This window comes from Salinisphaera japonica YTM-1, from assembly GCF_003788585.1.
In the GTDB taxonomy this organism is placed as follows: domain Bacteria; phylum Pseudomonadota; class Gammaproteobacteria; order Nevskiales; family Salinisphaeraceae; genus Salinisphaera; species Salinisphaera japonica.
In genome coordinates this window covers 1-42,313 of record NZ_AYKG01000027.1, presented here as the reverse complement: position 1 = coordinate 42,313, position 42,313 = coordinate 1, and the positions used below count along the sequence as shown (strand labels likewise).

Genomic DNA, 42,313 nt, shown 5'->3' with positions numbered 1-42,313 from the left:
ACAGCGATAACTCGCTGTTAATGCAGCGCTATTTGTGGGGAACCCTCAGGGTCTGTCCCTGAGGGTTATGCCCCATCATTATTACTCCTTACTCAGTTATCTTGCTCCATTCCTGAACTAATTCTTCGCATCCTGCAGCCTCCAACAACGCAGGCAAGGTCGCCGGAATATCTCGGCCTGCGAGAATGCTTCTTATATACCGAGCGTCATCCCGATGTTCGCTGACCTGTATGTCGCCTACATAGATATTGTACGAGAAAGCAAAATACCCCCGAAAATTGCTGCCTCGACCGAAAAGCCTTTTCTGTTCTGCCGGAATTGCCGCGTACACTTTAGGATTATCAGTCTGGAGACATCGTATGAGCGCAGGGTCGTCAACCATGATAAATCCCTGACGCGAACCTCCGGTATAGCTACAGCGCGCATTAATATTCCATCCAGACGTCGGCGCAACTCGCTGCCTTTTATGATGAGCGAGTTGTTTAATAGCATTTTCGGCCGGTAGCATTTTTTCAAGGCAATAGCATATAACATTCGACGCCCTGTTCAGTCTCCCAATGAATTCGCTCACGTCACGCGCCTTGGCTTCCTGAGTCTTTTTTAAATCCTGTTCTTCAGGATTGCTCTCCTGGGCGATATAATCAGTTATCTGTCCATTTTGTATTTTATGCGTCAAATCATCCGCTTCTCTGCGATGAACAAACAAAATGTCGCCATCGTCTACCGAAATATTAAGAACTTCCCCGGCATCAATATATTCCTTCATTCGGCCCAAAAAGCCGCTATTGACCGCGTTTGCGTCCTGCAGATGATTATGCCTAATAAACGACTCCATTCCCGATAGTGTCGCGTATTTCTTCCTCTTCAATCCGCTCTCAAAAAACTCGTCAGCTACAATTGCCCCAACACGCTGCCGGCGTTCCAGCATTTGAGAAATAACGCCCATGCCATTATCACCGTGCTTTTTATTCATCGGAGAATCCTCAGGCCAGAAAATATTCGGAATTTATCAGTACTTATTTAAGCGTCGTGGACTGATTATGTATTTACGACGCCGACGATAAAATAATATGCGCCTGCCGCGTATGAAATAATTTGCATCCAAAAGCAGCCCCAAGTGATGGGGCCACACCACTTAGCCATCAGAGCATTAAAGCGCCCGCCATCTTTTATTTTCTTTGTTGTGTATCGATAGTCCAGGAGTCGCGATATCGTAGCTAAACAGCCCGACGCGGAAGAGGTCGACCAAAGTACGATTACGCCTTCTAGCGATATGGCAGCAAGTGCCGTACCTTCTAGCTTGAGGTTAATCGCATAAGCTAACGAAGCCACAGCGAAGCCTAGGAAGAGGTTTATAGAAAAAGATAGCTGAGTAATGCGGTAGTTTTGCCACCGTACGTATCGCTCTCGCTGGTCTTGGTCCATATCTTCCTCATGCATAACGCCCAAGCTCAGTTGACGCCGGAGTGGCCGCAGTCCACGGAGGGAACCCGAAACGCGGCAGCGCTTTGGGCGGTCGGCTGCAGCGCCTCGTTGTGCGTGAACTGCATCGGTTGGCGCGCCCCTAAGCTGGCCTGCGGACCACGGAGCCCGACGCGCCGAAAGAAAAAATTCCCAAAACCCGAACTTATCGCGAATGGCCGCTGACGGGAAGGCTCCGAAACATATCGGAGGCCATTGAGTTCAAAATCAGCGGGCGGCGTGAAAGACGGGCTAAGGCCCGGCTACCGTCTGCACTCTGCTAGCCGACTTTGAAGCTCAACCGCTATACCAACCGACCGCCGTACAACGCCTCCCGGTTAAGCGGCGTCCGGAAAAAGCCGGCCGGCAGCACGTCCCACCTGAATTTCCCTTGACCATAAAAAGACCTTGAAATATCAGACGTCTGCTTCAACGGGCTGTTAGATGACACTGCACGACTCGCAAGTAGCTAATGCCGAAATAACCAGATCAAGACTCGAAAGTCCGTTAACCGAAGTGACTGCGTGATGTCGCATGAACTCCGTTATGCGCCAGCTCGCTGTCACTTCGTAAGTATCATGCTTTTGTGGCTTTATCTACCCTAAATTCGTCGAAATAGGCTTCAAACCCGAGTGTTGTTTAACGCCTAAGCTCAGCTGCCGCCGGAGCAGCCGTAGGCTGCGGAGGGAACCTTAAGCGCGGCAGCGCTTAAGGCGGTCGGCTGCAGCGACCTGTTATAGCGCCTTATATAAGATAACTATAGCCGCGAGGAACACGACTATGTGAAATCCGACCTTGAGGAAAAGTAGGCCGTTTCGAAGTGATCTTTTCTGAATTTTACGCTCTACGGACTCTAAGGCATCTAGCTTCTTTCCTCTAGCTTTCAGAAACTTATATTCTTCTTCCCTCTGAGCTCGAATTGTTTCGTATGCCTGCCATTCATAGTAGGAATGCCGAAGCTGTTCGGACTCTTCGTAGTCCGGTCGGAACTGAACGTCGCGCATGATCCATTCACCAGCCTCTGGGACTGATTCGCGTGATGCCTCGCTAATACCTCGTTTTCCAACTTTCTCGAACAAAGACTCAAAACGGCTTTTGGCACCATGAGCAGCACTATCACTCACTGACAAATGATCCCATGCGGTCTGATATGTTTCAGACAGCTCGTCTTCATTCAGATTTCTAGCCATCAATCCACCCTATAACGCCGAAGCTCAGCCGCCGCCGGAGCGGGCGAAGCCCGCGGAGGGGACCCAAAACGCGGCAGCGTTTTGGGCGGTCGGCTGCAGCGCCTCGTTGTGCGTGAACTGCATCGGTTGGCGCTCCCCGAACTGGCCTGCGGACCACAAAGCCCGACGCGCCTAAAGAAAGAATTCCCAAACCCGAACTTACCGCGAATGGCTGCTGACGGGAAGACGCCGAGCTTGGCAAAGCCGACAGAGGTGCGTCGATTTGCCGAATATCGAACAAAGGGGCCAAAGCCCAGCTACGTGCTCGAATTCGCTACCCGACTCCGCTACCCAACCGCTATACCAACCGACCGCCGTACAACGCCGAAGCTCAGCCGCCGCCGGAGCGGCCGAAGGCCGCGGAGGGAACCCGAAGCGCGCCAGCGCTTTGGGCGGTCGGCTGCAGCGATTCGTTGTGCGTGAACCGCATCGGTTGATGATCCCCCGAGCTGGCCTGCGGACCACGGAGCCCGACACGCTGAAAGAAAGAATTCCCAAACCCGAACTTACCGCGGATGCCCGCTGACGGGAAGACGCCGAGCTTGGCGAAGCCGACAGAGGTGCGTCGATTTGCCGAATATCGAACAAAGGGGCCAAAGCCCAGCTACGTGCTCGAATTCGCTACCCGACTCCGCCGCCCAACCGCTATACCAACCGACCGCCGTACAACGCCAACTCGACGACATTCTGAGTCCTAACACGCAATTTATTGTCGATATAGCGCCGCCGTAAAGCCATTCTTAATCAAGGCGTCGCTTATTCACAGAGCGTTAGGTAGACACGAATGCGTCACGAATTACCTACATCGCCGAAATACGCGACGACCTTCCTTTCGAATATCGCACTTCTAACGCAAACAAAAAACCCGCCTTTTGGCGGGTTCCTTGGAGCTTCTGCGGAAGCCAAGCGATCAGATATCCGGCTGGTCCGTCACCGCACCATAGGCGGCACTCCCAACCAACCGAGCGTACTTGGCCAGCACACCACGCGTCGCCCGCGGCGGGCGGGCTTCCCATGCTGCTTTTCGACGTGCGAATTCGTCATCTTCGACGTGCAGGTGTAGTTTGCGCTCATGCGCATCGATGGTGATGGTGTCGCCGGGCTCGACGAGGGCGATGCCACCGCCGACGGCGGCTTCGGGGGCGACGTGGCCGACGACCATGCCGTAGGTGCCGCCAGAGAAGCGCCCGTCGGTGATGAGGCCGACTTTTTCGCCGAGGCCGCGGCCGATCAGCGCGGAGGTGGGCGAGAGCATTTCTCGCATGCCGGGGCCGCCTTTGGGGCCTTCGTAGCGGATGACGACGATATCGCCGGCGACGATGGATTCGTCGAGAATCGCGGCCATGGCTTCTTCTTCGGAATCGAAGACACGAGCCGGGCCGGTGATGGAGGGATTCTTCAGGCCGGTGATCTTGGCGACGGCGCCCTCTTCGGCCAGGTTGCCCTTGAGGATGGCCAGGTGGCCGGATTTATAAAGCGCTTCTTCCATCGGAAGAATGACTTTCTGATAAGTCGGCGGCTGGTCGGGCACGTCGACCAGGGTTTCGGCCAGTGTTTGGCCGGTGATGGTGAGCGTGTCGCCGTGTAGCAGGCCGGCGTTCAAGAGCATTTTCATGACCTGCGGGATACCGCCGGCGCCGTGGAGCTGGGTGACGACGAAACGACCGGAGGGTTTCAGGTCACAGAAGACCGGCACCTTGGCGCGGATACGCTCGAAATCATCCAGGCTGAGATCCACTTCGGCGGCCTGGGCGATGCCCAGCAGATGCAGCACGGCGTTGGTGGAGCCGCCGACGGCCATCATGAGCGTGATGGCGTTTTCAAACGCTTTTTTGGTGAGCAGGTCGCGCGGGCGGATGTCTTTTTCGATGGCCTGAATCAGCACGCGGGCGGATTCGGCGGCACTCTCGCCTTTCTCGTCGTCCTCGGCGGCCATGGTGGAGGAGTACGGCAGGCTCATGCCCATGGCCTCGAAGGCCGAGGACATGGAGTTGGCGGTATACATGCCGCCACAGGAGCCCGCGCCCGGGCAGGCGTTGCACTCGACCGCGTGCAGGCGCTGTTCGTCGATCTGGCCGGCGGCGTATTGGCCCACGGCCTCGAAGGCCGAGACGAGGTTCAGATCCTCGCCGTCGAGATGGCCGGGTTTGATGGTGCCGCCGTAGACGAAGATGGCCGGCACGTTCATGCGGGCGATGCCGATCATCGCCCCCGGCATGTTCTTGTCGCAGCCGCCGATGGCCATGACGCCGTCCATGGACTCACCCTGCACGGCCACCTCGACCGAGTCGGCGATGACCTCGCGCGAGACGAGCGAGTATTTCATGCCCGGCGTGCCCATGGAGATGCCGTCGGAGACGGTCACGGTGCCAAAGACCTGCGACTTGGCCCCGCCGTCTTCCAGCGCGCGCTCGGCCTGGCCGGCCAACTTGTTCAGGCCCATGTTGCAAGGCGTGATGGTGGAGTAGCCGTTGGCGATGCCGACGATGGGCTTGTCGAAATCGACGTCGGTATAACCCATGGCCCGCAGCATGGCGCGGTTGGGCGCGCGCGAGGTGCCCTGAGTGACGACTTGGCTACGGCGCGGCTTGGGCGTGTTGGAATTCTCGTCGGCGGCCATGACAGCTCCGGCTGGCAGCAAATTAGCGCGGTATTATGCCGCTGCTTGTTGTGGCATACAAAAGCCTTCGCGATAGATTGATTGAGCGTTCATTACCAGTCCGCGAATAAACGCTAACGCGCGCGAATATGTGCAAGCATTTTGCTCGCGGACAACGTAGCCCGCTTTAATCAAGTTGAGACGTTGCCAATCGATAGCGCGGCGCGCGAGCCTGGATGCTCCCGAGGGATTCTGGCGGTGTTGGCTTATCCAGAGATGCGAGCGCCAATCGCCAAACGGTTTTGATCGTCGATGACGCGGACTTGATGTGGCGGCCGATCCGTCCATCGCCAGAACACGATATTTGTCGTGTGGGCCGCAGCCCCCGGCGCAAACGACGGCACGAGAATGCCGCCAACGCCGTCGGCGATCAGCCGTGCGGCGAGCGCATGGCTGGGCGGCACTTTGTGTTCAAGAAGCAGAAGCTCCCACGGGCAGTCCAGCTCGGCTAATGAAATACCGGCGGCACCCCGGGCGTCCGGCGTGGATAGATCCTGAATCGATTCGTGATTCACGTCGTAGCTGACGAGCGTAAGCGGTTGAAGTTTGTTGGCCGACATGCCCTGTTGGGCTTCTGTTACGGCGCCAATGGTGCTGCAACTGACATATAAAGCGGGCTGCCCTGGCGGATTGAAACGCCCGCCGTATCGCGCCGCCCCCGCACCGGAACCCGGGGCGAATGCCCAACGCGGATCATGGGCACGATAGGCCGTACCTTGGAACCCTCGCAGGTTCACGCAAAGCCGCCAATATTGATGCGTGCAAGATACTGTTTGACTGCGTCCGCACGTCCATCTTTGACCAATTCTTCGGCCGTCATGCCGCCGAATGAGGGCAGGCCCTGCGAGCGATACCACGCAAACGCCTGATTGACCGTGCCGGCCCACGGCTGTACGCGGTTGATGATCTCGATCATGTCGCGCATACGGGTCTGCACGCGCGCTGCGCGTTCACGATTCTGTCGCCGCAGGGATTCGGCACCGACGCCCAAGGCATCGGCCAGCTGGGTCTTGTTGACACGTAGCTGTTCGGCCAACGACTTGGCGCTTATCGCACCGTCGCCTACCAATCGGAAAAACGCGTCGCTTTGTTGTTGCACGGTGTCATTCTTTTGAACGCCTTGTACGTCACAATACCATGACAACCGTACGATGCTGAATCGAATCCCGCGGATCACCCGACGCCGGGTTTGGGCGTCTTCACCAACGTTTCGATCATCAATCAACATCGATAAGACAAAAAAAAGCGGCGCTCCGAAGAACGCCGCTCCATACCGTTTAGCCGCGCGGGCTTACTTGGGCTGCTTGACCATCCGCAGGTACGGAGTCAGCTCGTTCCAGCCTTCGGGGAACAGGTCCTTGGCGTCGTCGTCGGACAGCGCGGGGCTGATGATGACGTCGTCGCCGGCCTGCCAATCGGCGGGCGTGGTGACCTTGTGGTTGTCGGTCAGCTGCAGCGAGTCGATGACACGCAGGATTTCGTTGAAGTTACGGCCCGCGCTCTTCGGGTAGGTGAGCGTCATGCGGATCTTCTTGTTCGGATCGATCACAAACACGCTGCGCACCGTCGACGTATCACCCTGGTTGGGGTGGATCATGTCGTAAAGCTCGGAGACCGTGCGATCGGTATCGCCAACCAGCGGCAGGTTCAGGCCCACGCCCTGGGTGGCCTCGATATCCTTGGCCCATTTCTTGTGGTCTTCGACCGAGTCCACGGAGACGACGATGGCCTTGGCGCCGCGCTTGTCGAACTCGTCCTTCAAGCGCGCGGTGGCCCCGATTTCCGTAGTGCACACCGGCGTGAAATCGGCCGGGTGGCTCATCAGAACGCCCCAGCCGTCGCCGAGCCATTCATGAAAATCGATGTTGCCTTCCGTGGTGTCCGCGGTGAAGTTCGGCGCGGTATCGCCCAGTTTCAAACCCATAGCTGATCTCCTTGTCCTTGATGCGGCCGAGTATAACAACCGTGTTGAGCGGCCGGCCGGCCCGGTATCGGACCGAACGTGTCTTTTATCTGATCGTTTTCTTATATGGTCTGCTCGTTCGCATCGTTCAAGGCTCGATCATGCGCAAGGCCCGCTCTTCACCCGCCGTATCACGGCACGCAACACGCAATGGCCCGGCTCATGGTCGCGGCTGACAACAAGCGCGGCCTGCGGTGGCTGCCACGCCTGGCGCTGACGGCCCTGCTCTGTCTCGTGGCCGTTATGGCATGGGCCCAGCAGCCGGATCTGTTGCCGGTCGATGAGGCGTTCGTGCCCCACGCCGAGCGCGTGGACAGCGATCATGTGGCGGTCCGCTGGCAGATCGCCAACGGCTATTATCTGTATCGCCACGCGTTTGATTTTGCCCTCGCCGGCGCCGACCAAACACAGCTGGGCGAGCCGATCATCCCGGCCGGCAGCAAGCACGAGGACGCCTATTTTGGCCCGGTCGAGACGTATCGACGCTCGGTGACGGTTCGCCTGCCCGTGGCCGGCGACCGTAAAGACGTGCGGCGTATCGAGGTGCAGTACCAGGGCTGTGCAGACGCCGGGCTGTGTTACCCGCCGCAAACAAGGACGCTGCCAATCGCCGCGCCTGGTGAGGCCGCACCGGCCGACCCCGGCCCGCCGGCCGCCGATGGCTTGCCGCCACCCGAGGATGCGTCGGCCACCGGGCGGTCTGGGCCCGACATCGCCCCGACGGCGCCCGCCGATAACGCGGTCGACACACTGGCCGGCCGACTGGCCAATGCCCCGGCGCTCACCACGCTGGCCCTGTTTACCTTGCTGGGGCTCGGGCTGTCGCTTACGCCCTGTATTCTGCCAATGATTCCGATCGTGGCCGGGCTGATCGGCAGCCGCGACGTCTCGCGTGGCCGGGCGGTGACGCTCACGCTGGCCTACGTCCTGGCAATGGCTGCGGCCTACGCGGTGTTCGGCGTCGTAGCCGGCTATTTCGGCGCCAACCTGCAGGCCGCGCTGCAGCGCCCCTGGGTGCTGTGGCCGTTTGCCGGGCTGTTCATTCTGCTGGGCACGGCCAGCTTTGGCTGGTTTGATTTCCAGATGCCGGGCCGTTGGCAGGGCGCCCTCTCGCGGCTTGGGCAAGGCCAGCGCGGGCTGGCCGGCGCGGCCGTTCTGGGCTTTGCCGCCGCGCTTATCGCCGGGCCCTGTCTGGCCCCGCCATTGGCGGGCGCTCTGCTTTATATATCGAGCAGCGGGGATCTGCTTCTGGGCGGCGCGGCATTGTTCTGTCTTGGCCTGGGCATGGGCCTGCCGCTGATCGGCCTGGCGGCCTTCGGCGCCACCGTGCTGCCGCGGGCCGGGCGTTGGATGCAGGACGTGCGCGTATTCTTTGGCGTCATGCTGATCGCCGTCGGGCTGTGGCTTGCGCTGCGCCTGGCCGCGCCGGTGGTCGCGCTTGCGGCCTGGGGCAGCCTGGCACTGATCTATGGCTGTTATCTGACCACGCGTGCCAGCGATGGCACCACGGGCACCGTTGTGCGACGTCTGGTTTGCGGCCTGCTATTTGGCTATGCGGCCCTGGCCGGCCTGGGGTGGGCCGTTGGCGATGGCCGGCCCACGCAGCCGCTGGCCGGGCTGGCCGGCACCGGCGCATCGACGACCGGCCAGGCGCGAGCGCAGTTCAAGCGGGTGACAGACGCCACCGGGCTCGCCAACGCGCTGGCCGCCGCCAAGGACCGCGGCCAGCCGGCGCTCGTGGATGTCTATGCCGACTGGTGCGTGGAATGCGTGCAGATGAAAAACGGGCTGTTTCAAGTGCCTGGCGTGCGCGCGGCATTGGACGATGTCGCCGCGATAGAACTCGACATCACGGCTTATACCAAAGACCAACGCGCGCTCCTGGCCCGGCTGGATGTCTTCGGCCCGCCCACGGTGCTGTTCTATAGCCGCGATGGGAGCGCCCGGGACGATCTGAAATCGGTCGGCACGCTCGACGAGGATGCGCTTGTGGCGCGGCTGGCCGCGATCAAATAACGCCAACGTGTCGCGATCGTCTGACAAAGAACCGCAATATCCGCGTTGAAGGCTGCCTGTGCTTGCTGAGTCCGTTTTGCGCCGATTCTGCTCTCTCATAGCGGACAAACACGGCCCTCACGGCCACCATCGCACGTTTTCTGGCCCGGATCGGGCCGATGTCTGCTGGCGATCATCGGCGAAATATCGGCAATACGGTGGCGAACGGTCGCGAAAGCCGGCCGTGCGCTGTTGTGCAGGGCCACCCCTTGGGGCAAACTTGGCGCCACGAGTCAGACGGGCGCCCGCAACACGTTGACGCGGCGGCCGATCTGCCAGCAACTAGCCCAACGAGCCGCCTGCCACAGGAGCTGCCACGCGATATGGATATCCGCAAACTCAAGAAGTTGATCGAGCTGGTCGAGGATTCGGGCATCGCCGAACTCGAGATCACCGAGGGCGAGGAATCGGTTCGTATCGGGCGCTACCCGCCGGCCAGCAGCCAGCCGGCCCAGCCGCCGATGAATTACCAGATGCCCCCGCAGCAGGCCCCGGCAGCGCCGGATACCGCGGCCGGTGGCAGCGAGGCCGGTAGCGCGGGCGCTGGCGATGAAGACCCGGCCGAGTCCGGCCACGTGGTGCGCTCGCCGATGGTGGGCACCTTTTATCGCGCCCCAGCACCGGAGGCCAAGGCGTTCGTGGAAGTCGGCGACACCGTGGGTTCGAGCGACACGCTGTGCATCATCGAAGCGATGAAGATGCTCAACCAGATCGAGGCCGAAGTCGCCGGCGAGATCGTCAAGATCCTGGTCGAGAACGGCCAGCCGGTCGAATACGACCAGCCGCTGTTCGTGGTGAAGTAATGCTCGAAAAAGTACTGATCGCCAATCGCGGCGAAATCGCGCTGCGTATCCTGCGCGCCTGTCGCCAGCTGGATATCCCGGTGGTGGCGGCTTATTCCTCGGCCGATCGCGACCAGAAGCATGTGCTGCTGGCCGAAGAGGCCGTGTGTATCGGCCCGCCCAACGCCACCGCCAGCTATCTGAACATGGCCTCGCTCATGTCCACCGCCGAAGTGGCCGGTGCCACGGCTATCCATCCGGGCTACGGCTTTCTCTCGGAGAACGCGGACTTCGCCGAGAGCGTGGAGCAGTCGGGCTTCATCTTCATTGGCCCGCGCGCGGAGACGATCCGCTTGATGGGCGACAAGACCTCGGCCATCCAGGAAATGATGGCCGCCGGCGTGCCCTGTGTGCCCGGCTCGGGCAAGCCGCTGACCGCGGACGACGTGGAAAACCGCCAGATCGCCGATCGCATCGGCTATCCGGTGATCATCAAGGCCTCCGGCGGCGGCGGCGGCCGGGGCATGCACGTTGTTTACGAGGCCGATGATCTGGCCGGTGCCGTGGATCTGGCACGCCGCGAAGCATCCAGCTTTTTCGGCAATTCATCGGTCTACATGGAGAAGTATCTCGAGCTGCCCCGGCATATCGAGATTCAGGTATTGGCCGACGAACACGGCAACGCGATTCATCTGGGCGAGCGCGACTGCTCGCCCCAGCGTCGGCACCAGAAAGTGGTCGAGGAATCCCCGGCACCGGGCATCACGCAGGAACAGCGCGACGAGATCGGCGCGCTGTGTGTGGCCGCCTGCAAGCGTATCGGCTATCGCGGCGCGGGCACGTTCGAGTTCCTGTATGAAAACGGCGAGTTCCATTTCATCGAGATGAACACCCGTATCCAGGTCGAGCACCCGGTGACCGAGATGGTCACGGGCGTGGATCTCGTCGCCGAACAGCTGCGTATCGCCGCGGGCGAGCCCTTGCGCTATACCCAGGACGATATCGTGCTGCGCGGGCATGCCATCGAATGCCGCGTGAACGCCGAACACGCAGAGACGTTCGCGCCCTCGCCGGGCAAGATCGAGCAGTATCATGCCCCCGGCGGGCCGGGCATTCGTATGGACAGCCATATGTATGCCGGCTATTCCGTGCCGCCCCACTACGACTCGCTGATCGGCAAGCTGCTGGCCCACGGCGATACGCGCGATGCCGCGCGTGCGCGCATGGATATGGCGCTGTCCGAGATGGTCGTCGAAGGCATCCACACGAATCTGGCACTGCATCAATGGATCATCAACGATCGCGACTTTGCCAAGGGCGGGACCTCGATCCATTGGCTGGAGAAGAAGATCCGCGAGCGCCTGGGCGGCTGATCGGTCGATGAGTATCTCCTGGCTGCAAATCACCGCAACCACGCATCGCACGGCCATCGCCGAGGCGGTTTTCGAACAGTTCGGGGCCGAGGCCATCACCGAACTGGACGCGGGCAGCGAGCTCACCGTGGAGATGAGCCCCAACAGCACGCCGGCCTTCGAGCGGGCACGCATGTTGGGGCTGTTCACCCAGGGCACGCTCGCCGAGCCGATCATCGCCGCCCTTCACGAGGCGCTGGGCGACGACGTGATCGTGGATACCCAGACCTTGGAAAACGAGGACTGGGCCAGCCGCTGGCTGGCCGAGCATCCGCCGATCCGCTTCGGTGAGCGTCTTTGGGTGGCCCCGCATAACGCACCGGTCGAGGCAGGCGACAATGCCATCGTCATGCGCCTGGACCCGGGCCTGGCGTTTGGCACCGGTACTCACCCAACCACGCGGCTATGCCTCGGCTGGCTGGCCGAGGCTGATCTGGCTGGTCGGCGCGTGGTCGACTACGGCTGTGGCTCGGGCATTCTGGCGATCGCGGCTGTCCTGCTGGGCGCCCGCGAGGTTGTGGCGGTAGATATCGATGAGCAGGCCCTGCAGGCCACACGTGAAAACGCAGCGCACAACGGCGTGGCCGACCGGATCATTACGCCGGCCATGAGCGATATCACCGGCGGGCCGTTCGATATCGTGCTGGCCAATATCCTGGCCAAGCCTTTGATATCGCTGGCCCCCACGCTGACCGAGTTGACCCTGCCGGGCGGCGCGCTGGTGATGGCCGGACTTTTGACGCGTCAGATCGAGGACGTGCGCAGCGCCTACGAGCCGGCGTTCATCTTCGACGCGCCGGATATTGAGGACGACTGGGCGCGCCTGAGTGCTCGCAAGGCGGATGCCTAGCACAACAAATCCGGCTTTGGTCGTCTTTTTCTTCACCCCGTAACTCGTTATAGTTGCGCGCTTGCCACTCTCCCGACGGTCTTTCGGATGCGTTCAGACGACGCCGACGACAACGCTCAGCCGCTCAGTCATTACGTCGGGGCCAGCCTGGATCGATATTTCGAATCCCTGAACGGCAGTGCACCGCCCAATGATCTGTATCGGATGATTCTCGAACAGGTCGAACGGCCGCTGTTCGAGCGGGTGCTTGCCTACAACCAAGGCAACCAGTCGCGCACCGCGGCCATGCTCGGCATCAATCGCGGCACGCTGCGCAAGAAGCTGCGCGCTTACAACCTCGATCAATAACGCCCTGATCTATAACCCGTTCTCGATATCGCCGGCCGGCGGTATCGCCCAGCCGGATCGTCCTGTTTCATGACCCAATCCTCTGCCTCGCCCGCCCCGATTCGTCGCGCCCTGATCAGCGTGTCCGACAAACAAGGCGTGGCAGCGTTTGCCAAGCGCCTGGCCGATGATCACGGCGTCGAGATCCTGTCCACGGGCGGCACGGCAGCCGCCCTGCGCGAAGCCGGTGTCACCGTCACGGACGTCTCGGCCCATACCGGCGCGCCGGAGATCATGGACGGGCGCGTGAAGACCCTGCACCCGAAGATCCACGGCGGCATTCTGGCCCGCCGCGGTCTCGACGATGCCGTGATGGCCGATAACGATATCGCCCCCATCGATCTCGTCGTGGTCAATCTCTACCCCTTCGAGCAGACGATCGCCAAACCCGAGACCGATCACGCCACGGCCGTGGAAACGATCGATATCGGCGGCCCGGCCATGCTGCGGGCGGCCGCCAAGAACCACGCCTTCGTCACGCTCGTGGTCGACGGTGCGGATTATCAGGCCGTGCTGGATGATCTGGCCGAGCACGGCGGCACGCTTGAGGCCACACGCAAACGCCTGGCCGCCAAGGGCTTTGCGCATACCGCCGGCTACGACAACGCGATCGCCAATTATCTGGCGGCCGATGAGACCGTTGAAGCTGTTGACACGTTGCCCGCCCGCTTCGCTCCGGCCTACAAGAAAGTCAGCGATCTGCGCTACGGCGAGAACCCGCACCAGCGGGCCGCGGTCTATCGCGATAGCAGCGCGCACGGTGTCAGCCTGGTCGATGCCCGAATCTGCCAGGGCAAGGCGCTGTCGTACAACAACCTGGCCGACGGCGACGCGGCACTGGCCTGCGTGCGAGCCTTTGACCAGTCGCCGGCCTGTGTGATCGTCAAGCACGCCAACCCCTGCGGCGTGGCGGTTGCTCCGGACCTGACCACGGCCTACCAGCGTGCCTTTGCCACGGATCCCGTGTCGTCGTTCGGTGGCATCATCGCTTTCAACCAGCAGCTGGATCATGAGACCGCCCAGGCCATCATCGACAACCAGTTTGCCGAGGTGATCATCGCCCCCACGATCACCGAGGCTGCGCTGGATGTGTTCAGCGCCAAGAAGAATCTGCGCGTGCTGGTCACCGGCAGCTGGGCCAAGGCCAACGAGGCCGGGCTCACACTCAAGCCGATCACCGGCGGCCTGCTCGTGCAAGACGAGGATACCCCGCTGCTCGATCGCAGCCAGCTCAAGGTTGTCAGCCAGCAGGAGCCCGACGGCACCCAGCTACAGGATCTGCTGTTTGCCTGGCGCGTGGCCAAATACGTCAAATCCAACGCCATCGTCTACGCCAAGAACGGCGCGACCGTGGGCATCGGCGCCGGTCAGATGAGCCGCGTGGACTCGGCGCGTATCGCGCGCACCAAGGCCGCCGATGCCGGGCTGGACGTTGTGGGGTCGGTGATGGCCAGCGATGCCTTCTTCCCGTTCCGCGACGGCATCGATACTGCGGCCGAAGCCGGCGTGGCCGCCGTCATCCAGCCCGGCGGCTCCATCCGCGACGACGAAGTCATCGCAGCGGCCGACGAGGCCGGCATCGCCATGCTGTTCACCGGCATGCGCCATTTCCGGCATTAATCGGCGGCCCGGCGGCCAAGCCGCGGCAAGACAAGGCACAGCGAGTGCAGCGTGGTTATTCCACGTAAGCCCGCGGAACCGATAGACGATGACGCCGGATGGTGCCGGGGCTTGGCCACCGGCCCATCGTCATATTTCGGATTTGCCCGCGCCTGACGCGCCATACCGCTGGCGAGCCATGAGCTGGAACGTCACGCTCGCTGGCCCGCGCCTTGCCTGATGCACCCGGCGCAGGCAGTGCGACGGCATATCTCATGACGACAGGCCCGAAGCTCATCCACGGTGCCGTCTATCTCGTGGCCCGAGCCAGACATGAAAAAAACCGCCCTGAGGCGGCTTTTCGCCCGAAGACAGCGATATAGCCACCGCCGTCAATCGAGACGTTGACGCGGGTATTGATTACGTAAGGTTATCGGTCAACGCGGCTCAAACACTACGCAGCGTGATCACAACCTGACGACTATGCGGCGAGGTGCGGTGCTCGTAGAGATAGATGCCCTGCCAGGTCCCAAGATTCAGTCGCCCGTCGGTGATCGGCACCGTCAGATCCATGCCGGTGAGGATCGAGCGGATATGCCCGGACATGTCGTCCGGGCCTTCCATGTCGTGCTCGTACATGAGGTCGCCGTCGATAACGGTGGCCGTGAGCCAGCGCTCGACGTCGCCGCGTACGTCGGGATCGGCGTTTTCGCAGATCATCAGCGAGGCCGAGGTGTGCTTGATGAAGATATGGGCGATGCCGGTGTCGATGCCGGCATCACGCACCATGGCACCCACCTCGCGGGTGATGTCGCGCGTGCCGCGGCCGGTGGCTTCAAACGTCACGGTATGTTGCATAAGCGCTTGCCCGGTTACTTCATGGCATCGAGCTTGGCCACCAGACGCTGATTCACGTCCTTGGGGTTGGCCTTGCCCTGCGAGGCTTTCATGACCTGGCCGACGAGAAAGCCCACGATCTTGGTCTTGCCGTCCAGGTATTGCGCGACCTGATCGGGGTTGTTGGCGATCGCGTCATCCACCAGAGATTCGATCGCGCCGGTATCGGTGATCTGCTTGAGGCCTTTGTCGGCAATGATCGCATCCGCGGACTCGCCCTCGCCGGCCACCAGGGCATCAAAGACCTGCTTGGCGATCTTGCCGGAGATGGTGTCGTCCTGGATGCGCGCGATCAGCCCGCCCAGCTGGGTGGCGGTGATCGGCGCATCGGCGATGCTCAGGCCGTCGCGGTTCAATACCCCGGCCAGTTCGCTGTTGATCCAGTTGGCGGCCGGCTTGCCGAGCGCGGCCTTATCGTGTCCGGCAGCCGCCACCGTGGCCTCGAAGAAGTCGGCCAGGACGCGCGATTGGGTCAAGGCCGTGGCGTCAGCCGTATTCAGGCCGTACTCGTTGGCAAAACGCGCGGCCTTGGCATCGGGCAGTTCGGGTAGATGCCCGCGCTGGGTGTCGATGAAGGCCTCGTCGATGACCACCGGCAAGAGATCCGGGTCCGGGAAGTAGCGATAATCGTGGGCTTCTTCCTTGGACCGCATGGCCCGCGTCTCGCCGGAATCCGGGTCGAACAGGCGGGTTTCCTGAGTGATGCTGCCGCCGGCTTCCAGCACGTCGATCTGGCGCTCGACCTCGAACTCGATAGCTTTTTCCAGAAACCGAAACGAGTTGACGTTCTTGGTCTCGGTACGCGTGCCGAACTCGGTGCTGCCCGCCGGGCGCACGGAGACGTTGGCATCGATCCGGAAGCTGCCCTCGGCCATGTTGCCGTCGCAGATGCCCAGATAGGTCACCAGAGCGTGCAGCTTCTTGGCATAGGCCGCGGCCTCGGCCGCGGTTCTGATCTCGGGCTCGGACACGCACTCGATCAGCGGCGTGCCGGCCCGGTTCAAGTCAATACCGGTTTCTCGGTCGAAGGCCTCGTGCAAGGACTTGCCGGCATCCTCTTCCAGATGCGCACGGGTGATGCCGATTCGGCGCGCGCCCTGCTCGGCGGTTTCGATATCCAGATGCCCGCCGGCCACGATCGGTAGATCGTACTGACTGATCTGATAGCCCTTGGGCAGATCGGGATAGAAATAATGCTTGCGTGCGAACACGGAGGCCCGCGTGATATCAGCCTCGATGGCCAGGCCGAAGCGCGTGGCCATGGCGATCACGTCGCGGTTGATGACCGGCAGCACCCCAGGCAGCGCGATATCCACGGCGTTGGCCTGTTCGTTGGCCGCGGCCCCGTAGGCGGTCGGCGCGCTGGAGAAGATCTTGCTGGCGGTGGCGAGCTGGATATGAACTTCCAGGCCGATGACGGTTTCCCAGTTCATGACCGCTCCTTATTCAAAGCCGGCCGGGCGGGCCGTGTGCCAATCGGTGGCCTGTTGATAGGCATGGCCGGCGTTCAACAGCCGCCCCTCCTCGAACCAGGGCGCGAGCAGCTGCAGGCCCACCGGCAGCCCGTGGGCAAAACCGGCCGGCACTGACATGCCGGGCACGCCGGCCAGGCTGGCCGGCAAGGTATAGACATCGTTCAGATACATCGAGACCGGATCATCGGCTTTCTCGCCAAGCTTGAACGCCGGGGCTTGGGTCACCGGGGCAGCGATGAGGTCCACGTGCTCGAAGGCACGCTGAAAATCCTGGGCAATCAGCCGCCGGGTTTTCTGTGCCTTGATGTAGTAGGCATCGTAATACCCGGCAGAGAGTACGTAGGCGCCGATCATGATGCGCCGCTGGACCTCGGCGCCGAAACCTTCACCGCGTGAGCGGGTATAAAGATCCTCAAGATCGCGCGGGGCATCACAGCGATGGCCATAACGCACGCCGTCAAAACGCGCCAGGTTGGACGAAGCCTCGGCTGGGGCGATGACGTAATAGGTCGAGACCGCCAGATCGGTATGCGGCATATCGATATCGACGACTTCGGCGCCCAGCGCTTCGTACTGCTTGACCGCGGCATCGATCACCGCCCGGCTGTCAGCCTCCAGGCCGTCGGCGAAATATTCGCGCGGTAGCCCGATACGCAGGCCGGCCACATCGCCGCTCAGCGCCGCGGCGTAGTCGGGTACGTCGCGCTCCACGCTGGTCGAGTCGCGCGGGTCAAAGCCGGCCATGGCTGAAAGCACGTGCGCACAATCGGCCGCCGAACGCGCAAAACAACCGCCCTGATCCAGGCTGGAGGCGAACGCGATCATGCCGTAACGCGAGACACGGCCATAGGTCGGTTTGATGCCGGTCACGCCACAAAGAGCCGCTGGCTGACGGATCGAGCCGCCGGTGTCCGTGCCGGTGGCCGCCGGTGCCAGCCCGGCCGCAACGGCCGCCGCGGAGCCACCGGACGAACCACCGGGCACATGCGCCAGATTCCACGGGTTTTTCACCGGTCCGTAGAAACTGTTCTCGTTGGACGAGCCCATGGCGAACTCGTCCATATTCGTCTTGCCGAGCATCACCGTGCCGGCCGCGGCCAAGCGCTCGACCACGGTGGCGTCATACGGGGCCACGAAATTATCCAGCATGCGCGAGGCACAGCTTGTCTTGACGCCCTTCGTGCAGAAGATGTCCTTGTGCAGGATCGGCAGCCCGGCGAGCGCGCCCGGCGATTGTTCGTCGAGGCCGTCGGCCACGGCATGAGCCGCCTCAGCGGTGCGCGTGATCAACGCATTCAGCGAGGGCTGGAGACGCTCTATGCGGTCGAGGTAGTGATCGGTCAGCGCGCGGGGCGTGGTCTCGCCGCTGCGCACGGCGGCAATGAGCTCGGCAATGGATCGGTCGTGCATCATTCGATCACCTTAGGTACGCGATACACACCGTTGGCGGTGTCCGGCGCCACGCTTTGGAATGCCTCACGATCGATGGTCGCATCGGGCACGTCATCGCGCAGGCGCGCGGCCAGATCCAGCGGATGCGACATGGGCGCGACATCGGTGGTGTCGGCTTGGCCCAGATGATCCACGACGTCCAGTATGCTGGACAATTCACGGGCATAATCTTCGAGTGCGGCGTCATCCAGGCCCAGGCGGGCCAGATGCGCAACCTTTCGTACGTCGTCTGTGGTCAGACTCACGATCGTCTCGCTGCTGGTGATGAGTGATGGCCCGGCGCTGTCGGCGAGCGGCCGGGCTTTGGAATGTTCGCACGGGCGCGCAAAACTAGCATAAAAAGACAGCGCTCTCGTCGCATACGCCTCGGAGTAACGCCCTGACAAGACTGACTGCATGCATCGTTGCCGGGTAACGCCCCGGTTGCTAGCATTGCCGATCTTCGAGGGCCCATGAGCATGGACGCAGCGCGTCCGTGGCTCGAAATCTTTTAGTCGGACGCGCGACGCGTCGACGACGCGAACCCGCTTTCGCTCGGTGAGCATCATGTTGGAAAACTTTCGTGGCCTGTTCGTCAACGATCTATCGATCGATCTCGGCACCGCCAATACGCTGGTCTATGCACGCGACCAGGGCATCGTTCTCAACGAGCCCTCTGTCGTGGCGATCCGTATGGATGGACGCGGCGGCAAACGTATCGAGGCCGTAGGTACCGATGCCAAGCGCATGCTCGGCCGTACGCCGGCGCAGATCAGCACGATCCGGCCGTTGAAGGACGGCGTGATCGCCGACTTCAAGATCACCCAGAAGATGCTCCAGCACTTCATCCGCAAGGTGCACCAGAAGCGTTTCTTGCGGCCGATGACCCGTGTGCTCATCTGTGTGCCTTATGGCTCGACCCAGGTTGAGCGCAACGCGATCCGGGAGTCAGCGTCGAGCGCGGGCGCCCGGCGCGTATATCTGGTCGAAGAGCCGGTGGCCGCAGCCGTGGGGGCCGGCATCCCGATCTCCGAAGCCCGCGGCTCGATGGTTCTGGATATCGGCGGCGGCACATCGGAGGTCGCGGTCATCTCGCTCAATGGAATCGTCTATGCCGAATCGGTACGTACGGGCGGCGACAAGTTCGATGAGGCGATCGTCAACTACGTGCGTCGCCAGTACAACATGCTGATCGGTGAGGCCACGGCCGAGGCGATCAAGCACCAGATCGGCACTGCGTTCCCCGGCCACGAAATCAAGGAGATCGAGGTCGTGGGTCGGCACATGTCGGCCGGCGTGCCACGCAGATTTACGCTGAACTCCAACGAGATACTCGATGCGCTGACCGAGCCGTTGGCCAATATCACAAGCGCGGTGCGCCTCGCGCTGGAATCCACTCCGCCGGAATTGGGCTCGGACGTCGCCGAACGCGGGATCGTGCTCACCGGCGGCGGCGCGCTGCTGGCCGATCTGGACAAGCTGATCTCGGAAGAAACCGGTCTGCCGGTCATCGTGGCCGATGATCCGTTGACCTGTGTGGCCCGCGGCGGCGGTATTCTGCTCGAGATGATCGACCGCAAGTCGGGCGCCCTGCTCGCGCTTGAGTAAACAAGGGCTGCGCAATCAACGGCGTGCCGCTTGATCGCTGCTTTTGTGACTCCATGGCTAGCCTTTTCGTGCCAACCCGCCTTGTTCTTGTTGTGTTGAACCGGGCCCGGCGTCTTTCCGGGCGCGCGTCTGTGCGCGTGCGCCGCGCGTGAAGATCGAAGACGACAACAACAACCACGCCCTCACGCGGCGTATCGCCCCGGGGCTTGGCATCGTAATGATCGCGATCATCTCGATCGGGCTGATGATCGTCGACGATGCCGGTGAGAAGCTCTCACCCGTGCGCGATGTGTTGTCGGTGATGGCCCAGCCGATCGAGATGGCCGCCGAATGGCCCGGCCAGACGCTGACCACGCTGGATCGTTACTTCGACCGAGGGGCGCTGCTGCGCGAAAACGAACGCCTGCGTCAGAATAATCTGCTCTTGCAGGGCCGCTTACAGCGCCTGGCCGCGCTCGAGGCTGAGAACGAGCGTATCCGGGCGCTGCTGGCCTCGGCCAGCGTGCTCGATCAGAACGTGTTGATTGCACGCATCATGTCGGTCAGTCCGGATCCGTATCGTCAATACGTCAAACTCAACAAGGGCAGCACCGACGGCGTGTTCGTCGGCCAGGCACTGATCGATGCCCACGGCATCATGGGCCAGGTCACCGATGTCACCCCGCTGGGCTCGCGGGCGATTCTGATCTCTGACCCGAACAATGGCGTGCCGGTGGAGATCAATCGCACCGGCCTGCAGACCATTGCTCAGGGTACCGGCCACGCCGAGACGCTGACGCTGCCGTTCTTGCCCAATAACGCCGATGTCGAGGTTGGCGATTTGCTGGTGTCCTCAGGCCTGGGCGGGCGTTATCCGGCCGATTACCCAGTGGCCAAAATCACGTCGGTACGGCATCGCCCGGGCGGCGAATTTCTGGACGTGGATGCGGCGCCGACCGCCGAGCTCGAGCGCGGGCGTGAGGCCTTGTTGATCTGGAGCACGCCGGAACCTGCCGAAGACATAGCCTCATCCGAGGAAACGTCGTCGCCAGACGACGGGTCGGCCGAGGAAAACGATGACGCCGAGGCCGACCGGCCGTGATTGTCGGCGCACGCATCAGCGCGCTGATGATGATCGCCACGCTGGCTGCTGCGCTCGTTCTGACACTTATTCCGGTACCGCCGGTGGTGGCCAGTGCGCGTCCCGCCTTTTACACGATGACGGTGTTGTTCTGGATAGCCAATCAGCCCTATCGTTTCGGCCTGCTTGCGGCCTGGGTGGCGGGGCTGATGATCGATATTGTCTATGGCACGCCGCTGGCCGAGCACGGCCTTGCCATGGCGGTCGCGGCTTACGGCATGATCAAGATCCGGGAATGGCTATGGGGCCTGCCCTTGATTCAGCAGACGATTCTGCTGGCGCCGGTTTTGCTGGTTTACGAGTTCGTGCTGTTCTGGATCGACGGCGTGGCCGGTCTGAACGTAGACCCCTGGTATCGTTGGCTGCCCGTGGTTTCCTCGGCGCTACTATGGCCGGCCTGGGCTTACCTGCTCGAACGCATCGCCCGCGTGGAAATTCGGCGTAGCCGTTGATGATGGGTTGCCCACAGTTTTGCCACGGGGCGTGTCTGCTCCGATCAAGATCCACCATGTCAGGAGTCTGTAACGCACCATGAGCGGCGATGACGCCATCAAGAATCACGGCGCTGAACGGCGTCTGTTTCTGCGACGCACGATCGCAGCCGGCGTTCTGTTGCTGGTGCTCATTGGTTTGTTGCTGGCCCGGATCTATTATCTGCAAGTGGCCAAGCACGGCTACTACGAAACCCGCTCGCAGGATAATCGCATGCGGGTCGAGGTCGTCTCGCCGGTCCGCGGGCTGATCTATAGCCGCCACGGACAGTTACTGGCCAACAACCAGCCGGCCTACCAACTGGAAATCGTGCCCGAACAGGTCACCGACAGCGTCGAGGCCACGCTCGACCGGCTGAACGCTATCGTGACGATCACGGCCGCAGACCGCTCGCGGTTCCAGGCCCGCATGCGCCAGACGCCGTCGTTTCGTGGCACACCGATCAAGCTGAGCCTGACACAGCGCGAGGTCGCCCGGTTCGAGGTCAATCGCGAACAGTTTCCCGGCGTGGATATCCGCGCCGGGCTGACGCGCCATTACCCGATGGGCAAATATGCCGCCCATGTGGTGGGTTATGTCGGCGGCATCACCGAGCGTGATTTGTCCGATATCGATCGCAAGCGCTATCGCGGGGCCTCGCATATCGGCAAGTCCGGCGTCGAGCTGTCTTATGAGTCGGCACTACACGGCAACCCCGGCTCACGGGTGATCGAGACCAACGCCAGCGGCCGCGCGCTGCGCCAGCTTGATGAATCACCCGCCGAGGCGGGACAGAGCCTGGTCTTGACGCTGGATGCACGCCTGCAGCGCGCTGCCTATGACGCGCTCGGTGACAAGGACGGCGCGATCGTCGCACTCGATCCTGAAGACGGCGGGGTGCTGGCCCTGGTGAGCAAACCGGGCTATGACAGTGATCTGTTCGTGGACGGCATCAGCCACAAGAACTATGCCCGGCTGATCAACAATCCGCACAAGCCGCTTTATAACCGTGCGTTGCAGGGCCAGTATCCGCCCGGCTCGACCATCAAGCCGGTCATGGCTCTCGGCGCGCTGGAGTCCGGGCTGATCGATCCGGATAAACGGGTGTGGTGCCCAGGCTATATCACCCTGCCCGGCTCCGAGCATCATTATCGTGACTGGAAACGCTCGGGCCACGGCTGGATCAATCTCACCCAGGCCATTGAGCGCAGCTCGGACGTGTATTTCTACAAGCTGGGCATGAAGCTCGGCATCGACGATATCCACCGCTACGGTGCGTTGTTCGGGCTGGGCCACAAGACCGGCATCGATCTGCCGCGGGAAAACCCCGGCATCATGCCTTCGCGGGAATGGAAGCACGGGCACCGTAGTCAGCCCTGGTATCCGGGCGAGACGCTGATCACCGTCATTGGCCAGGGCTATATGACTGCGACCCCGCTGCAACTGGCGGTGGTGGCCTCCCAGATCGCCGAACGCGGCCATGCCTACAAGCCACACGTATTGAAAGCCCGCCGGGACACACAAACCGGGGCCACGACACCGGTGGCCCCCGAGGCGCTGTCGCCGATCCAGCTGACCGATCAGCGCCACTGGGAGACGGTAATCAACGCCATGAAAGGCGTGATCAACGATCCGCGCGGCACCGCCCATCATTACGTGGGTATGAATCTCAAATATCCGATCGCCGGCAAGTCGGGCAGTGCCCAGGTCGCCGGCCTGCCGCAGAACGAGGTGGCGCCGGATCTGGCCAGCATCCCCTACAAGCTGCGTGAGCATGCGTTATTCATTGCGTTCGCGCCGATCGAGGATCCCAAGATCGCCGTGGCCGTGCTGGTCGAGCACGGCGGCGGCGGCTCGAGCGTGGCCGGGCCGATCGCCCGTGACGTGATCGACAGCTATCTCGACAGTCTGCAGGGCGAGCCGCGTGGCCCGATCACCGCAAAAACCCGGGACGCGCCGCCCCGGGTCGCCGAGGATTCATGAGCAGCACGAGCGAACAGGATGCGCCGACCACGCTCTCTGGCTGGCTGACCTACTGGCGTATTGATCTGCCGCTGGCCGTGGCGCTGGTGTGCTGCGGGCTGCTCAGCCTGTTCGTGCTCTACAGTGCGTCGGGCCGCTCGGAGGTCATTGTCTTCGATCAGGCCATCCGTCTGGGCATCGGCCTGGCTGGCATGATCACGCTGGCCCAGGTGCCGCCGCACTGGTATCGCCTGGGCGCACCGTGGGTCTATGGCTTGAGCGTATTACTGCTCATCGGCGTGCTGGTGCTGGGTGATGCCGCCATGGGGGCCAAGCGCTGGCTCGATCTGGGCGTGGTGCGTTTTCAGCCCTCCGAAATCACCAAGCTCGTGGTGCCGCTGACCGTGGCGGCCTATTTTCATAGTCGTAGCCTGCCGCCGCGTCTGTACGAGGTGCTGGCGGCCGGGCTGATCATGGCGATTCCCGTGGCGCTGATCGTTCAGCAGCCGGATCTGGGCACCGCGCTGCTGATCGTGGCCGGCGGGAGTTTCGCGTTGTTCTTCGCCGGGCTGCGCTGGCGCATTATTCTGTTGCTCGTCGCCGTGGGTGCCGCGGCCCTGCCGTTGATCTGGTTCAACCTGCACGGTTATCAGCAACAACGCGTGATGACGTTTCTCAACCCGGCCAGTGACCCACTGGGCGCGGGCTATCACATCACCCAATCCAAGATCGCGATCGGCTCGGGCGGGCTGTTCGGCAAGGGCTGGCTCAACGGCACCCAGGCCCATCTGGATTTCCTGCCGGAATCCGATACCGATTTCGTCTTCGCCGTCTATGCCGAAGAGACCGGCCTGTTCGGCGTTCTCGGATTAATCGCCATCTATGGTTTCATCGTGGCACGCGGGCTGTTCATCGCCCTGGCCAGTCAGGACACGTTTCAACGCCTGGCCGCGGCCAGTCTGAGCCTTACGTTCTTCTTCTATGCCTTTGTCAACATGGGCATGGTGGCGGGGCTTCTGCCGGTGGTGGGCGTGCCCCTGCCGCTGATCTCGTTTGGCGGCACGTCGATGGTCATGCTCTTGGCTTCCTTCGGCGTGCTGATGTCGATCCATACGCACCGGAAAATGCTCGTCACATGAAAACGCTATTCGCTTGCCTGCCGCTTGGCCTGGCGCTGTTCTGCTCGATGCCGGCCGGCGCGACACAAACCGGCCATTACGCCGAGCGCGATGCCGGCAAGGCCCTGATCGACAAGCTGGCTGCCGAGCACGACGTGCCCCGCGCCACCACGCGCCGCCTGCTCGAGCAGGCCCGCTACCAGCCCGAGATCATCGAAAAGATGACCCGTCCGGCCGAAAAGACGATGACCTGGGGCCGGTATCGCCAGATCTTCGTCAAGCCCGACCGGGCCCACCAGGGCGCGGATTATCTGGCCGCCCATCGTGATCTGTTCGAGGCCGCGGAAAAACGCTATGGCGTACCGGCCTATATCGTGGCGGCCATTCTGGGTGTGGAGACACGCTATGGCGGGTTCATCGGCTCGGATCGCGTGATTGATGCCTTGTCGACCCTGGCCTTTGATTATCCGCCCCGTTCAACGTTTTTCACCAAGGAACTGGGCGCCTTCATCCAGCTCTGTGTGGATGAAAAACTCGACTGCACCAACGACGTCGGCTCTTACGCCGGGGCCATGGGTCTGGGCCAGTTCATGCCGTCGAGCTATGCCGCCTATGCCGTGGACGGCAACAACGACGGCAAACGCGATCTCTGGGATCAGCCGGCCGATATCATCTTCTCGGTGGCCAATTATCTGGCCGAGAACGGCTGGCAGCGCGGCGCGCCGATCGCCCAGCCGGCCACCCTGGCCCGCCCGGACTTGATCGACGAGCTGACCCCCAGCACGCGCCATACGCAGTATCGCTGGGCCGAGCTGGAACAGATGGGTGTATCGGCCGAAGACTCGCCCACTCAGGATACCCAGGTCGGCCTGCTGGCCTTCGTTGGCCCGCACGAGCAACCGGAATACTGGATCGCCGAGCACAACTTCTTCGTCATCACCACGTACAACACCAGCCCGCTGTATGCCATGGCGGTCTATCAGCTGGGCCGCATGATCCATTCCTTCGATGTGGATACGGCCTCTTGATATGACCGGCCGGCCGTTCATGCGCGCAAGCGCCGGCGCGGCGGTGCTTGCAACGATGCTTATCGTGGCCGGCTGTGCCTCGCATCCGGCCAAAAGCGGCGGCAAGGCCACGAACGGCGGCGGCTATTATCAAAACGATGGCCCCCCGGATAGCCACGACATCGATATCTCAAAGATCCCCGATGCCGTGCCGCGTAACGCACCGCCCTCGAAGTATGGCAACCCGACCAGCTACAGCGCACTCGGCAAGCGCTATTACGTGCTCAAGAGTGCGGCCGGCTTCACCCAGACCGGGCGCGCCAGCTGGTACGGGCGCCAGTTTCACGGCGAGCGCACCTCCTCGGGCGAGCCCTACAACATGTTCTCGATGACCGCGGCCCACAAACGCCTGCCGTTGCCGACCTGGGTCGAGGTGACAAACCTCGCCAACGGCCGACACTGTGTGGTCAAGGTCAACGACCGCGGGCCGTTCCACGACGGGCGCATCATCGACCTGTCGTATGTCGCGGCCCGGCGCCTGGGGGTGGTGGCCCATGGCAGCGCGCCAGTGCGGATTCGTACCGTGACACCGGCCGATTATCGCCAGCCGCAAGCAGCGCCACCCAGTCCGGGCCCGGCCCCGCCGCTGCGCGCGGCCGGAAACGACAATACGCCGGCCCGGTCAGCCACGCGCGGTACGCCACCGAATCCGCCGGCCGCAGCTTTGGGGTATCTACAGGTCGGTGCGTTTTCGGTGGCACAAAACGCCCGACAACTGCACGATAAACTCATCGCGGCCGGGCTGGGGCCGGTTCGGGTTGTCACGCCCGACGCGCGTACGGGCCTGTATCGTGTCCAGGTTGGCCCGTTCGCCAATATCGAGGCCCGGCGGCGCACGGCACGCACGTTGATCGGTCGTGGCCTGGCCGTGCGTCAGGTCGATGGCTGATGCCTGCTGTCACGGCGGGCATATGCCGGGCCGAATCGTTCGCCGCCGATGCCGACAGACGCTAAACTGCGGCGACACGCCGTATTTCATCAAATAGTCACGAGTCCGTTGCCGATGCTCCACATCAAACGTCTAGTTCTGGCCACCTGTGCGCTGTTGGCGAGTATGTCCGTCATGGCCGCCGATCTGCCGATCCCGAGCGCGCCGTCGCTGGGGGCCAAGACGTATGTTCTGGTCGACTACGGCTCCGGCCAGACCCTGGCCGCCAAGAATCCCGATCAGCGTGTCGAGCCGGCCAGCGTGACCAAGCTGATGACGGCTTATATCGTGTTCGACGAGATCGCCAAGAACAATCTCTCGCCGGATGACATGGTCACGGTGAGCAAGAAAGCCTGGGAGATGAAAGGCTCGCAGATGTTCTTGAAAGTGGGCGACAAGGTCTCCGTTGACAAGCTCATCCACGGCCTGATCACGGCCTCGGGCAATGATGCGGCGGTCTCGCTGGCCGAATACGTTGCCGGCACGACGTCCACGTTCGTCGACTACATGAACCAGTACGCCAAACAGCTGGGCATGGGCAACAGCCGGTTTCAGGACGTAAACGGCCTGCCCCAGGAAGGCCATTACATGAGCGCGCGTGATATCGCCACGCTCTACGCGGCCATCGTGCGCGAGTTTCCCAAGCTGTACGACACCTATTTCCATAACAAGAAGTTCGCCTACAACGGCATTCAGCAGTACAACCGCAACACCCTGCTTTGGTCGGATGATCGTGTGGATGGCGGCAAGACCGGTCATACCGAAAGCGCGGGCTACAACCTGGTTGCCTCGGCCAAGGCCGACGGCATGCGCGTGATCTCGGTGGTCACCGGCACGAATTCCGAAAACGCGCGCAAGAGCCAGGCCGAGGCGCTGATCAGCTATGCGTTCCGTTTCTATCAGGAAGCCGAGCTGTTCGGCGCCGACAAGCAGATCGCCCAGATCCGGGTCTGGAAAGGCGATGAGACCCAGGTGCCGGTCGTGGCACAGGGCGCGATCAACGTGGCTTACCCGCGCGGCAAGCGCGACAAGCTGACCACCAGCGCCGAGCTGCCGGCCACGCTGTCGGCCCCGGTGGAAAAAGGCGAGCGCCTGGGCACGCTGGCGATCAAGTACAACGATCAGGTCCTGAAAGAAGAGCCGCTGTATGCCGGCAAGACCATCGCCGAAGGCGGCTATATCCGTCAGGCGATGGACGAAATCCTGATGATGTTCCAATAGCCGCGGACTGTTTGATGATCCGTGATCTTTTCGGCGCGTGACCCCTATGAGCGATGAGCCCGATACGCTGCTCGAGTTTCCCTGCGACTTCGATATCAAGACCTTCGGTCGTCAGGGAAGCGACTTTGAACAGACCGTTTTCCGTCTGGTCAAGGCCCATGCGCCCGAGCTGGAAGAAAACGATCTACGCGCGCGGGAATCCAGCGGCGGCAAGTATCTGTCGGTCACGGTCTCGATTCGCGCCCGCAGCAAGGCCCAGCTGGATTCGATCTATAAAGCCTTGACCGACAGCGGCGCGGTGTTGATGTCGCTGTGAGCGCGCCTGCCCTGCATATACGGCGTTTTGGCTGGCAGCCACAGCCCTATCGCCCGGTCTGGCAGGCCATGCAAGAGCTGACCCGGACACGCGACGAAACCACGCCGCAACAGCTCTGGTTGCTCAACCACACGCCGGTATTCACCCAGGGCCGCAACGGCCGGCCCGAGCACTTGCTGGCACCGGGCGATATCGAGGTGGTGCCCATCGATCGGGGCGGACAGGTCACCTATCACGGGCCGGGCCAGCTGATGGTCTATGTGCTGCTCGATCTGAAGCGCCTGGGCATCGGTATCCGCAGCCTGGTGACGGTTCTCGAGCAGGCCATGGTCGATACCCTGGCCGGCTACGATATCGACGCTTATGCCAGACGCGATGCCCCGGGGGTCTACGTCGGCGCCGACAAGATCGGCTCGATCGGGCTGCGGGTATCGCGCGGTTGCAGCTTCCACGGCCTGGCCTTGAACGTGGACATGGATCTATCGCCGTTTTCGCGTATCGACCCCTGTGGCTATCACGGCCTGGCCATGACCCAGATCAGTGCTCACGGCGGGCCGAGCCATCTGGCCCCCGTAGCTAGCGATCTGTCACAGCAGCTGGCCCGGCATCTGGGCTTGCCCACGACTTCATACGAGGACGCGCCGTCGCGTCTGATAGGCTAACGCCACATCCCCCCGGTTTCTTACCGAATGGCTCACGATTCCGACGATACGCCTGACAATCTTGTCACCGTGCGCGATCTGCACTACGCGATCGATACACGCGTTATCTACAAGGGCGTGGATATCGATATCGCCCGGGGACGGATCACCGCCATCATGGGCCCTTCGGGCACCGGCAAGACCACGCTGTTGCGCCTGATCAGCGGCCAGTGGCGGGCCATGTCCGGCAGCGTCGATTTTGACGGCCAGCGTATTGCCAAACTCTCGCAACGCCAGCTGTTCACGTTGCGCAAACGCATGGGCATGCTGTTTCAGTCCGGCGCGCTGCTGACCGACCTATCGGTCTACAACAACGTCGCCTTTCCGCTGCGCGAGCATACCCGGCTGCCCGAACGCCTCATCCGCGACATCGTGCTCATGAAGCTCGAGGCCGTGGGTCTGCGCGGGGCACGCGACCTGTTCCCGGCCCAGCTGTCCGGCGGCATGGCGCGACGTGTGGCCCTGGCCCGGGCGATCGCGCTCGATCCGGAAATGATCATGTACGACGAGCCGTTCGCCGGCCAGGATCCAATTTCGATGGGCGTGCTGCTACGCCTGATTCGTCGCCTGAACGACGTGCTGGGACTAACCTCTATCGTGGTCAGCCACGACGTGAAGGAAACACTGGGCATCGCGGACTATGTCTATGTGATTTCCGATGGTGAAGTCATCGATCACGGCACCCCGGACGAGATCCGAAATTCCAGCTCGGACTGGGTGCAGCAGTTCATCCAGGCCTCGGCCGACGGGCCGGTGCCGTTTCATTATGCCGGCACGTCCTACGCCAAGGATCTTCTCGGAGCAGAGCCACGATGAACGCCCTGGGCAACGTATTCATGCAAACCTTTGGCTGGCTGGCCAAGCTGGGACGCAGCGCGATCTTCCTGGCCCGCGTGCTGGCCGCCCTGCCGCGGCTCGTCACCAAGCCGCGCCTGCTGATCGAACAGGTCTACTCGGTCGGCGTGCTCTCGCTGCTGATCGTCGTTGTGGCCGGGGTGTTCGTGGGCATGGTGCTGGCGCTGTCGGGCTATCGCGCGCTGGCCGATTTCGGCGCCGAGAACGCGCTTGGCACGTCGGTAGCGCTGGTGGTCGTGCGCGAGCTCGGGCCAGTGGTCACGGGGCTGTTGTTTGCCGGGCGCGCCGGCAGCGCACTGGCTGCGGAAATCGGGCTGATGAAAGCCACCGACCAGCTATCCGGCATGGAGATGATGGCGGTCGATCCGATTCGTCGCATCGTGGCGCCGCGTTTTCTGGCCGGGCTGATCGTCATGCCGCTATTGACCTCGATTTTCTGCGTCATGGCCATCGGCGCCGGCGGCGGTTATTTCGTCGGCGTGGATATCCTGGGCGTAGACGCCAGCGCTTACTGGAACGGCATCCAATCCAGCGTTGAATTCGATCGCGATATCGTCAATATCTTCATCAAGAGCGGTGTATTCGGCGCCATCATCACGTGGGTGGCCGTATTCCAGGGCTACTATGCCCCACCGACGTCGGAAGGCGTATCCAGAGCAACCACGAACACCGTGGTGATCGCATCGCTTGCGATACTCGCGGCCAACCTCATGCTGACCGCGTTCATGTTCAGCAACTGATATGCCCACGCATCACGTCGTTTCTTATTTTCGAACCCACCGATCTTTTGTGCAGCCTGTGCGCGCATCGCGATCGCTGCCCAGAAGTCGATAGAGGTCATCTATGCAATCCAGAGCCGTCGAAATGTTGGTCGGGCTGTTTGTCTGTCTCGGCATCGCAGCGATCTTCCTCCTTACTTACCGCGTGAGCGATCTGGCCGGTCAGAGTGCCGCCGAGGGCTATACCGTCACGGCTGCCTTCAATGATATTGGCGGGCTGAAAGCCGGCGCGCCGGTCGAGCTGGCCGGCGTACGCATCGGCCGTGTGATCGATATCAAGCTGGATCAACAGACGTATCGTGCCGTGGCCACCATGCGTATCGATGATGCCTACAAGGTTCCCGAGGACTCGGATGCCTCGATTCTGACCTCCGGCCTGCTGGGCGATCAGTACGTGGGGGTGGGCCCCGGCGGCGCCATGGACAACATGAAGGACGGGGATTCGTTCATCCTGACCCAAAGTGCGATCGTGCTGGAAAACCTGATCGGCCAGTTCATGACCTCGTTTGCCGACAGCGGTGGCGGTGGCTCGGATAATGCGGGCGGCGACGACAGCCTCGGCGGTGCGCCGACAGACGACGATCAAGCCGCACCGGCCCAGCCCTGATTTGGCGCCGCGGCGCCTGCTTTAAGCCACCATTCAGGCGCGCGGCGCAGACTCAGCTGTAACTGATTTCTTCCCAACATAGGCTTCAAGGCAATGCGCTTGACCCGTGCTTTCATTTCCTTCGTAACGCTTGCGCTGATGCTGCCCGGGCTTGCTGCCGCCGAGCCCACGCCGCCGCAACAGCTGGCCAAGCAGACCGTGCAAAAAGTGCTGTCCGACATGGACGGTCGCCGCGACGAGCTGCGCAAGAATCCGCAAGAGCTCTATCAGCTGGTCGATCGCGATCTCGTGCCGCTCATCGATCTGCCTTACATGTCGCAGCTGGTGCTCGGCCGCTACTGGCGCGAAGCCACGCCCGAGCAGCGTGATCGCTTTCAGACCGCGTTCAAGAACATGCTGATCCGCACCTACGGCTCCGCCCTGCTCGGCTTCAACGATAACGTCGATATCGAGTACATGCCGGTGCGCGCGGCCGACGATGCTGAAAAGGTCACTTTCAACGCCGTGATCCACGCCGACAACGGCCAGGACACGCCGATAACCCTGCAGCTGCATCTGGTCAACGACCAATGGAAGGTCTTTGACGGCAGCGTTGGTAACCTGTCGTTCGTGACCAACTATCGCGGCCAGTTCAATTCCCAGATCCGTCGCAACAGCCTTGAGAAGCTGATCTCGCAGATGGAAGCCCGGTACAACCCGAAATAACGGTGGCTGACAGCAACGACACGACGCGCCGCGTCGAAGTGAAGGGCGAGCTGGACGTCGACAACGTCCCGGCTCGCCTCAAACGCTCGGCCGACTGGTTCGAGAACGGCGGCAAGACCATCATCGATCTGGCCGACGTGACGCGCGCCGACAGTGCCGGGGTGGCGCTGTTACTGGAGTGGATCCGGGATGCCAAGCATGAAGGCGCCACGCTCAGCTTCATCAATGCCCCGGAACAGATGCGCGCCATCATCAATTTCTGTGGCCTCGACGAAGTGATTACCCTGGATGACGACGCGGCCCGAGCGGCGTAGATCGCCGGCGGTTATCCGATCGAGAACGGCCGGGCCTTGCGCTCGGCTTTTTTCGTTTGCGGGCTTAGTTCTTCAAGACAATCCGCAGATTTCGCAGATTGGGCTTGGTGGGCGGCGCTGATGGCGGCTGAATCCTCTCACCGGGTGCGCGCGTTAATGTGATAGCCGCTTATCAAGATGGATACATTGGTTTGCGCGTCTTTGCGCGCTTGGGCGGCGCTGCCTAGAGCAATCCGCAGATGGACGCCGATGACGCAGATGGGGACTGGGCGGGGCCTCGATATCGCGGCGATATGCGCGTTGGGCAGTCGCGGCGAGCTTGTCGACAATGACCTGCACGCGGTGAGATCACGCGAGCGATCGCGCCAGGGTTCGACGCTTGGCCGCAGTGATCAGTCACCCGTAAACGACGCATGCCACCTAGCCCCTATCTGCGTCATCGGCGTGCATCTGCGGATAAAACCAAACCAGCCCAGCGCGCTGAAATACAGGCGTGCCAAACAAGCAACGACTAGGCGCCGCAGGGGCAGGTTTTTTACCCAGGCAGCCGCGGTTCGCGAGCCGGAATCCAGCCGTGATTCACGCCTGCCCCCCAATCCCAAATCTGTGTAATCTGCGACATCTGCGGATAACAAAAGAACGCGCCTCCAAACCTCATCAAACAGCAGACGCTAGCAACCCCGCTTCCTGCAAGACGGCTTCAATGGCTTTTAAAGTCTCCGGGTTGGCCAGTGCCTCGGTATTGTCGACGGTTTGGTCGTTGAGGATCTTGGCCACCGCCACTTCGACTTTCTTGCCGCTGCGGGTATAAGGCAGCGCCGGTACGGCCAGGATGTGGGCCGGTACGTGGCGCGGGCTGGCTTCGGTCTTGAGCCGGCGCTTGATCCGATCGATCAGCGCATCGTCCAATATCGCGTCGTTCGCCAGCACCACGAACATCATCATGCGATCGTCGTCGCCGCTGCTCTGGGCAGCGACCAGGCAGTCCGCGATTTCAGACATCGGCTCAATCTGGCGATAGATTTCCGCCGTGCCGATGCGCACGCCGCCGACGTTCAGGGTGGCGTCCGAGCGGCCATAGATGATCGCCCCGCCGGCGGGCGTGAATCGAATATAGTCGCCGTGGGCCCAGACACCGGAAAAGCGTTCGAAGTAGGCCGCGTGATAGCGCGCCCCGTCCGGGTCGTTCCAGAACGCCACCGGCATGGACGGCAGCGGCTTGCGACAGACCAGCTCGCCCTTGTCGTCGTCGAGCGCCCGACCATGGTCATCAAAGGCCGCTACATCCGCCCCCAGCAGCCGGGCCTGAATCTCACCGCGGCGCACGGGCAGGCTTGGCACGCAGCCGACAAACGACGAAACGATATCGGTACCGCCGGAGATTGAGCCCAGCAGAATATGCTGGCCAACGGTGCGGTAGAACCAGTCGTAATCGGCGTCCAGCAGGGGCGAGCCGGTCGAGAACACGATCCGTAGCGCCGACAGATCGTGTCCGCTGCCCGGCGATAGATCGGCGTTTCGACAGGCCGCCAGCCATTTGGCACTGGTGCCGAAATGGGTCACGCCCTCGCGCTCGGCCATCGCCCACAGCGCGTCCAGATCCGGCGTGGCCGGGTTGCCGTCGTAGGTGACGAGCCGCGCCCCGGTAGCCAGGCCGGACACCTGCCAGTTCCACATCATCCAGCCACAGGTGGTGAAGTAGAAGAAGACGTCGTCGGCGCGTATATCGCCGTGCAGGACCTGTTCCTTGCCGTGCTGCAAAAGCATGCCGCCCGCGCCGTGGACGATGCATTTGGGCTTGCCGGTGGTACCCGAGGAAAACAGGATGGCCACCGGTCGGTCGAAAGCCCCCCGTACGAATGCGGGCCGGTCGTGGTCTTTCGTGGAAAGCGCATCGCGCCAACGTGTCGTGCCCGTGTGGGCGGACAGATCGGCCGGGCTGTCGGTGTTTTCGATGACCACGACCGCCTCGACCGAGGGCATGGCCTCGGTGAGTGCCTCGATCCGGTCGAGCCGATCGAAGCGCTTGCCGCCATAGACATAGGCATCGACCGTGATCAGCACGCGCGGCTCGATCTGGGCAAACCGATCAACCAGCCCGGACACCCCGAAATCCGGCGAGGCCGAGGCCCAGATCGCGCCGATGCTGGCACAGGCCAGCATGGCGATGATGGGCTCGGCGGTATGGGCCACCACGCCGGCCACCCGATCGCCCTCGCCCACGCCCTGTGCCCGCAGCCAGGCTTCGAACGCGCCCACGGCGGCCAGCAGCTCGCCGTAGCTGTATGTCTCGCGTGCCCGGCCTTCCGACAGACACACGAGTGCGGTCTTGTCGGCCCGACCCCGCCAGGCCGGGGCCAACAGGTTTTCGGCGTAGTTGAGCCGGGCGTCGGCAAACCAGCGCGCCTTGGGCAATGGCGCCTTATCGACCGCGGGGGCGCTGCCACGCTCGCCCACCACGCCGAGATAATCCCAGAGCGTGTCCCAGAACGGGGTGTCATCGGCGACCGACCACGCGTGCAGGGCCGCGTAGTCCCGGGCATCGGTGGTCGGCGCCTGGCCGCGGGTATCCAGCCAGGCCAGATAATCGGCCAGCCGGCTGGCGGCCACGGCATCGTCGGCGGGTGTATGAACGATCGAAGACATGGAAAACAGATCGAAAGAACGGGCACCGCTAGGATACCGGGCGCGTGCGCCGATCACGACGCCCGGTGCGACTATTGTCGGATAATGCTTAGCGAGCGGTCTTACCCGACGAAACGTCGTGCGTTGGCAAACAGCCGGGCCCAAGGGCTGGACTCGCCCCACTGCGTCGGGGCCCATGACAGATTGACGGTCCGCGTGACGCGCTCGGGGTGTGGCATACAGATGAATACCCGCCCGTCGGCGTTACACAGGCCGGTCACACCGCCCGGCGAGCCGTTGGGGTTGGCCGGATATCCTTCGGCGGCGCCACCGGTGTTCGCGGTATAGCGCAGGCCGATCTGGCCGGCCGCGGCCAGGCGGTCCATATCCGCTGCGTTGGCAAACTGGGCCCGGCCTTCGCCGTGGGCCACCGCGATCGGCACCCGGCTGCCGGCCATGCCGTCGAGCAGCACCGCCTTGGACGCCATGATCTCCACGCCGCTGGTCCGGGCTTCGAACTGGCGCGAGGCATTGGCCACGAACGCCGGCCAGCCCTCGGTGCCGGGGATGATTTCGGCGAGTGCCGAGAGCATCTGGCAACCGTTGCACACGCCCAGTGAAAACGTGTCCTCACGAGCAAAGAAATCAGCAAACGCGGCCCGCGCGCGCTGGTTGAACAGGATGGATTTGGCCCAGCCCTGCCCTGCGCCCAGCACGTCGCCATACGAAAACCCGCCACAGGCCGCCAGGCCCTGCATGGCGGCGAGATCCACCTTGCCGGCCAGCACCTCGGACATATGCACGTCGATCGCATCGAAGCCGGCACGCGTAAAGGCAAAAGCCATTTCGTTATGGCCGTTGACCCCCTGCTCGCGCAGGATCGCCACCTTCGGCCGTGCGGTGTTGATATAAGGCGCGATGATGTCGTCTTCGGTATCAAAGCTGGCCTCGCCGGGCAGGCCGGGGTCCTGTCTATCCAGCAGGGTGTCGTACTCGGCATCGGCGGCCGCCGGCGCATCGCGGCGCGCGGCCATGGCATGGCTCACCGCGGCCCAGCGGCGATGCAGATCGATACGATCGGCGGCAAACACCACGTTGTCGCCGTGCCGGATCGTCAGGCGATCATCACCGCTCACGTGGCCGATTTCCGTGGCGGCCACGCCGGCCTGGCGCAGGCTGGCCAACGTGGTCTCGACATCATCGACGTCCACCTGCACGACGGCGCCCAGTTCTTCGGCAAACAGAGCTGCGGTGGCATCGCTATCGAGTGCGGCGAGCTGGATATCGGCGCCCACGTGGCCGGCGAAGCACATCTCGGCCAGACAAGCCGCCAGGCCGCCGTCGCTACGATCGTGGTAAGCCAGCAGACGCTCGGCGGCGGCCAGTTCCTGGATCGCGGCAAAAAAGCCGGCCAGATGCGCGGGCGTATCCAGATCCGGTGCGGTGTCACCCAGCGCGCCATGGACCTGGGCCAGCGCCGAGCCCCCCAGGCGATTCCGGCCCTGGCCCAGATCGGCGAGGATCAGGCGGGTATCGGCGATATCGCTGGCCACGAGCTGCGGCGTGGCCGTGCCGCGCGCCGAGGTCGTGGGCGCAAACGCCGAGACCACCAACGAGACCGGCGCAGCCATCGTGCGCGGGCCGGCTTCACCCGACCAGCTGGCCCGCATGGACAATGAATCCTTGCCCACCGGAATCGCCAGGCCCAGCTCGGCACAGAGCTGCTCGCCGACGGCACGCACCGTGTCGTACAGCCGGGCATCCTCGGCCGCATCGCCACAGGCCGCCATCCAGTTGGCCGAAAGCCGGATATCGCGCAGCCCGGCGATCCGTGCCGCCGCGATGTTCGTGATCGCCTCGCCGACCGCCATACGGCCCGAGGCCGGCGCGTCGACCAAGGCGATGGGCGCGCGCTCGCCCATGGCCATGGCCTCGCCGGTGTCCCCGGTGAAGGCTGTGGTAGTGACTGCCACATCCGCCACCGGCACCTGCCAGGGCCCGACCATCTGATCGCGGGCCGTCATGCCGCCCACGCTGCGATCGCCGATGGTGATCAGAAACGATTTGCTGGCCACCGTCGGCAAGGCCAGCACGCGCTCAAACGCCTCTGTGATGTCCAGATCAGCATGGGCGAACGCCGCCGGGCGCACCGGGCTGCGCGTGGCCTCACGCGTCATGCGCGGAGTACGGCCCAGCAACACCGCCATCGGCATATCCACCGGGCGTGCGTTTTCTGCACTGGTGGCCTCGCAGTCTTCGACCACGAGCCGGGCATCGGCCGTGGCCCGGCCAACGACCGCATAGGGGCAACGCTCGCGCGCGGCCAGTTTCTCGAACACCGGCAACGCCTCGGCAGCGATCGCCAGCACATAGCGCTCTTGCGACTCGTTGGACCAGATCTCCATTGGCGACAGGCTGGGATCGGCCGACTGGATATCGCGCAGGCGCACCGAGCCGCCGCGGCCGTCGGCATCGATGATTTCGGGCAGCGCGTTGGACAACCCGCCTGCGCCCACGTCGTGGATCGAAGCGATGGGATTGTCACCGCCGCGGGCGATACAGCCCTCGATGACCTCTTGCGCGCGGCGCTGCATCTCCGGATTGGCACGCTGCACGGAGGCGAAATCCAGCTCGGCCGAATCCGCCCCGCTGGCCATCGAGGAGGCCGCGCCGCCGCCCAGGCCGATCAGCATGGCCGGGCCGCCCAGCACGATCAGACAGGCTTCGACCGGTACCGTATGTTTTTCCACGTGGCCGGGGCGAACATTACCCATGCCGCCGGCGATCATGATCGGTTTGTGATAGCCCCGCAGGCCGGTGGCGGCTTCTTCGTGCTGGAAGGTACGGAAATACCCGCCCAGCGCCGGCCGGCCGAACTCGTTGTTATAGCGTGCGGCCCCGATCGGGGCTTCGCGCATGATGTCCATGGCACTGGCCAGGTGAGCCGGCGCGTCGGCATCGGTTTCCCAGGGCTGCTCGTGGCCGGGAATACGCAGATCGGCCACGGAAAAGCCGACCAGCCCGGCCTTGGGCTTGCCGCCGCGCCCGGTCGCGGCCTCGTCGCGGATTTCGCCCCCGGCGCCGGTGGCCGCCCCGGGCGCCGGGGCGATGGCCGTCGGGTGGTTATGCGTTTCAACCTTCATCAACAGATGAACCGGCTCCTCGTTGAGCCGATACGTGCGTTTGGCGTCCACCGCCAGGCGCGTGGCCAGCGGGCCTTCAACCACCGAGGCGTTATCGCGATAGGCCGACAGCACGCCCTCGGGCGCGGCCTTGTACGAGGCCCGGATCATGTCGAACAACGAGGCGGGCTGCGCCTGGCCGTCGATGACGAACTCGGCGTTGAAGATCTTGTGCCGGCAGTGCTCGGAGTTGATCTGGCCGAACATCATCAGCTCGACGTCGGTCGGGTCACGCTCGAGAGCAATGTACTGCTCGGCCAGATACGCGATCTCGTCGTCATCCAGCGCCAGCCCCCAGTCACGGTTGGCCGCGTGCAGGGCCGCCTCGCCCTGGTCCGCCAGCGGCACACGACGCAGCTTGCGCGGTCTGGGCACGTCAAAGATCGTGGCCAGCAGCGACCAGTCGTCGGTCAGCGTCTGGGTCATGGCATCGTGCAGAACGCCGCAATCAGCCAGCGCGCGGCGATCCGGGGCCGCGCCCTCGAAACGATAGACCACGCCGCGATCCAGGCGCTGCAACCCGACCACGCCGGCGTTGCGGGCGATATCCTCGGCCTTGGTCGACCAGGCCGACACCGTGCCAAGCCGCGGCAAGACCAGCACCCCGGCTTGTTCCGGCGCATGGCCGGTGACACCGAGTACGTCCTGCAGACGTTGCGCGCTGTCGTCGTCGACCGTGTCATCGAAGCCGGCGATATAGATCGCCTGGGCCGTGACGCCAGAGGCCTCGACGCCGGCCGCCGCCAACCCGGCCAGCAGGCGCTTGCGTTCAAAATCAGCCAGGGCCGGCTCGCCGGCATAGATCGCGGTTTGGTTCATCGGTTGCTCAGACTGCGCCACGCCAGCCCCTCGCGTTGGTGTGCGACATGAACCCAGTCGGGCGCGCAGGTCAGCGCTTCAGCAAGCGCGGCCTGGGCCAGTTCCGGGCGATTGTTGGATTCAGACATATGCGCGACCACGACGTGCTGCAGGCCACGGGTATCGATCTCGGTGAGCAGGGCCGCGGCCTGAGCATTGCTCAGATGCCCCAGCCGACCGGCCACCCGCGCCTTGAGCGCAGCCGGATACGGGCCCGAGGCCAGCAGGTCCGGATCGTGGTTGGACTCGATGATCAAGCCGTCGCAGGCATCGATCATGGCCCGCACGTGGGGCGTGACCACACCGATATCCGACAGCACGCCCAGGCGCTTGTCACCGTTGCCGATCACCAGCTGCGCCGGCTCGCGCGCATCATGCGGCACCGGGTAAGGAAAAAGTTCCAGATCGCCGATAGCGAACGCCTCATGCGGCGAGTACAGCTCGGTGGCGGCCAGCGCGTCGCCGGCCTTGGCCGCCCTCGTGCCCGGCGTCAGCCAGACCGGCAGGCCGTGGGCGCGTGAAAAACGCGATACGCCTTTCCAGTGATCGTCGTGCTCGTGGGTGATCACGATGGCATCGATATCGGCGGGTACCAGCTCGATACGCGCCAGGCGCCGCTCGATCTCGCGGGCCGAGAAGCCGCAATCAACGAGCAGGCGCGTGGTGCCACATTGCACGACCAGCGCGTTGCCGCGGCTGCCGCTGCCCAGCAGCGCAAACGACAGCGTGGCGGCGGTCACGTGCCTGAGCCGCTCGGCCCGCCGCGTGTATAGACCGGAAACGGGCGCACCTTGGACTCGCTCTTGCCTTCGCCCGGCGTGATCTTGGCCTTGCCGCGGCGATCGACTTCGTCGATACGGATGATCGAGTGCATGGGGATATAACTGCGCGTGACGCCGGCAAACTCGTCAGCGAGTTTTTCTTCGGCCGGGTCGATCAACACCGTGGTGTGCTCGTGGAAGACGAGCTGCTCGATCTCCACGAAGCCGAACAGACCGCCCTGGGCGATCTGGCGCGCATAGATCTCGTAGACCTCGCCCTGATTATGGAACGACACACGATACAAACGATGCTTGGAATCGGCGTCGGCCATAGGCGATTAAAGCGAGACCGGGGGGAATTAATGGCGGAGAGGGTGGGATTCGAACCCACGTGGGGCTCTCGCCCCCAACCGATTTCGAGTCGGTGCCGTTGTGACCGCTTCGGTACCTCTCCGGCGCTTTTCATCGAGGCCGGCTGCCTGCCGGCGTCAACGAAGTCGCGTATCTTAAACGAATGTTTGCTGCGACCCAATAGGCCCACGGGATTAATTTCACGTCTGTCACGCAACGTCCTGTATCACGCATGCCTGGCGCCCAACGGGTGGCCCGTACGTGTGCGCTGGGCGCGCTCGTGCTCGTTGTGGCCGGGCTTGTCACCTGTCAGCGCCGGCCCGGGGCCCTGGCACAGATCCAGGCGACGGGCGAGCTGCGCGTGGCCACCGTCAACGCCGTGGATACCTATTACGCCGGGCCCGAGCGTGCACGTGGCTATGAGTATGATCTGGTGCGTGGCCTGGCCGAAACACTGGACGCGCGGCTCAATATCATCACCGTGGCCGATCGCGAGGCCGTGCTGGCCGCGGTGGCCAGCAATCGAGCCCAGCTCGGTGTGGGGGTGGCCGTCAACGAGCCGCGGCGCCGTCGGGTGCGCTTCACGCCGGCTTACAAGACGATTCCGCTGGCCGTGGTGTACAAGCGTTACACGCCCCGCCCGCGCACGCTGGCCGATCTATCGGGCCGGTTGACGCTCTCGGGCGATACCGCCATGGCCGACTGGCTGCGCCGTGTTCAGCCTGATCTGGTCTTCAAGCAGGCTGCAAAGACCGATATCGAAGGTGTGATGGCCGAGATTGCGACCGGGCACGTACGTGCGACCGTCGCCCCGGCCAACCTGGTGGCACTGAACCAGCGCTATCACCCCAGCCTTCGTGTGGCCTTCGAGCTGGGCGAGCGCGAGCGCCGCCTGGCCTGGGCCCTGTCGCCGGCGGATCGCGCGGGCCGGCGCGACGGCCTTTACAACCAGACCATCGCTTATCTGCACGCGGCCAAGACCAGCAACCTGCTGGCACGTCTGGACGAGCGCTACTACGGGCATGCCTCACGCCTGGGTTTTGTCGGAGGCGCTGAGTTTGCGCGTCAGGTCAAGGATCGTCTGGCGCGCTGGCGGCCTTATTTCAAAAGTGCCGCCAACGATTACGGCATCGACTGGCGACTACTGGCCGCGATCGGCTATCAGGAATCGCGCTGGGATCCGTCAGCCCGTAGCCCGACCGACGTGCGCGGCATGATGATGCTCACCGAATCCACCGCCGAGCGGATGGATATCGACAACCGGCGCAATCCACAGCAATCCATCGACGGCGGCACGCGTTATCTGCTCCAGCTCATGGAGCGCCTGCCCGAGACGATCGAGCGCCCGGATCGCATGTGGTACGCGCTGGCGGCCTACAACATTGGCCTGGGGCATGTCCTGGATGCGCGTCGACTTTTGATCGGCGCCGGGCGAGATCCGGATATCTGGGTCAACCTGGCGGATGCCCTGCCCGACCTGGACGACGTTCGTTATGCACGCGTACTGCGTTATGGCCTGGCCAACGGCGACATCGCCCTGGCCTACGTCAGTGATATCCGTGCTTATTACGATATTCTGCGCTGGATGAGCGACCGACGCGTGGTCGCAGCTGACGACAAGCTGGAAGTGGCCCCGGCCCACGGCCTGCACGATATGGCACCGCAGAATCCGGCCGCCGCGGCGCCGGTGTTTTGAATCTTCAAGCCCGACACGGGCTCGGCGCATAAAAAAACGCACGGGACAAACCCGTGCGCTTGAATGCCAACCGGCAGGCGTTTAGGCCGTAAAACGGTTATGCAGCCCGCACTCACGGTTGCCCAACACCTTGGTCGGGTCATAGTAATTGGTTTCGTTGGGCAGGCTGTGCTCGGCCAGATACTGATCCATCTGGGCCTCCGTCCATTCCAGCACCGGTGCCACCTTGACCACGGCACCCGGCTTGTCCTGGGACACGATATCCATGCCCTGACGGAACGCCGTCTGGTCACGGCGCACGGCGGTCAGCCAAACGTCGGGCGCCATCTCACGCATCGCGCGGCCGAACGGCTCAAGCTTGACCTGATTGGTGAACTCTTCGTGCTGCGGATCATCCACGTCGGGAATACCCATCAGCGCATCACGACGAGCCGCCGAGCTCAACGGATTGAACACGGTCAGGTTCAGGTTCAGATCGGTGATCAGCTTTTCCGCGAAGAGATACGTCTTGCGGGTGGCATAGCCCGAGTCGATCCACACCACGTCAATATCCGGCTTGGCCTGTACCGCCAGATGCAGGATCACCGCCTCGTAGGGCCCGAAGTTGGTGGTCACGATCGGCTTGCCACCCAGGCCCGTCGCCCAGTTGACGATTTCCTGTGGATGCTTGCCGGCAAGTTCTTTGTTGGCGTTTTCGGTATCGACGTTCATGAGCAACTCCTCATCGCAAACCACGACCGCTGGATCGGTCTTAATTGACGGGTATTCTAAACGCTCAAAAGTTATTTAGAATCGGCGACGCAATATCGATTGGTTATATCTTTAGTATCGCCGCTGGCCCGCTGAGGATGTTGTTACCCCGGTATTC

General features: G+C 63.0%; 37 protein-coding genes and 1 tRNA gene. 22 read left to right on the top strand and 16 right to left on the bottom strand.

The genetic code is table 11. From position 1 onward, the window contains the following. Positions 1 to 88: 88 nt before the first annotated feature. From SAJA_RS09370 to SAJA_RS09345, 6 genes are all read right to left on the bottom strand, one after another. A complete protein-coding gene (locus SAJA_RS09370; RefSeq protein ID WP_123658409.1) occupies positions 89 to 973 on the bottom strand; it encodes a hypothetical protein in 885 nt (294 codons plus the stop codon). 1,222 nt (positions 974 to 2,195) lie between these two features. Beyond that, a complete protein-coding gene (locus SAJA_RS09365) occupies positions 2,196 to 2,651 on the bottom strand; it encodes a hypothetical protein (RefSeq protein WP_123658408.1) in 456 nt (151 codons plus the stop codon). Between the two features lie 949 nt (positions 2,652 to 3,600). Further along, positions 3,601 to 5,310, bottom strand: coding sequence for a dihydroxy-acid dehydratase (ilvD, locus tag SAJA_RS09360; RefSeq protein WP_123658407.1), 1,710 nt, complete (start codon positions 5,308 to 5,310; stop codon positions 3,601 to 3,603). A 245-nt stretch (positions 5,311 to 5,555) separates the two neighbouring features. Next, on the bottom strand, positions 5,556 to 6,086 hold the full coding sequence (locus SAJA_RS09355; protein WP_221180192.1) for an RES family NAD+ phosphorylase: 531 nt from the start codon (positions 6,084 to 6,086) through the stop codon (positions 5,556 to 5,558). Next, the gene (locus tag SAJA_RS09350; RefSeq protein ID WP_123658406.1) at positions 6,083 to 6,448 is read right to left on the bottom strand and encodes a DUF2384 domain-containing protein; all 366 of its coding nucleotides are present in this window, start codon (positions 6,446 to 6,448) and stop codon (positions 6,083 to 6,085) included. Before SAJA_RS09350 ends, SAJA_RS09355 begins: the two co-directional genes overlap by 4 nt. Positions 6,449 to 6,640: 192 nt before the next feature. Next, positions 6,641 to 7,273: a peroxiredoxin gene (locus SAJA_RS09345; protein WP_123658405.1), complete on the bottom strand. Its 633-nt coding sequence runs from the start codon at positions 7,271 to 7,273 to the stop codon at positions 6,641 to 6,643. Between the two features lie 189 nt (positions 7,274 to 7,462). Here SAJA_RS09345 and dsbD point away from each other — a divergent pair, with 189 nt between their 5' ends. The 6 genes from dsbD (at position 7,463) to purH (ending at position 14,418) form a co-directional block, all read left to right on the top strand. After that, positions 7,463 to 9,328 carry a protein-disulfide reductase DsbD gene (dsbD, locus tag SAJA_RS09340; RefSeq protein WP_184999833.1) on the top strand — a complete coding sequence of 622 codons (1,866 nt, stop codon included), beginning with the start codon at positions 7,463 to 7,465 and terminating at the stop codon, positions 9,326 to 9,328. A 362-nt stretch (positions 9,329 to 9,690) separates the two neighbouring features. Then, complete coding sequence (accB, locus tag SAJA_RS09335) at positions 9,691 to 10,170, top strand: acetyl-CoA carboxylase biotin carboxyl carrier protein (RefSeq protein ID WP_123658403.1); 480 nt, start codon at positions 9,691 to 9,693, stop codon at positions 10,168 to 10,170. Next, positions 10,170 to 11,522: an acetyl-CoA carboxylase biotin carboxylase subunit gene (gene accC / locus SAJA_RS09330; protein ID WP_123658402.1), complete on the top strand. Its 1,353-nt coding sequence runs from the start codon at positions 10,170 to 10,172 to the stop codon at positions 11,520 to 11,522. Before accB ends, accC begins: the two co-directional genes overlap by 1 nt. A gap of 7 nt (positions 11,523 to 11,529) precedes the next feature. After that, a complete protein-coding gene (prmA, locus tag SAJA_RS09325) occupies positions 11,530 to 12,411 on the top strand; it encodes a 50S ribosomal protein L11 methyltransferase (RefSeq protein WP_123658401.1) in 882 nt (293 codons plus the stop codon). Positions 12,412 to 12,498: 87 nt separating this feature from the next. Continuing rightward, positions 12,499 to 12,759, top strand: a complete 261-nt coding sequence (locus tag SAJA_RS09320; protein WP_123658400.1) for a helix-turn-helix domain-containing protein — start codon at positions 12,499 to 12,501, stop codon at positions 12,757 to 12,759. 69 nt (positions 12,760 to 12,828) lie between these two features. After that, positions 12,829 to 14,418 carry a bifunctional phosphoribosylaminoimidazolecarboxamide formyltransferase/IMP cyclohydrolase gene (gene purH, locus SAJA_RS09315; protein WP_123658399.1) on the top strand — a complete coding sequence of 530 codons (1,590 nt, stop codon included), beginning with the start codon at positions 12,829 to 12,831 and terminating at the stop codon, positions 14,416 to 14,418. Between the two features lie 426 nt (positions 14,419 to 14,844). On the opposite strand, the gene SAJA_RS09310 is transcribed toward purH, so the two are convergent. The 4 genes from SAJA_RS09310 to gatC are packed head-to-tail and all read right to left on the bottom strand — an operon-like array spanning position 14,845 to position 18,466. Then, entirely contained in the window at positions 14,845 to 15,255 is a 411-nt protein-coding gene (locus SAJA_RS09310) for a secondary thiamine-phosphate synthase enzyme YjbQ (RefSeq protein ID WP_123658398.1), read from the bottom strand. A 14-nt stretch (positions 15,256 to 15,269) separates the two neighbouring features. Beyond that, positions 15,270 to 16,727, bottom strand: a complete 1,458-nt coding sequence (gene gatB / locus SAJA_RS09305) for an Asp-tRNA(Asn)/Glu-tRNA(Gln) amidotransferase subunit GatB (protein WP_123658397.1) — start codon at positions 16,725 to 16,727, stop codon at positions 15,270 to 15,272. Positions 16,728 to 16,736: 9 nt separating this feature from the next. Continuing rightward, positions 16,737 to 18,179 (bottom strand): Asp-tRNA(Asn)/Glu-tRNA(Gln) amidotransferase subunit GatA, encoded by a 1,443-nt coding sequence (gatA, locus tag SAJA_RS09300; protein ID WP_123658396.1) that lies wholly within the window; start codon positions 18,177 to 18,179, stop codon positions 16,737 to 16,739. Further along, on the bottom strand, positions 18,179 to 18,466 hold the full coding sequence (gene gatC, locus SAJA_RS09295; protein WP_123658395.1) for an Asp-tRNA(Asn)/Glu-tRNA(Gln) amidotransferase subunit GatC: 288 nt from the start codon (positions 18,464 to 18,466) through the stop codon (positions 18,179 to 18,181). Before gatC ends, gatA begins: the two co-directional genes overlap by 1 nt. Before the next feature lie 301 nt (positions 18,467 to 18,767). Between gatC and SAJA_RS09290 the strand changes: the two genes are divergently transcribed. From SAJA_RS09290 to SAJA_RS09220, 15 genes are all read left to right on the top strand, one after another. Further along, positions 18,768 to 19,808, top strand: coding sequence for a rod shape-determining protein (locus SAJA_RS09290; protein ID WP_123658394.1), 1,041 nt, complete (start codon positions 18,768 to 18,770; stop codon positions 19,806 to 19,808). A gap of 148 nt (positions 19,809 to 19,956) precedes the next feature. After that, positions 19,957 to 20,889 carry a rod shape-determining protein MreC gene (mreC, locus tag SAJA_RS09285; RefSeq protein WP_245963277.1) on the top strand — a complete coding sequence of 311 codons (933 nt, stop codon included), beginning with the start codon at positions 19,957 to 19,959 and terminating at the stop codon, positions 20,887 to 20,889. Further along, positions 20,886 to 21,380 carry a rod shape-determining protein MreD gene (mreD, locus tag SAJA_RS09280; protein ID WP_123658393.1) on the top strand — a complete coding sequence of 165 codons (495 nt, stop codon included), beginning with the start codon at positions 20,886 to 20,888 and terminating at the stop codon, positions 21,378 to 21,380. Before mreC ends, mreD begins: the two co-directional genes overlap by 4 nt. Before the next feature lie 79 nt (positions 21,381 to 21,459). Further along, entirely contained in the window at positions 21,460 to 23,382 is a 1,923-nt protein-coding gene (gene mrdA / locus SAJA_RS09275; protein ID WP_123658392.1) for a penicillin-binding protein 2, read from the top strand. Further along, positions 23,379 to 24,500, top strand: coding sequence for a rod shape-determining protein RodA (gene rodA / locus SAJA_RS09270; RefSeq protein WP_123658391.1), 1,122 nt, complete (start codon positions 23,379 to 23,381; stop codon positions 24,498 to 24,500). Before mrdA ends, rodA begins: the two co-directional genes overlap by 4 nt. Beyond that, a complete protein-coding gene (gene mltB / locus SAJA_RS09265) occupies positions 24,497 to 25,507 on the top strand; it encodes a lytic murein transglycosylase B (RefSeq protein ID WP_123658390.1) in 1,011 nt (336 codons plus the stop codon). Before rodA ends, mltB begins: the two co-directional genes overlap by 4 nt. A gap of 19 nt (positions 25,508 to 25,526) precedes the next feature. Then, a complete protein-coding gene (locus SAJA_RS09260) occupies positions 25,527 to 26,435 on the top strand; it encodes a septal ring lytic transglycosylase RlpA family protein (RefSeq protein WP_221180190.1) in 909 nt (302 codons plus the stop codon). A 114-nt stretch (positions 26,436 to 26,549) separates the two neighbouring features. Beyond that, complete coding sequence (locus tag SAJA_RS09255; protein WP_123658388.1) at positions 26,550 to 27,695, top strand: D-alanyl-D-alanine carboxypeptidase family protein; 1,146 nt, start codon at positions 26,550 to 26,552, stop codon at positions 27,693 to 27,695. 46 nt (positions 27,696 to 27,741) lie between these two features. Then, a complete protein-coding gene (locus tag SAJA_RS09250; RefSeq protein ID WP_123658387.1) occupies positions 27,742 to 28,011 on the top strand; it encodes a YbeD family protein in 270 nt (89 codons plus the stop codon). Beyond that, positions 28,008 to 28,673 carry a lipoyl(octanoyl) transferase LipB gene (gene lipB, locus SAJA_RS09245; protein WP_123658386.1) on the top strand — a complete coding sequence of 222 codons (666 nt, stop codon included), beginning with the start codon at positions 28,008 to 28,010 and terminating at the stop codon, positions 28,671 to 28,673. The genes SAJA_RS09250 and lipB overlap by 4 nt, the downstream gene beginning before the upstream one ends. A 27-nt stretch (positions 28,674 to 28,700) precedes the next feature. Beyond that, positions 28,701 to 29,528, top strand: coding sequence for an ABC transporter ATP-binding protein (locus SAJA_RS09240; protein WP_184999832.1), 828 nt, complete (start codon positions 28,701 to 28,703; stop codon positions 29,526 to 29,528). Continuing rightward, positions 29,525 to 30,307: a lipid asymmetry maintenance ABC transporter permease subunit MlaE gene (gene mlaE / locus SAJA_RS09235; protein WP_123658385.1), complete on the top strand. Its 783-nt coding sequence runs from the start codon at positions 29,525 to 29,527 to the stop codon at positions 30,305 to 30,307. Before SAJA_RS09240 ends, mlaE begins: the two co-directional genes overlap by 4 nt. Before the next feature lie 103 nt (positions 30,308 to 30,410). After that, on the top strand, positions 30,411 to 30,953 hold the full coding sequence (gene mlaD, locus SAJA_RS09230; RefSeq protein ID WP_123658384.1) for an outer membrane lipid asymmetry maintenance protein MlaD: 543 nt from the start codon (positions 30,411 to 30,413) through the stop codon (positions 30,951 to 30,953). Positions 30,954 to 31,046: 93 nt separating this feature from the next. Then, entirely contained in the window at positions 31,047 to 31,658 is a 612-nt protein-coding gene (locus tag SAJA_RS09225) for an MlaC/ttg2D family ABC transporter substrate-binding protein (protein ID WP_123658383.1), read from the top strand. A gap of 2 nt (positions 31,659 to 31,660) precedes the next feature. After that, entirely contained in the window at positions 31,661 to 31,972 is a 312-nt protein-coding gene (locus tag SAJA_RS09220; protein ID WP_221180189.1) for an STAS domain-containing protein, read from the top strand. 657 nt (positions 31,973 to 32,629) lie between these two features. Here SAJA_RS09220 and SAJA_RS09215 read toward each other — a convergent pair. The 5 genes from SAJA_RS09215 to SAJA_RS09195 form a co-directional block, all read right to left on the bottom strand. Further along, entirely contained in the window at positions 32,630 to 34,618 is a 1,989-nt protein-coding gene (locus SAJA_RS09215) for an acetoacetate--CoA ligase (RefSeq protein WP_123658381.1), read from the bottom strand. A 101-nt stretch (positions 34,619 to 34,719) separates the two neighbouring features. Further along, a complete protein-coding gene (gene purL / locus SAJA_RS09210; RefSeq protein ID WP_123658380.1) occupies positions 34,720 to 38,598 on the bottom strand; it encodes a phosphoribosylformylglycinamidine synthase in 3,879 nt (1,292 codons plus the stop codon). Continuing rightward, positions 38,595 to 39,377, bottom strand: a complete 783-nt coding sequence (locus tag SAJA_RS09205) for an MBL fold metallo-hydrolase (RefSeq protein ID WP_221180187.1) — start codon at positions 39,375 to 39,377, stop codon at positions 38,595 to 38,597. The genes purL and SAJA_RS09205 overlap by 4 nt, the downstream gene beginning before the upstream one ends. Then, positions 39,374 to 39,730 carry a DUF1820 family protein gene (locus SAJA_RS09200; RefSeq protein ID WP_123658379.1) on the bottom strand — a complete coding sequence of 119 codons (357 nt, stop codon included), beginning with the start codon at positions 39,728 to 39,730 and terminating at the stop codon, positions 39,374 to 39,376. Before SAJA_RS09200 ends, SAJA_RS09205 begins: the two co-directional genes overlap by 4 nt. Positions 39,731 to 39,761: 31 nt before the next feature. Further along, positions 39,762 to 39,852 (bottom strand) — tRNA-Ser (locus SAJA_RS09195). Between the two features lie 129 nt (positions 39,853 to 39,981). Here SAJA_RS09195 and mltF point away from each other — a divergent pair. After that, positions 39,982 to 41,445, top strand: a complete 1,464-nt coding sequence (gene mltF, locus SAJA_RS09190; protein ID WP_123658378.1) for a membrane-bound lytic murein transglycosylase MltF — start codon at positions 39,982 to 39,984, stop codon at positions 41,443 to 41,445. Positions 41,446 to 41,526: 81 nt separating this feature from the next. On the opposite strand, the gene SAJA_RS09185 is transcribed toward mltF, so the two are convergent. Then, the gene (locus SAJA_RS09185; RefSeq protein ID WP_123658377.1) at positions 41,527 to 42,156 is read right to left on the bottom strand and encodes a phosphoadenosine phosphosulfate reductase domain-containing protein; all 630 of its coding nucleotides are present in this window, start codon (positions 42,154 to 42,156) and stop codon (positions 41,527 to 41,529) included. Positions 42,157 to 42,313: the final 157 nt, after the last annotated feature.

What these genes read in the sequence shown, in the direction of transcription:
- SAJA_RS09370 (WP_123658409.1), bottom strand. Translation starts at nt 973, where the DNA reads ATGAATAAAAAGCACGGTGATAATGGCATGGGCGTTATTTCTCAAATG.
- SAJA_RS09365 (WP_123658408.1), bottom strand. Translation starts at nt 2,651, where the DNA reads ATGGCTAGAAATCTGAATGAAGACGAGCTGTCTGAAACATATCAGACC.
- ilvD (WP_123658407.1), bottom strand. Translation starts at nt 5,310, where the DNA reads ATGGCCGCCGACGAGAATTCCAACACGCCCAAGCCGCGCCGTAGCCAA.
- SAJA_RS09345 (WP_123658405.1), bottom strand. Translation starts at nt 7,273, where the DNA reads ATGGGTTTGAAACTGGGCGATACCGCGCCGAACTTCACCGCGGACACC.
- dsbD (WP_184999833.1), top strand. Translation starts at nt 7,463, where the DNA reads ATGGCCCGGCTCATGGTCGCGGCTGACAACAAGCGCGGCCTGCGGTGG.
- accB (WP_123658403.1), top strand. Translation starts at nt 9,691, where the DNA reads ATGGATATCCGCAAACTCAAGAAGTTGATCGAGCTGGTCGAGGATTCG.
- accC (WP_123658402.1), top strand. Translation starts at nt 10,170, where the DNA reads ATGCTCGAAAAAGTACTGATCGCCAATCGCGGCGAAATCGCGCTGCGT.
- prmA (WP_123658401.1), top strand. Translation starts at nt 11,530, where the DNA reads ATGAGTATCTCCTGGCTGCAAATCACCGCAACCACGCATCGCACGGCC.
- SAJA_RS09320 (WP_123658400.1), top strand. Translation starts at nt 12,499, where the DNA reads ATGCGTTCAGACGACGCCGACGACAACGCTCAGCCGCTCAGTCATTAC.
- purH (WP_123658399.1), top strand. Translation starts at nt 12,829, where the DNA reads ATGACCCAATCCTCTGCCTCGCCCGCCCCGATTCGTCGCGCCCTGATC.
- SAJA_RS09310 (WP_123658398.1), bottom strand. Translation starts at nt 15,255, where the DNA reads ATGCAACATACCGTGACGTTTGAAGCCACCGGCCGCGGCACGCGCGAC.
- gatB (WP_123658397.1), bottom strand. Translation starts at nt 16,727, where the DNA reads ATGAACTGGGAAACCGTCATCGGCCTGGAAGTTCATATCCAGCTCGCC.
- gatA (WP_123658396.1), bottom strand. Translation starts at nt 18,179, where the DNA reads ATGCACGACCGATCCATTGCCGAGCTCATTGCCGCCGTGCGCAGCGGC.
- SAJA_RS09290 (WP_123658394.1), top strand. Translation starts at nt 18,768, where the DNA reads ATGTTGGAAAACTTTCGTGGCCTGTTCGTCAACGATCTATCGATCGAT.
- mrdA (WP_123658392.1), top strand. Translation starts at nt 21,460, where the DNA reads ATGAGCGGCGATGACGCCATCAAGAATCACGGCGCTGAACGGCGTCTG.
- rodA (WP_123658391.1), top strand. Translation starts at nt 23,379, where the DNA reads ATGAGCAGCACGAGCGAACAGGATGCGCCGACCACGCTCTCTGGCTGG.
- mltB (WP_123658390.1), top strand. Translation starts at nt 24,497, where the DNA reads ATGAAAACGCTATTCGCTTGCCTGCCGCTTGGCCTGGCGCTGTTCTGC.
- SAJA_RS09260 (WP_221180190.1), top strand. Translation starts at nt 25,527, where the DNA reads ATGCGCGCAAGCGCCGGCGCGGCGGTGCTTGCAACGATGCTTATCGTG.
- SAJA_RS09255 (WP_123658388.1), top strand. Translation starts at nt 26,550, where the DNA reads ATGCTCCACATCAAACGTCTAGTTCTGGCCACCTGTGCGCTGTTGGCG.
- SAJA_RS09250 (WP_123658387.1), top strand. Translation starts at nt 27,742, where the DNA reads ATGAGCGATGAGCCCGATACGCTGCTCGAGTTTCCCTGCGACTTCGAT.
- SAJA_RS09240 (WP_184999832.1), top strand. Translation starts at nt 28,701, where the DNA reads ATGGCTCACGATTCCGACGATACGCCTGACAATCTTGTCACCGTGCGC.
- mlaE (WP_123658385.1), top strand. Translation starts at nt 29,525, where the DNA reads ATGAACGCCCTGGGCAACGTATTCATGCAAACCTTTGGCTGGCTGGCC.
- mlaD (WP_123658384.1), top strand. Translation starts at nt 30,411, where the DNA reads ATGCAATCCAGAGCCGTCGAAATGTTGGTCGGGCTGTTTGTCTGTCTC.
- SAJA_RS09225 (WP_123658383.1), top strand. Translation starts at nt 31,047, where the DNA reads ATGCGCTTGACCCGTGCTTTCATTTCCTTCGTAACGCTTGCGCTGATG.
- SAJA_RS09215 (WP_123658381.1), bottom strand. Translation starts at nt 34,618, where the DNA reads ATGTCTTCGATCGTTCATACACCCGCCGACGATGCCGTGGCCGCCAGC.
- purL (WP_123658380.1), bottom strand. Translation starts at nt 38,598, where the DNA reads ATGAACCAAACCGCGATCTATGCCGGCGAGCCGGCCCTGGCTGATTTT.
- SAJA_RS09200 (WP_123658379.1), bottom strand. Translation starts at nt 39,730, where the DNA reads ATGGCCGACGCCGATTCCAAGCATCGTTTGTATCGTGTGTCGTTCCAT.
- mltF (WP_123658378.1), top strand. Translation starts at nt 39,982, where the DNA reads ATGCCTGGCGCCCAACGGGTGGCCCGTACGTGTGCGCTGGGCGCGCTC.
- SAJA_RS09185 (WP_123658377.1), bottom strand. Translation starts at nt 42,156, where the DNA reads ATGAACGTCGATACCGAAAACGCCAACAAAGAACTTGCCGGCAAGCAT.